Below are 55,738 nucleotides of genomic sequence, written 5' to 3'. Positions count from 1 at the left end.
AATGTGGACGCATCCTCGGCGTCTCGCAGGCCAACTGCTCCTTCCATCTCCGCCAGCTCGCCAAATACGGTTTCGTCGAAGACGCCGGGCCGGGCCGCGACCGGCGCGAGCGGCAGTGGCGGGTGCCCGATCCGCGGCCGACAGTGCGGATCACGGAGGGCAGCGACGCGGTGCTGCGACACCAGCTCGAACGCGTCGTGGTGGAGCGGGAGACGGCTGCCATCCTCGACTATCTGGAACGGAAAGACGACGAGAGCCCGGCGTTGCCCAAGGCGGGCATCATGACCGCGCTCGCCGTCGTGTCCGCCGACGACGTCGCCGAGATCAGGGAGAAGTGGAAAGCGCTTCTCGAGCCTTATCTCGCCCGAACCGAGGCCAGCAGCCACCTTCGACCCGGGCAGCGCCACGTCCGGTATTTCCTGGCGGCCACGCCGCTACCAGACCTCGGCCCGGGAGACGGCGAGAATGAATCCGATAACTGAAGGCTCGCTCGACGTCACGTGGATGCACGGCACGCGCTCGAAACGACACGCCCCCGAGCCGCCGATCCAGGTCCACCGTTACGCCGAGCACACCGTCATCCTGCGGCAGAGCAAGTCCGTCAACTACGAGGCGCCGTTCCTCTACCTGTTGTTCGGCAACGATCGGGCCCTGTTGCTCGACACCGGTGCCACCGCCGAACCCGACCTGTTCCCGTTGCGCGCGACCGTCGACGGGCTGATCGCCGAATGGCTCGACAAGCACCCGCGCGAGGGCTACGAACTGGTTGTCGCACACACCCACGCGCATCACGACCACGTGGCAGCCGACGCCCAGTTCGCCGACCGGCCCGCGACCACCGTCGTGGCGGTCGACGTCGACTCGGTGCGGTCCTTCTTCGGATTCGGCGACGGTTGGCCGGATGAGATCGTCACTTTCGACCTGGGCGGGCGGTTGCTGGAAGTGCTGGGCTCCCCGGGCCACCACCAGGCGGCCATCACGGTCTATGACCCATGGACGGGAATTCTCCTCACCGGCGACACCGTCCTGCCGGGCCGGCTGTTCGTGTTCGACTTCGCCGCATACCTCGCGACGCTCGACCGCCTCGTCTCTTTCGCCGCCACGCGCACGGTGAGCCACGTGCTCGGCTGCCACGTCGAGATGAAGCGCCGCCCGGGCCGCAGCTATCCGCTCGGCGCCACCTATCAGCCGCACGAGCGTGCTCCCCAGTTGACCGCCGGCGACCTGAAGGCGATCCGCGACGCGACCGCGTCCGTGGCGGGCCGGCCGGGCCTGCACCGCTTCGACGACTTCGTCATCGTCAACGAGCCCGGCAAGCGCGACTTGCGCAAGCTGCTCATCCGCGCGAAAGTGCACCGCTTCCTGGCCTCGGCTAGGTTGATTTGATGGAGTACGCCCGGCTCGGCAACACCGGTCTGAAAGTCAGTCGGCTCGCCCTCGGTTGCATGAGCTACGGCGACCCGGCCGCACCCGACGCGCACCCCTGGGCGCTCACCGAAGACCTGGCCCAGCCCTATTTCCGCCAGGCCGTCGAGCTCGGCGTCACCTTCTGGGACACCGCCAACGTCTAGCAGCGGGGCACCTCGGAAGAGATCGTCAGGCGTGCCATCACCCGCTACGCCCGCCGCGAAGACATCGTGCTCGCCACCAAGGTGCGCGGGAAGATGCACGACGGCCCGGGCGGTTCCGGGCTGTCCCGCAAGGCGATCCTGGAGCAGGTCGACGCGTCGTTGAGCCGGCTCGGCACCGACCACATCGACCTCTACCAGATCCACCGCTTCGACGACGAAACCCCGGTCGACGAGACCATGGAAGCGCTGCACGACATCGTCAAGGCGGGCAAGGTCCGTTACCTCGGAGCGTCATCGATGTTCGCGTGGCAGTTCGCGAAGATGCAGCACGCCGCCGACCTCGGTGGCTGGACGCGGTTCGTCTCGATGCAGAACCAATACAACCTGCTGCGCCGGCACGACGAGCGCGAGCTGATGGCCATGTGCGGCGACATGGGCGTCGGGCTGGTTCCCTACTCCCCGAATGGCAAAGGTCGTCTCGCCCGGCCCGCCGGAGAGCAGAGCACCCGCTCCAGCACCGACAAGGTGGTTCAGGCCTTCGACTCTCCCCACGACGAGCCGGTCATCAACGCCGTCCAGCAACTGGCCGAGCGCCGCGGCGTCACGATGGCGCAGATCGCCTTGGCGTGGGTGCTGCGCAACCCGCTGGTCTGCGCACCCATCGTCGGCGCGACCAAGCCGCGCCACCTCACCGAAGCCGTCGCGGCGCTCGACATCATCCTCACCGACGACGAGGCCAAAGCGCTGGAGCAGCCCTATATCGAGCACGGCCCGGCCTGGTATTGATTTCGTCGCTAGGACGGCCTGGTCGACGCGAGGCGGGATCGGGTCCGGGCCGGCGCTGTCGCGGGAAGCGTGGCGATGACGTCGGCGAGCGAAACGCCGGCGAGGCTGCTCCGCCACGCCTCGTGCGCCTCGGCCATCTTCTCGGCGAGCACGCAGATGCTCCGGCACTCCTCGGGCGCGAGCGCTCCCCGGCCCTGTTGACGGATCTCACGGCACTCATAAGGCGCGGAGGTGCCGTCGACCGCCTCCACGATCCGCAGCAGGGTGATCTCCGACGCCGGTCGCGCGAGCCGGAACCCGCCGCGCGGGCCGGTCGTCGCGGTCAGCACGCCGGCCTTGACCAGCTCTTGTAGCTGCTTGGCCAGGTAGGCCGCCGGAACGTCGTAATAGAGCGCGAGCTGCGCCGCCGACGCGCTGGCTCCCGGCTCGAGCTGCGCCAGCGTCGCGGTGCAGTGCAGGAGCCATTCGGTGCTCACGGGCAGCTTCACAGCATCAGTTTATCGCGGATATTGCGGATCTCTTAAGTCCGAGATAGCGTCAGCCCGGTAACGAACGAGAGGAAAGATCATCATGCGGATCGCAGTCGCCGGGGCGACCGGCAACATCGGCGCCCTTACGGTCGCGCGCCTGGAACGGGACGGACATGACGTCGTACGCGTCAGCCGTGCGCAGGGTGTCGACGTGTTCACCGGTGCCGGCCTCGACCAGGCCCTGACCGGCGTCGACGCGGTCGTCGACGTCACCAACGGCCCGGCGACCGATCACGCGGAGACGGTCGCGTGGTTCGGCACGGCCACCCGCAACCTGCTCGCGGCCGAGCACCGCGCCGGCGTCCGGCACCACGTGCTGCTCTCGATCGTCGGGGTCGATCGCGTCGAGGGAAACGCGCACTACGCCGGCAAGCGCGAGCAGGAGCGCCTGGTGGAAGCGGGCCCGGTGCCGTGGACGATCGTCCCGGCCACCCAGTTCCACGACTTCGCCGCGATGGTCGCGAGCTGGACCGAGCGCGACGGCGTCGCGCCGATCGCACCGCTGCTGGTGCAGCCGATCGCGCCCGCGGACGTCGCCGACGTGCTCGCCGAGATCGCGGTGGGCGAGCCGCAGGGCCGCTACACGGATGTCGCCGGCCCGGAGCCGCAGGACCTCGTCGACATGGCCCGCCGCACCAACGAGGCGCGCGGCCACCAGGTCAAGCTCGTGCCGACCTGGTCGGCCATCTTCGACCCGGCCATGGCCGGCCCGGTGCTGTTGCCCAGCGAGGGCGCCCGCATCGCACCGACCACTTTCGACGAGTGGCTCGAGGGACAGCGCCCAACCAGCGGCGCGTAGCCTCGGAGCCGGTGAAGAACCGATACCGCAACCTGGAGCGGGTCCGCTCACTCGATCCGCGGCGCGACCACGTCGAGATCTATCGGGCGATGCTGCGGTTCGAGTTCCCGTGGGACCTGAAGCTGGCCCTCAACCTGGCCTTCAACCGCACGTTCTCCACGCCGACGGTCGCGGCCATCCTGGCCGGCACGGGTGAGCTGACGGAGCGCACCCAGCGCCGGGTCGACGACACGGGCCTGCTGATGTTCGAGATCGTGCTGCACGGCTTCGACCATCCCCGCGGTCGCGCGGCCGTCCGCCGGATGAACCAGCTGCACCGGCCGTTCCGGAACGTCGCCTCCGACGAGTTCGTCTACGTGCTGGCGTGCCTGACCGTCGTGCCGTTGCGCTGGCTCGACCGCTACGGGTGGCGACGGCCGTGCTGCCACGAGCGGGCCGCGACCTACGAGTTCTATCGCGAGCTCGGCGACCGGATGAACGTGGCCGGCATTCCCGGTTCACTGTCCGAGATGGAGCGCTGGTTCGACGCCTACGACCGGGCGCGGTTGCTTCCCAACGAGAACGCGGCGGCCATCGAGCGGGCCACCCGCATGCTGCTGCTGGCTCGGCTGCCGGGCGCGCTCGCCCCGCTCGGCGACGCGTTGGTCAGCGCCCTCTACGACGAACGGCTGCGCGCGGCAACCGGCGTCCCGACGCCCGCCTGGCCGGTGCGCGCGGGCCTGCACGCCGGCCTGCGTGCTCGCGCATTGATCCTCCGTCATCTCGCCCGCCCTCGCCCGGTGGGCATGTTCGAGGACGGCATTGCCACCGCTTCATACCCCAACGGTTACCAGATCAGCGAGCTTGGACCGCCACCACGCTGACGGCCGCATCGGCAGGGTGCCCGGTGCGGCCGCCTTCAGCGGGTCAGTGGTGGTGCTTCGAAACGTCCAGCGGGAAGGTCGGGGCGCCGATTTCGTCGAGCGTCACGGTGTTCGCCGCTATATAGCGGTCCAGGTAAGGCGATCGGTCACCCTGGGTGGGGGAGTCGAACCGCGGATCCTGCACTTCCATGCCGAGCCGGGCGTCGGTGACGGTGATCGTCTGACCCGAGGGAACCGGGCGCCAGCCTCGCGAGGTGATGGTTCCGATCTGGACACCCAGCCGGTGTCCCGGCTCGAAGGTCCAATCCGTCGCCTTCAGGTCGAACGAGGTCGACTTGTCGTTCAGCGCCGCGACCATCTCGTTGAACATCGTCGACCTGCCGTCCGGAGCGACGTCCCACAGCCGTACCCAGACATTGCCCTGTCCCTTGGTCTTCAGCGCGAGCTCCGGCGAGCCGGTGAGCCGCACCTGCTTCGACGCTGGCGTCGAGAAGGTCCAGTAGCTGTTGCCCGGCGCGTCCGCGAGCAGTGCGGCCATTGGCGCGGCCGCCTGCGGCGCGTACTCGATGTCCCAGCCTGTCGTCGGCTCGGCAGCGCGCTGCGCCTGGGCCTGACCGCCGTCGTCGACATATTGACCGGGCGACAGCCGCGCCGTGTAGGAGTCGTTGGTCATCGGCCAGGTCGGCTGGGCGCGCCAGTTGCCGAGGCTGTCCTCGACCGAGAACGCTGGGTCCTGCACCGACGGCTTGCTGCCACGCAGGTGCTGGTCGAAGAAGCGCATCACTTCGTCGAACCAGCCGGCCCGTCCCATCTTGAGCTGACCGTTGTCGTCGGTCTCGTTGCCGCGGACGTGCTCCCACTGGCCGAGCCAGCCGCGCTCCGGGCCGTGGTGATTGGCCAGGTATTTCTGCATGTCCTCGGGCTTGGTGTTGTCCTCGATGAAGCCCGACGTGACGAACAAGGGGGTACGCGTGCCGACCGCGCGCGAGGCGAAGTCACGGGCGCGCCAGAACGCCGACTTCGGGTCGGGGTCCTGGGTGTTGGTGGCATTGTCGGTCTGGCACTCGGGGTGGCTCTTCTCGTAGTCCGCGTTCGCCTTGTAGCGGTCGCTGTCATCGACCAGCTGTGGCATCGTCGCGATCGAGTAGTAGCTTCGCGGACTGCTGGTCGCGTTGGACCGCGGCACTCCGTTGCTGAACAGGTAGTTGTATCTGTTCCAGGTCGGTTCCTGGGCGACGATCGCTTTCAAGGGCTTGAGTTTGAGTACGTTGGCCGCCAGCCCGGTGTTGGCGTCGTAGGACTTGCCGTACATGCCGACCTTGCCGGTCGACCACGGCTGGCGAGCGGTCCACTCGACGGCCGCCTTGATGTCGGCCTGCTCGCCCGGGCCGAGGAAGTCCAGGCATCCCGTGCTGCCGCCGAAGCCACGCAGGTCGACCATCACGAAGGTGTAGCCACGCTCCATGAGCTGCGCGCCGTCGATCAGGTCCTGGAACCGCGGCGACGGCCCGACCTGGTCAAACCCGCCAGGGGAGGTCTCGCCGGCGTGCGAGAAGTAGGGCCCCACCGACAGGATCACCGGCGTCTTCGCGTGCGCCGGCAGGTGAGCGGGGCGCAGCACGTCGGCGTGCAGCTCGACCCCGCTGCGGTCCGAGGACGGGAAGTATGCCTCCGTCCACGCCGCCCCTTCGGGAACCCGCGGGTTTTCCTCGTGGGTGATCGGGGCGCCAGCCGCGGCAGACGCCGGGGCGGCCTGTGCCACCGAGGGTAGGCCCGCGGTGAGGCTCGTGATGATGGCCAGTGCACCCGCCGCCGCGACGGGCAAGGCCATCCTCCTCCGAACGGTCATGCAACCTCCACCTAACTCCAGACGCGACCGCCTGGTTGGCCATTGATGCTAATGATCATTGGCGGTTATGTATCCCAGAGTTATCTCGCCGTGACCTTCCGCTCATGGCCCGTATGTTCGCGGTGCGAGGTTGCGGATCTGTCGAGTGCGGCGTCGGCGCAGGCCGCGCGGCGTAATCCTGTTTCTTGATGCCTCGATGGCTGCCGCGTGTTTCCGTTGCTGAGCCGAGGATCCGATGACCAAGTTCACCACCGCCGACGTCCCAGACCTTTCCGGCCGCACAGCGATCGTGACCGGCGCCAACGGGGGCCTCGGTCTGGAGACCGCCCGTGCGTTGGCCGGGGCCGGGGCACGGGTCGTCTTCGCGGTCCGCAACGCGGAGAAGGGCCGCGCCGCGGCCGACTCGATCCCCGGCGAGACGGAGGTGCGGACGATCGACCTCGCGTCGCTCGATTCCGTGCGGGCGTTCGCCGCCGGCTGGCAGGGCCCGATCGACCTGCTGATCAACAACGCCGCCGTAGCGGTGCCGGAGTTACGCCGCACCGCCGACGGTTTCGAGCTCCAGTTCGGCACCAACCATCTTGGACCGTTCGCGCTCACCAACCTGTTGCTGTGCAACGTCACTGACCGGGTGGTGACCGTCGCCTCGCAAGCCGAGCGGCTGGGCCGGATCGACTTCGACGACCCGAACGACGAACGGCATCCCTACGAGCGGTCGACCGCCTACAACCGTTCCAAGCTCGCCAACCTGCTGTTCACCGCGGAGCTCCAGCGCCGCCTCGCCGCCGCCGGGTCGACCGTGCTGGCCGAGGCGGCGCATCCGGGCTTCCTGGCGACCGGGATCTACAGCGACAGCGGCCGCAGGACCCAGATCCTGGTGCGCCTGCTGGCGCAGAAACCCGACGCCGGCGCGCTACCGGTCCTTTACGCGGCTGTCGCCGACCTACCGGGCAACAGCTTCGCGGGACCCAGCCATCTCGGGCATATGCGCGGAGCGCCCGAACTCATCGGCCGCTCCACCGCTGCCCAGGACCCGCAACTCGCCGCGCGGCTGTGGTCGCTTTCCGAGCAGCTCACGGGCACGACGTTTCCCCTATAAGGCGCTCAAGAACTAGACCCTGATGGCCCGGTAGACGGTCGTCAGGTAGGGCAGGTCGAAGGTGTCCCGGCCGGCGAGTTGCGGGTGGGTGGCACAGAGTTCGGCGATCTGGCCAAGGATCAGGCGCTGCTTGGCCGGCGTCGCGGTCAGGTAGTTGGACCGGGAGGCGACCAGGTCGGCGATTCCCTGTGGGCTTTGCCGCACGGCGTGCGGGAACTGTTGTCTGGTCAGGTCGTCGAAGAGCGGTCCGAAGCTGCGCGACTCGTCGAGCTCGGCGCGTCGGCCGGACACGCGCTGGTGGGTCGCGATGAGCCGGGACAGCTCCGCGACCCACGCCGTCGTCTTGTCGCGATCGTTCCAGATCGCGGCCAGCACGCCGCCCGGCCGCAGGACCCTGGCCATTTCCGGGTGCGCCAACTCCGGATCGAACCAGTGGTAGGCCGTTCCGGCGAGCACCGCATCCACGCTGGCATCGGGCACCGGGATGGCTTCGGCCGACCCGGCGAGCGCGCGGACGCCCGGCGTGGCGGCGTCGAGCTGCGCCCGCATGCCCGGGTCGGGCTCGACCGGAACCACCTCATGCCCCGCGGCGGCGATTACCCGGCTCAGCAGCCCGGTGCCCGCGCCCAGGTCCACGACCCGCAGCCGCCCGGCCCCCAGCGGGGCGAGCGTCCAGGTCAGCGCCGCCGCCGGGTAGGTCGGCCGGGCGCGGTCGTATTCCGCGGCGGCGGCGCCGAACGACAGGCGACGGGCGTCGATGGTCACGGCCAACACCCTAGGAGATGAAGCCCGCGCCGTCAGCCGGTGATCACCGGCCAGGCGTATGCAAGCAGCGCGAGGGCCGCGCCCAGCAAAGCCGGCGAGAATCCGCGCGGGCGCAAGGGCAGGGCGGCTATCGCGATCAGGATGACGGCGAGAACGTAAAGGACTGCCTGAACCGACGACATGGCGCTCTCCCTTGTGGGTGGACCGAGTGGCCGCCCCTTGTACCCCCGGTGGCGAGGCGCCGAAACTCGCACCGACCCGACCGTTGCTCACAGCGGGCCGAGGACCTCCTCCGGTGACGCATCGAGCGAGAGCGTTTCGAGCACCGTCAGCAACTGGCGCTCCTCGTAGCGGAAATGGCTTTCCATAATGGCTGCGACGCCCTCGAGGTGACGGTGCAACTCTGCGGCCGGTGCGGCGCGATCGAGCGCGGCCTGCAAGCCGGCGAGCAGGTGCGCGATCATCGAGTGGTCCTGGGTGAGCCGGCGGAGCACGGGCGCGAGCTCCGGGTGGGCCGCTTCGATCGCGGGGAAGAGCGTGTGTTCCTCGCCGCGATGGTGCCCGTCCAGGGCAGCGCAGAACCCGTGGCAATAGAGCAGCAGGTCACCGGTGGCTGCCGCGCCTGCTTGGCCTTCGGCAACCGCGATGCGGGTGTGGTCGAGTGCCTCTCGCAGGCGGGCGTGCATCTGGCGAAGCTCTTGGCTCCAGGCGACGAGCCTGGTCGTCTCGCGCTCAGTCACGCGAGGACGCTACCCGAAGCCACTGACAACACGAGCTACAGCAGATGGGGTACGAGCGCCCGCCGGTCGGCCGGGTAGTCGGGGAAGCGGTCGCGGTACCAGGCGTGGTGGTCGATCGCCCTCGGGGCCAGGTTGGCCGTGGTGTAGACGGCGAACGCCAGCCCCGCCGGAGACCAGGTCGCCAACGCCCACCCGAACCACTGCACGATCTCGCCGGTGTAGTTGGGGCTGCTGACCCAGCGGAAGCCGCCCCCGTAGGGAATGCGGTAGCCGGTCTCGCCGGGCGAGCGCAGCCGGCGCAAGGTGTGGTCCGAGCGCACGTGCACGACCAGCCCGGCGAAGAAGAGCACCGCACCGGCGAGGAAACGCGGGTCGGTGAGCCAACTGTCGGCGTAGCCGCCGAGGTCGGCCACCCACCAGGCGTTGATGGTCGCGTTGAGCACGTTGAATGCCAGCGCGAGTGCCACGATCAGCAGCGGCATCCGGCTGCCCGGCCGCATCAACGCCGGGTAGACGAAGGCCCGGTAGACGTAGTGGCACAGCCACATGGCCAGCAGCACCAGCGCGACCAGGTCATCGCGGTGCGCGCCGGAGACGAACACGGCGCTGAAGACCACGACCGAGGGCGACTCCATCACGATCCACCCGATCCGGCCGGGGATCGTCGGCCCCCAGCCGCCGCGCTGATATCGGCCGTAGGGCGCCTTTATCCACAACAGGGCAACGGCGGTCACGGCGGCGAGGACGAACTCCAGCGCGACCAACGCGCCGTACCATCCGATGCTGTTCATGACATCGAAGTTTACGAACAGAACGGCCCGGATCGCCGGTCAGGTGACGGTCGTGAGGTGGACAGCGGCCACCGTCACCAGGCCGGCGCCGAAGAGGGTGACCGCGCTGGCGGCCAGGATCGGGGTTACCCGGCTGGCGAGCTTGAGAGCTTTGAGGGAACGCGCGCTGCGGCTGATCACGGTGCTGCCGGCGACGGCCAGGACGCCGACTCCGAACAGCACGACCGCCATGCCGAGGCCGAAGACGATGACCAGCAGCAGGGCGAACGCGCCCCGGCCGAGGAACAGGCCGGTGGCCAGGACCAGGAACGCGGCTGGTGACGGCGTCAGGCCACCCGAGACGCCGAGCAGCAACAGGCCTGGCCGCTTGGACGGCTCGTGCTGATGGTCGTGGTCGTGGTCGTGGTCATGATCGTGTGAGTGGCTGTGGCCGCGCAGGTGTCGGCGCAGCATCCAGATGCCGGTGCAGACCACGAGCACCCCAGCCGCGACCTGGAGCCAGGTGGTGAGCTGTTCCATCCGGACGATGGTCGACAGCGACAGGAACGTCCAGGCGACGCCGATGACCAGCACGGAGATGGTGTGCATGACCGCGACCGAGCCGCCGAGCCAGGCGGCGTCGACGATGCGTCCCCTGGAACCGGCGAGGTAGGCGGCCGCCAGGGTCTTGCCATGGCCAGGGGTGACGGCGTGCCAGGCCCCCGCGAGGAAGGCGACCACGAACGCCACCGCCGGCACGCCGGGGGTCTGGATCAGGTCCTGTAGCCGGTCCGAGACGGAGGTGGCCGACAATGCGAGCGGGGTCATGCGGTCACTTTCTGGCGGGGGTGCGGCGCGGCCGGCGCACCGCGAACAAGCCGCCGGCGGCGATGAACAGGATCAGTCCGAGCACGCTCCAACAGGTAGCGGCGGCACGTGTCGGACTTCCCGAGGACGGCGGCGTCGGTGTATCGGTAGTCCACCGTGCCGTCGGGCCCGACCCGGGTACGGCGGGAAGTCACGGAAACACATTCCGGGGCGTCCCCGACTCCGAGGTGATCTTCGAGCGTCGGCCGGGTGAACTCTGCGGCGGGGTTTCAGTCGGGCACGGAAGCGACGTTCTTCGACCAGCGGTCTTCGATGCGCCCGAACCGCCAGATCGCGATCGCGGCGAGCCAGGACACGACGAACAGGCCGACGATGCCGTAGCCGGCGTAGTCGAGGGGGATCGAGGCGATCGCGGCGATCGGGCCGTGGGTGATGTGTGCCTGGTCGGCGAGCACGCCGACGAGTTCGATCGTGCCGATGATCAGGGCTACGGCGACCGAGATCGAGGTGATGGTGATGTTGTAGAAGACCTTGCGGACGGGCTTGGCGAAGGCCCATCCGTACGCGGCGTTCATGAAGACGCCGTCGGCGGCGTCCATCAGGCACATGCCGGCCGCGAACAGGATCGGCAGCACGAGAATGGCGTAGAACGGCAGGTTGAACGCGGCGGCGCCGCCGGCCAGCACGAGCAGGCCGACCTCGGTGGCGGTGTCGAAGCCGAGGCCGAAGAGCACGCCGATCGGGTAGATGTGCCACGGCTTGCGCACCGACTTGGTCAGGCCGCCGAGGAAGCGGTTCATGAAGCCGCGCTTGTTGAGCTGGTCTTCGAGTTCCTGCTCGTTGTAGGTGCCGCGGCGCATCTCGCGGAACACCTTCACGATGGCGAGCAGCACGACGAGGTTGAGGATGCCGAGGATCCACAGGAACGCGCCGGAGACCGACGCGCCGATCACGCCGGTGACGGAGTGCAGGCTCGAGCCGTCGTCTTCGACCTGCCCGGCGAGGGCCCGCACGCCGAGCGACAGCAGCAGCGCCAGCGAGAAGACGATCGTCGAGTGGCCGAGCCCGAACCAGAAGCCGACCGACAGCGGCTTGCGGTCATTGCCGGACGCGGCGTTGTCGGCCATCAGCTTGCGGGTGGTGTTGTCGACAGCGGCGATGTGGTCGGCGTCGAACGCGTGCCGCAGGCCGAAGGTGTAGGCGAGCACGCCCACGCCGACGGTGAAGACCGGGTTGTCGCCGCCGAGGTGGAAGTGCTTCGGCGCGACCAAGCCGAGCAGCACACCGAACCCGACGAGGTGCAGCAGCACGATCAGGCCGGCCATCCCGCCCAGCGACCACCAGTCGCGGCGGTTCAGGCTTCGCCGAAAACGGGTGAGCCCGGAAACCTCTTCGCGTGCCATCGCGGACCCTTCTGCGACCTGGACGAACCGGATCGCACGCTACGCCGGGCCGGCCTTATTGCAAAGAGTTGGCAATAACGCACCACCGCCCGTCAACTCAGTCGAGGCCGAGGACGAAGGTGGACAGGGGGATGTGGTTGACAAGAGGGGTCGTCAGCGGTCATCCTGGCCCTTGTCAACTCACGTCCGTGAATGTAACGAGGTCTAATGCGCGTGATTGACGAGCGTGAGCGTTCGGCAACAGGAGGGTAAGTGCGCGCCACGGGGCGGCTCATCAACGATCTGGAAAGAACGCTGCTGCGCCTGCTGCTCGACGGCCACACCGTAGCCACCGCCGCGGCCACAATATTTGTGAGCACGCGGACGGCCGAAGCGATGCTAGCGCGGCTACGCCGGGAAACTGGCGCACCAACTCTCTACGCCCTCGGGGCGATCGCTCAACGTCTGGGATGGCACGATTCCGCGGCTTAGCTCAAATGGTTGTCCAGCACCGCACTGCCGTGCGCCCATCATCGTCATTTGCGGATTACCGCACGGTCCCCGCAGATGCGTTGCCGGACACAGCAGGCCGACCCGATGCTTCTCGTACAACGGGTGTGGGGCCGGCCCAACTTCCGTTCCGTTTCCACTTGAATGATGGGAAAAGGAATGACGATGATGACAAGGCGGCGGCGTTTTCTTGCGTCGGCGCTAGCCGCGACAGCGCTCGTCCTGGCGCCGTCGGCTGTTGCCCAGGCTGCCCCGAAGCCGAAGCCGGCAGTCGTTTACGACTGGGAGAACGCTACGGTTCCGCCCACGAAGGCGCAGCGTCAAGCCGGTATCGACGACGTTTTGAAGCGGATGCCCGGCTCGAAGCAACTCGATGCTTCGACGATTCAGATCGCACCCGGATTGAGGATGAAACTTCCCGCAGCTCAAGGGGAAGTGACAACGCTCGCGGCGGGGTGCAACTTCTTGTATCTGTGTGTTTGGTCGAACCGTCAGTACGGCGGCAACCGCCTCGACTTCTACGACTGCAACAAAGACTGGAAGTTGTATAACGTCGCGTATCCAGGCGGCGGCAACTGGGCCGACAAGATCTCCTCGATCAGCAACGAGCAGACCAGCGGCACATGGTCCTACTTCTACAACTGGAGCGGCACCAAGTGGAACCGCATCATCTCGCTTTCCGCACCGAATGACCTGTCAAATCTCGCGTTGGACCCAGGCCAGGACGGCAGCGCCAACGCGAATGACAAGATCGATGGGGTCCACGTCTGCGGGCCCGCATCGAATCCATGGCTCCCGAACTGGCCGTAGCGCTCCACGCTAGCCGCTGTGGAAGGCCGGGCAGCGCCCGGCCTTCCACCCGGCTGTGTCAGCCAGCCGAATCGGGAACTACGAGCATCCCGACCGACCCGCACGTTTGACTGGCGGTCACGAACGCGCCACCCTCGACAACGTAAACCAATGCCGCGACGCCTGACTGCGGGTCGGCGCTGGCCGTTGTCGGCACTCCCTTGACACAGGCGAAAAGGTGGTCCGGGGCGTCCTCGTCAAAAATCGAGGGCCACATCCGCCGGCACGCGGCCACGTGGCTCTCGCCCTGGCCTCGTGGCACTTCGGCCATATGCTCCAGCCCTGCGGAGGCGCACATGAACGCCTCGGCAGACTTCGGTAGCGTCGACGGTGGAGCGGTTGGCGCCCCGTAGTCGGCTATGGCCACGGCCCCTGCGCCCACTGCCCCGAAGGTTGCCAGGAGTGTCAACCCGACGATCCGCCTCCTGCGCGTCGTTCGACGGCGTTTTGAATGGTCGGGGGCGCTCTCGTCGTTGGCGACAATGCGCTGAAGGATCGTTTCGCCTTGCGGGCTGGCCGCAAAGCGCGTCTCCCTGCTCGGCATTGCCCGTGTGATCATCTCCTTGAGCTCGCGGTCGTTCATTTCGGCTCCTTCAGCAGGTGGGGCATGGCCCGAAGCAAGCGTGGCGCGCGACCTACATCGTGCCGGTCGAGTGCGTCCCTCAACCGCCGTCTGGCGCGATGCAGGCGGACGCCGAAAGCTGTTGTCGAGCACCCAGCTGCCGTAGCCGCTTCAGAAACGCTGAGGTCGAGCCAATAGCGCAGCAGAAGCGCCTCGCGTTCCTTTTCTGACAGTCGTTCCAACGCCGCCATGACACGACGCCGCTCAACGGTCGATTCGCCGTGATCATCAGCGTCGGCAACACCGGCGGCCAGCAGACGTTGTCGGAAGATACCCGCGCCGGCGTTACGGCGACGGCGCGCCAACACCACGCGTCGTGCCACCCCGAACAGCCACGGCCGTTCCTCGCCACGGCGAACCGTCGACAGCTTCTGCCAGGCGACGGTGAAGACCTCGGACACGGCGTCCTCGGCGTCCTCCGTTTCGAGTCGCAAGGCGGCGTACGCGTAGATGTCATCGCCATGCTGACGGAACAGATCAGTTAACCGCTGACGATCAGCGTCAGTTCCTCGATGGTCCGGCACAGGCCCCTCCATAGGATGCTCTGCCGATACTTGTCAGCCAGCCGCACCTTCGTTACATGCACCCGCGTGGTCTCGCCACATCGGCCACATCGGGGGCCCTCCGTGTGGCAGGTAGACCGGTTCCGCGGCGCGGTAGCCGTGCCGCACGTACAGCCGGCTGTTCCGTTCATTGGTTGCCTCGAGAAAGGCCGGCGTCCCGGACGCGTCGAGCACCCGGTGGTAGGCGTCCAGCAGCGCGGTGCCCAACCCGGTTCCTTGGCGGCTCGGTTGGACGCCGAGGAAGGCCAGGTGGTGGTGTGGTTCGGTTGGGTGGCGCTCGGCGGTGACCTTCAGCTTCAGCAGAAACCGATCAAAATAGTCGCCGGCGGCTTCAGCGAGGCGGGCGTCGTGGTCCGGATCGTCGACGGCCGGACCCATCATCGGGTACCACACAGCGACGGCGGCGCGGTCTGCGGTGGTGTGTATGACGCCGTGTCGGAGTGCGTGATCGACGATCGTGGCGAAGCACCGCTCATAGACCGCGCGACGGGCCGCGATATCTGGGATCAACCAGTCCCCGACCGCGCTCACCAGGAACGATTCGACAAGGGTCGCGCTGACCGCTGACGCGTCCGCTCGAGAGGCGAGCCGGATCGCGGCCGAGTCTGTCGCAGCCTCGGACAACGAAGGTCCTTCCTGCTAGATGACAGCGTGGTGACGCGACGGCTCCGGCGGCTTGGGGGAGCCCGGTGGCTCTTCAACGCCAAGCCCTATTCGGGCATAGATGTCTGCATGCCAGCGTCGCACGATGAACGCCCAGACCAGTCCACCGAGCATGGCGATGCCGTACGCGATGGGGAATCCCCACACCCACTGTGAACTCGCCGGCGCTAACAGCGACCCGAAGTGGATGATCGTGTCGATCGTCAGGCCGCCCAGGAAGAGGCTGGCGGCGACGGGTGCGATCAGGCGGTGCCAGATCGACTCGCCGCGCGGGTCGCGGCTGAAGAATCCGATGACGGAAACGGATGTGGCAGCCATCAGGATGAGCACGCCAAGACCGCCCGTCGTCGTGAGGAGCGCGAACATGTTCTCCATCGGGTGCCAGCCGGCCACGGCGTAGGTCCCGATGACGCCGAGAGCCAGGATGCTCTGCGCGAGCGACCCGACTTTCGGCGCGCCCGTGCGTCGGACGACGCGGCCGAACGCCGCAGGCAGCACTCGCTCTCTACCCAACGCGTAGCTGTAGCGGGCCACGGTGTGGTGGAAGACCAGCAAGGCGGCGAAGAGGCTGGTCAGGAACAGGAGTTTGCCGAGGTCGACCAGGGACTGTCCGACGTACGGAAGCACCAGGTTGAACATCAGGTCGGGCCCTTCGCTCTTGGCGCGAGCGACGAGGTGCTCGGGACCGGTGGCCACCGAGAGCGCCCACGCTGAGAGCCCGTAGAGCAGGCCGATGACGGCGATCGCGATGTAGGTCGCCCGCGCGACGGTCCGCCGTGGATCCCGCGCCTCCTCGGAGAAAACGACCGTCGCCTCGAACCCGACGAATCCTGCGACGGAAACGACCATTACGGCGGCGATGTCGGGAGTTAGCAGCTGGTCTGGTTGTAGCGTGTCGAACCGCAACGCTCCGCCGGCCGGATGGGTGATCATGGCCGCGTCGTAGATCAGCACGATAAGCACCTCGGCCGCCAGCATGGTCGCGAGCACCCGGCCGTTGAGGCTGACATCCAGCAGCCCGAGAATCGCGACGATCGCCCAACCCACCAACGCGCAGGGCCACCACGCCACCGTCACCCCGAAGGCGCCGAGCACCAGAGAGCCGACATATCCGAACGCCCCGTACAGGCCCACCTGCATGGCGTTGTACGCGACGAGGGCCACCGCCGCGGCGCTGACCCCGAACGTCCGGCCGAGGCCATGAGAGACGTAGGAGTAGAAGGCACCCGCGTTGACGACGTGCCGGCTCATGGCCACGTAGCCCACGGCGAACACCGCGAGCCCTATCGCCACCACGAGATACCCGACCGGCACAGCCGTGATCTCCGTGACCGCGACCGCGGTGACAGCCGCTCCCGCGATGACCGTCAACGGCGCCGCCGCCGCGACGACGAAAAACACAACCGAGGCGACACCTAGCCGCCGACGTGCCAGACGGTCGGCGACAAAGCTCGACGGGGGGTGCGCAGGCGGCAAGTGTCTCTCCGATGTGTGAGGAGCAGGCCACAACCTACATGCGGCGCCCGCAGACCTCGGCACCGATGAGCGCCCGCGCCGTGCTGTCCGCGCTGTGCTGCCCGCGCTGTGCTGCCCACGTACCCGGGGCGGGGACCCCTCGGGGGGAGAGGGGTCCCCGCTGACCGGGCATGGCGCCCATCAGCGACGTTCGCGGGACGGAGCTGTCAGCTACGTCAGGCCGGACGCCGATGGCATCCATGTCTATGAGTTGACAGCAGGAGCATAGAGTCCCGCGCCCATCGGCTGTCAACTATCAATTCCGCGCTTTCCCGCACGGTGCGGCCGCGACAGCACTGACGGCACTGCAAGGCGTTGTGCGCCCACCAGCCGCCCGTCCCCGTTTGCTGCCGCGCCTGCACCGTGCCACCGACCTGCGGAGACGCTGTCAACTAGGGTGAACCAGTGTGCGTCCACGCCAAGGGTCGGCGCGTTGACACCGCAAGAATACGGTCTGACTCGCCATGGATGTCAACCGGATGTCCCAGGTAGACTGTTCAGGGATCCTGGCGGCGGTTGACAGCTGCCCGAGCCGCTAGATGCGCCGGGCCAAGACGTCGGCGCCGAGAATGGTCTGCGTCTCCGCCAGCAGCAGTTGCAGCGGTGACGCTGTCCGCTGGAGGACACCAGCCAAGTGCTCGCGAACGGGCCGCTCGGCTCCCGCGAGCAGGACGCTGTCAAGCTCAGCAACGTGGATGAGCCCGGCGAGGGCGGCTTCAAGTGGAGCTAATTGGGCCCCTGTTCGCAAAAGCAGCGACAGCCGCCCCCAAGACGACGCGACAATGCCGGGTTCGGTAGGGCGCCAGACGGTCATCGTGCGGAAGACACTGCGGGCGACCATCGGCGCGATGATTCCGTCGCCGTGCAAGCGTTGGATCACGTCTTCCAGCGCCGTCTCGGACAGATACTCGAGCCAGGTGCGCACTGTGTGTGTTTCTTGCGCGATGGCCTGCGCAACCTCCCTGATCAGCGGATCCCGCGGGGCGGGACCATCAGCCGCGATCAGCTCCTTACCCTCGATGCGGGCAAGGTTGAGGAAGAGAACCTCCATCAGGAGTCCTGCCGCCAGCGTCACGGCTGTCGCTCGGGGCCGCAGCCGGGCTCGTCCGGTTTCCGCGTCGTGGGCCAATAGGTAGAAGACTCCCGCGAGAGGGACGTCGTCCATCGGCGCCCTCGACACCTCGCGCCGACGACCTGCGCGGTAGCGGGCAAGTCTTGGCCCGGCCGACATGCCCTCGCCGGCATAGACCCGGGACACCAGGGCAAGCGACTGAGCGCCGGCATCCGAGCCAACCACCAGGACGCCGCCATCGCCGCCGTTTCGGCTCACGATCGTGGACGCGTCAGCGGAGACGGCGGTCATGCGACCGATCGCCGCAGCCAGGCTGGCTGCCTGTCCGATAGCTCGCGCGTGGTCGACCTGGGCCCCGCGGAGCAGCGCCAGCTTTGTCGCTTCCTCGGCGACATCCCGCTCCACGTAGGGGCTGAGCTCGCGCAAGCCGTCGTGGATCTCGATAACCCGCCGGTCGAGCTGCAACCGCATGTCGCCGACGGACGGTCGGCGCCGGGGTGGGCTGAGGACCGCGGACTGACTTACCCGGTATATCGCCTTCCACAATGGCTCGAGATCTCGATACAGGCGGTAGTGGCGGGTCCACCCGATGGCGTCGGCCACGTAGGGCCCGAGAGACGGAGCAGCGAGGCCGGCTGTCGTGACGGCGATGCTGAACAGGGCAAGGGCGCGGGAGGCAGAAGGTTCTGACCAAGGAACGTCGAGGCCGGCGACGCTGACAACCACGACCACGAGCTTGTGGAGGCCGAAGAGAACTCCACCGACGACTCCGACGGCCAACAGCCGGATGCCGAGCCGGAGGTGGCGTGCGGGCACGAGATGCGCGTAGCGCATCGACATCCGCAGCACATCGGCCGTGCCAACGGCGCAGAACGCCAGGAACGCGGCCAGGTAGACCAGGAATTCGGGTCGGTGTGCGTATCGCGCCGTGAACGCTTCGGGATCCTCGATATTGAAATGGCCCCACAGGAACGCGCTGCCCATGATGCCGAGCGTCGCGGCGAGCAGGAACCACCGCCTGCGAGTCCGCGCGGGAGCGGTGGCCGGGTCGGCCAGGAACAGGAACATCGTCTGGATGGCTGCGGCAGCAACGAGGGCGAGGGCATGGGCCAGGTATCGGGTGAGGTTCGGGACCCCTGCGGCCTGATCGATCGCCTGATAGATGGGCCGGAAGCCGATCACGATCGCGGTCATCAGGCAAACAAGCGTGAGACACATGGCCCGTAGTGCGGGGTTTCCGGGGTCGCGGTAGAGGTGGCTGCTCTTGTGTGCCAGAACGACGAAGATGAAGGCGGCGACCAGGAGGCCCTCGATACCGCTCATCGCCTCCATCGCCGATCGCCGGCGAGCGCCGAGCTGAAGCGATCGATCACCGCGGCATGCTCGGCATCCCCGTCGCGCGGCCGGGGCACGGGCGACCACCGCGCCGCGAACGACTTGATGACGCTGGCGAAGCCCTCCGCGTCTCGCTCCTCCTCGGTCAGGTAGCGACTCGTGCGCCCGAGGACGCGCTGGACCATCGTCGGGTCGAGGACCTCGAAGCCGAGAGCCGCGGCGTCCAGCTTGATTTGCCCGGTGTGCCCGAGAAGCATGTGGGCGAGTTCGTGCAGGATGATGTGCCCCGCAAGGACGGCGGGTGCTCCTTCGTCCACGACGACGTAATCGGCCTTCTGGGTCGCCAACCACAAGCCACATGACGCGGCCTCTGTGGTGTCCATGCGCAGGATATGAATGGGTCGAGCCCGACGTTCGGCTACGTGCCGGCAGAACTCCCACGGGTCGAACGGCGTAGGGATGGTGACCTCGAGGTCACGCAGAAGCCGTTCGTGCCGTCGTCTGTGATGACCATCCACCCCAAGACCCACTCTCCCAACCGATCGTCACTATGACGTGACCGGCAGCGAACCGCAAGGTCGTGTGCGTGGCAGCGCGATCACACTGGGAAATCGATCGATCTTAGTGCGGTCGGCCGCGGTCGGTGTCCGTGACCTCGTCGAGTCCCTCGATCCGTCGCACCTCGTCAAGCATGCCCGCCACCAACTGGAGGTATCGCGGAGGCACGCCGCGGGCCTTGAGCACGATGCCTTGGAGGTCGGGGTCGCGCATGGCGTCGTCCATCATCTCGTCGAGACGCTCGCGGACCTCGATGGCTTCGCGAAGCCTGTTCAGCTCGCCGGTGACCTTGTCGGTCTCGCCTCCACCCAGCAGGTATTCAGGCGGGACGCCGAAAAAGCTGGCGAGTGCCCTGACCTGGACGACCCCGGGGTTGCGGCGTTCGCCGCTCTCGATCTGCTGGATGTATTGCCCTGAGATCTCGACGCCGTGCTCGGTCTTGATCGCTTCGGCGACCTGCCTGAACGAGTAGCGGGCCTTGCCCGGCGGGCGCACCGTCTCGAACAGGAACTTGAGTCGCTCCTGCAAGGTGAGCAGGGCGGGAAGCCCCTCCCGGTCAGCCATCGACACCCCTCCAGCTTCCGTCTGTCAACTTTCCTACCCGCTCCCCGAAGAGCCTAGCCCACATCTGGTTGACAGACCTCGGGCGAAGTCCGCATGGCTTGTCCTTCGCGCGCGAGCGACGTCAGCGTTTGAATGAGATGGTGAATGTCGGCCTCGGTGTGCGCCGCTGTGGTCTGAATGCGTATTCCCGACTCGGCGCGTGGCACGAGCGGGTAGGCCGCGACCGTTGCGTAGATGCCTGCGTCCCAGAGCTTTCGCGAGACCGCACCGATCTCTTGGTCGTGACCCAGGGGTATTTCGATGATCGGGGTGCCGCTGCGGTTCGGTGTCGTGACGCCGAGGGATCGCAGGTGGTCCAACACCTTCGCGGTCAGCCGATGAAGGGTGCGGCGGATCTCGTCGCCCCGCCTCTTGTTGAGGTCGAATCCTGCTAGGACGGTCGCAAGCGAGGCCGTTGGCGATGGCCCGGAATAGAGGTAGGGCGCCGCATCGATCTTGAGGCGCTGCTTGAGCTCCGTTGGCAGTGCGATGAACGCCAGCAAGGACGAGTAGGACTTGGAGAAACCTCCGACGAGGATGACGTCGTCGTACGAGATGCCCTGATGAGCCAGGATCGCGTTGCCTCGCTCGCCGTATGGGGAGGTCTCACCCGGCCCGCGTTGACCGATGACACCGAAGCCGTGTGCGTCGTCGACGTAGAGGTTCGCTTCGTGTCGGCGGGCGATCGCGACGTAGGTCGCGAGGTTGGGCAGGTTGCCGGTCATGCTGTTGACGCCGTCGATGCAGATCAGCTTCGGACCGGAACGGGTGTTCGCGGCGAGGTGGTCGGCGAGCGTGTCCAGGTCGTCGTCGCGGAAGCGGACGAGGTCGGCGCCGAGGCCGCGGGCGAAGCGGGCACCATCGTAGATCGTTTTGTGGGCCCGGCCCTCGACGTAGACGGTGCCTTCCTGGACGAGTGCGGGGATCACCGACAGGTGGATGTGGGTGATGGTGGGCAGGACGAGCGTGTCCGGTGCGCCCAGGAGCTCGGTGAGCTGGTCCTCGATGTCGACGTAGAGTCGCGGGCTGCCGAGCAACCGGGACCATCCTGGATGCGTGCCCCACCTGCGCACCTGGTCGTCGATCGCCGCCATGATCTCGGGTTCGAGGTCGAAGCCGAGGTAGTTGCAGGACGCGAAGTCGGTCAACCAGTGATCGCCGATCCTGATCCGTCGGCCGTCGACCTCGTCGATGACGGCGTCGACCATCGGCGAGGTCTCCAGGAGCGTGGCGAGCTGGTTGTCCCTGGTGGGCTCGAGGTTTCTGGTCATGCGGGGATCCAGTCTCGCTGTAGCCAACGTGTGGCGCTGTCGGAGTCAAGGGGAGGGGAGAAGAGGTAGCCCTGGCCGTAGCGGCAACCCACCTTCGCGAGAACGTCGCGCTCCGCGGGTTGTTCGATTCCCTCGGCCACAACGGCCAGGTCCAGGGTGGTGGCCAGCCGGACGATGCCGTCGACGAGAGCGCGTTGCTTGTCACTGTGTGGTGTGTTGCCGATGAACGACCGCTCGATCTTCAGGATGTCGGCGGGCACTTGGCGTAGGTAGCTCAACGAGGAGTAGCCGGTTCCGAAGTCGTCGATGGCAACGCGTACGCCCGCCTCCCGCAATGTTCTGAGGTCGGACCACCCGTTGCCCTGGTCGGTCAGGAGCAGGCTCTCGGTGATCTCGATGACGAGCCGGTCGGGCGCGAGACCGTGCCGGCGCAGCGAGGTCAGCACGGTGTCGACAAATCCTGGTTGGCGGAGCTGGCGGGCGGAGACGTTGACGCCGACGTATGGCGGTGTCGCCGACGCCTTCGCCCAGGAGGCCGCCTCGGCGATGGCACGGTTGAGGATCCACTCGCCGAGCGGCACGATCAGGCCGGATTCCTCGGCGACGTCGATGAATTCGGCCGGCGCGATTGTGCCGCGGCTCGGATGATGCCACCGGACCAGTGCTTCGAACCCTGCGGTGACGCCGGTTTTCAGATCGATGACCGGCTGGTATTCGAGCAGAAAGGCACCGGTTCGCAAGGCCTCGTCCAGGTCGACCCGGATCTGCATACGACGCAGCAGCGCGGCGTGCGTGGCCTCTTCGTACCGTTTCCACTGGTTCTTGCCGTTGGCTTTCGCAAGGTAAAGGGCCATGTCGGACTGCCGCAGAAGGTCGGCGCCGTCAGTGGCGTCGGCGGTCGTGGCGATACCGATGCTGACGTTGCTGTGCACCAGGCCGTGCTCGAGAAGGAACGGTTCGTTCAGCAGCGCGACGATGCGGTCAGCCAGCTCCTCGACAGCGGTGACGGGCGTCGTCTGGACGAGGACGGCGAACTCGTCGCCGCCGAGACGTGCGGGCAGTGCGGCGGTGCCGACCGCCTCGCGGAGGCGTTGGCTGACGGCACGCAACAGCTCGTCGCCCGTGGAGTGGCCCAGAGTGTCGTTGACGACTTTGAAGTCGTCGACGTCGACGAACAGGATTGCCACGACGGCCTCCGCCGTGCGGTCCTGCTGGAGCGCCTCGTCGACGCGGGCCTGGAACAGGACCCGGTTGGCCAGGCCCGTGAGCTCGTCGTGGTAGGCCAGCCGGGTCAGCTCAGCCTGCATGCGCAGATGGCTGGTCACGTCTCGCAACGTGACGACCAGGCCGTCGACCGTCGGCTCGTGGCGCAGATCTCGAACAGAGGCCTCGAGGTGTACGCACTCGCCGTCGGGTCGCTCGACCGTCCACTGCCCAGGAAGAACTCCGACGGAACCCGGCTGGGGGCGCGCGGAGATGAGCTCGTCGAGGTTGCGCCCGCTCAGATCCGCGGGCCCGAACACGGTTGACGCGGATGGACTCGCATAACGGACGTTCAGGTCGACGTCGACAATCAGGATGACGTCTGAAGCGTTCTGCACCAGCGTCCGGAAGTAGGCCTCGGTGCTCTTGCGGTTGACCTCTTCGTTGAGCGTGATGCGGTCGAGCGCTGAGGCCGCGTTGGCCGCGAGGAGTGGCAAGGCGTCGTGGAGTGCGATGAGGTGTTGGCTTTCCGCCGCGACCAGAAGACTCCCGTGATCGCGGGAGCTCGTCGAGCCGGCGACCACCAGCGGGGCACACGCGATCGTGTTGAAGTCGTCGAGCCCGGGAAGGCCGGTCTCGGGTAGGTCGGCCCGAGCGATCAGCCTGACGTCTGAGCCCGCGACGGCCAGGCCGCTGCGAGCCTTCTGGCGGAGGACCACGTGGGCGGTTCCGGGTGGCAGCAACCCGGCGAAGGCGGCGCGCATCGTGGATTCGATGTCCGCGGCGGTGGTCGCGGTGACGAGATCGGTCGCGGCCCGCCGCAGAGTGCGTTCGCGGGTGACTGCGGCTCGGTGCACGTTCATCGCGCCGTAGAGACGGGCGATGACGAGCAGAAACATCGCCGCCGCGACGACGGCCGCGACGATGACATCGTCGGTCGCACCGCGGCGGACCTGCACAACGATCGCCACCGGCGCGATCAACGTCGACAGGCCCAGAACGAGAAGGCGTCCCGGGCGAAGCGCAGCCGGTGGGATCGGCCTGGGCGCGGTCAGCTGCCGCATGGACGGATGCAGCGCCGCCAGAGCCACACACGCGTAGAAGGCCACCCATCCAAGATCGACGGGTCCACCGATCTGCCACGATCCGCGGGTCTGAGCCAGTCCATACAGCACGTCAGCGATGAGGAGACCGAATCCGCCAACCCCGAGTAGCACGACTGCCGGCGACCAGCGGACGGCCGCGACCAACCGGGCCGTCACGGCCAACAGCAGAACGTCACAGATCGGATACGCCGCGGAGATCCCCCGGTCCAGCAGCGGAGCATCAGCGCCCACCTGCGGCTGAATCAACAGAATCCAGAAGAGAAGGCCTGCACTCGCGGTGAAGACCAACGCATCCAGAACGCTGGCGCGGTCACGGCTGGGCGCACCGGTCCGCGTCAACGTCACGAGCGCCGCGATCAACAGCGGAACGAAAACGCCGAGATAGATGGCATCCGCCACCGACGGGAACGGCTCCACGTAGCCAAGGACGCGGGTGAGCACGTTGTAGGCAGTGTCACCGAGCGTGAACGCGACGACAGCGCCGGCCAAGAGCAGCCAGGGCGCTCTGGCGCGTGGCCGGTTGGCAACGACACCAGCGGCGATGCCGGCAGCGCTGGTCAGGCCGATGGCGGCCCAGGTCACGAGATGCGCGTCCGGGAAGCCGTAGAACAACGCCGTGAAGACCGCCATGAGGCAGGCGAGGGCGATTCCTCGTCGTCGCACGCCCACCAGACCTCCTCGCCGGCCTCGCGTTACCGCCAGCGTCCACGGCAGATCAACATCAAGCTTGCACGATGGCTATCCGCCAACCAATCATGATCATGAAAGTTTTTTCAGATTTGCCTGAGGCGCATGAATCGAGGAGGACCCATGAGCCTGGAGATCGTATCGATCGCCGAGCGACCCGACCTAGCCTCCAGCTTGGACAACTTCCCGGACTGCTGGCCGGAATACATGGCCCATCAGCGGCTTTCCCACCTGTTCTACGACCACATAGCTCCGGCCCACCCCGCGTTCTGTCTCGTCGCGGTCGACCAGGCCAACTCGGACAGGCTGCTGGCCAAGGCCTACGCCGTTCCGTTGTCGTGGCCCGCCGGTCCCGATTGGACGCCGCCCGCTGACGGCCACGACGCGGTGATCCTGCAAGCCGCGGCTGACCTTTTCGACCGTCGGCCCGCCACCATCGCGGCCGCGATCGAGATCACCGTTCAGACGCACGCCCGCCGGCGGGGCCTGTCCGCCCTCATGCTCGAAGCGCTACGACAGAGAGTCGCCGCCCGCGGACTGCCTGTGCTGCTCGCCCCGGTCCGCCCGACCGAAGCCAGCTCCCACGGTGACGTCGCGATGAGCGACTACGCGTGGCGTACCCGCGACGACGGCCTGCCGGTCGACCCGTGGTTACGCGTCCACGCCCGAGCGGGCGGCCGCCTCGTCGCCGTGGCGCCTTCGTCTATGACCGTCACTGGCACCATCGCCGAGTGGCGCTCGTGGACTGGCTTGCCGTTCGACCGCCCAGGCCCGGTCGCGGTCCCCGACACGCTCGTCGCGGTCCAGGCTGACCTGACCCACGACAGGGCCGTCTACGTGGAACCCAACATCTGGGTCCGCCACACCCTCGGCCGGAGCTAGCCGGCTCGACGCGCCGAAAGCAACACCATCCCGGTGTAACCCCAGTCCGGCAGACCGGGATCCGCCGGTATCCGCGACACCTCGAGCTCGATGACGTGCGGGCTGAACACGTCGGCCACGGTCGCGGAGTCGACAGGATGTCCGGGCCACTCCTGGCCACCGGCGATCCGGTAGCGGGCCATGTTCTCCATGAACGAGGCCACCAGGACACCGCCGGGCCTGACGGCCGAAATGAACGCCTCGCAGAACTGGCGGAACTCCGCGGCGCTCTCGGTGACACTTTCCGCGACGAAATTCATCGATGCCAACCCGTATTTCCCCGCGCCGACGTCGAGCACGCCACCACGGACCACCCGGATCCGCGCCAGCACCGTCTCCATTGAGGACGGAAGCTGCGGGTTCGCCTCGCGGCAATGCGCGAAGAACTCGGCCCAGTGGGCATCAGGCCCATCCTGGAGCTGACGCCGGAGGTACGCGAGATTCGCGGCGCTCGGCTCGAAGGCGTCCACCGCTCGGCACGCCGCACCGGTCAGCATCAGCGGATACAGGTTGGGGCCGGCACCGATCTCCACGCCACGGTCGATGCTTCCAGGAGCGAGACCTGCCAGAGCCGCGGAGTGATGGGCGATCACCGCGCGGTCGGCCGCATGGAGCTCGGCGTAGTTCTCCTGGAGGTATTCCTCGACCGGCCACGCGTCCCAATCGACGTCCGCGTTCCGCGCCACTCGACTTTGGCCCATCATGCGACGACCGTAGCGGGGGTGGTCGGCCGACACCCACGGGGGAAGACGTCGGTCCGTGTCATACGACGAGTCAGGACGTCGGCTCCTACCAGCGTCTTGCCGGGTGGCCGCACGGTCTCGACAAGGAGCACTCAGTCGCTGCTGCATCGTGAGCGGGGAGGAAACTCGCCGCGATCAGCCATCGAAGGTCATCCCAGCTCATGCTGTCAACTTCTCGACCGGCCACCCACCGCAGAGTTGCCCACCATGTGGTTGACAGGCAGTGGGATCGGGCACCATGCTTCGCCTGTCAACTCATACACGTGGATGGCACCTCGCCATCCGGTGTCATAGCTGACAGCCGCACCGGCGCCGCTTGTGACCTACAAGCATCAGTGGTCAGGACAGAACGGGGGTTCAGTGGGGATCGTTTGCGCCGGGATCGGTAACGACGTGGGATGAGTCGAAAGGCCGTCTGGAAGCAGTAGGCGCGCTCACCCTCATCCTGTGCGCGGGCCCCCGGGTGTCGTAACCACCCGAGGGACCGCCTGGCCCTCAGTCGCTCGTCTCAGGAGGTTCCGTGAAGGCCGTACGCAGAATACCCTGGCTTCGGATGACCGCAGCATTCGTCACGTCCGCTGTTGCTTTGGTGGTCGCTGCCGCGACATCGACGCCAGCCACAGCCGCACCGTCGACGCCAGCCTCGCCCGCCGCGTCAGCTCTGACGCCGGACCAGGTTCGGGCACAGTTGCTAATGCTGACCCAAGCAGGCGCGACCGACGCACAAATCAAGAAGTCGCTAGGCCTGATTCGAGTCCCCGGCGACTCCGCCCCTGATGTCGCACCGCTTTCCTCGAACACGTCGGCTACCGTGGGTACGCCGTCCATCTATTACGAAACCGCTCGCCAACTGCACTACGCCTCGACCAACTTCCGGTGGACAAACCTCTCGACCATGGGAGACGGGGCCTACGGGGGCGGGAACGTCGGAGGGCGAGACGCCTTTGCAATCCGCTTTAGCCAGGACGTTCAGAACCACGGCGTCGCGGCATCGTTCTGCCCGGGCAACTGGACTGGGGCTACCCCATACCCGACCACAAAGCCGGGCTGTATTGTCGTCTCGCCGGAGGACAACAACAGCGACGGCGCGTCGTTCGCATACCAAGACCGGACGCAGGGTGCCCGCTGCTCGGGTACCGACTACCCGAGTTGCGGAATTTACGTGGGCGCACAGGGAACGCTGGTATTTACGTTCAAGAAGACCGGGACCGGGTGTCTGCAGGTGTTCTCCAAATACGGGCACACCTGGAGCAGCACCACCATCAGTGGTGTTTCCCTCTCCAACAGTGGCATCACGATGAACTTCTCCTCCACCAGCAACAAGTGGGAGATCTCCAGCCCGAACTCGGGCAAGCTGGGTTGCTAAACCGGCGCGGTACCGGCCGCTTCCCGCGGCCGGTACCGGCCACCAAATTCGAAGGACGTTGCGATGAAAAGAAGACCGGCGCTGATCACGATTGCCGCTGTCATGCTTGCTGGCGCGCTCGTCATCACCTACTTCGCAACGAGAGCCGCCCGAGCGGACGTCAAAATCGAGGTGAAGGTCGGAATTAACGTATGTCGCGGTTCTGAATGCGCGACTGTTCCGTTGCCCGCTAGTCAAGTCGTCGCCGAATGGGAGGACGGCAACAGACTCTCGGCGAAAACGGGCTCTGATGGGACGGCGACTTTCGCAGTGCGCACGGCCAACCCTGGAACCATAACCGCGACGTCGCCTCTGCTCAGCGGCACACTGACAAGTCCCATCGCGATCTCGCCCGGTGTCCGCCTGGTGACGATCGAGCTAGTCGACCCACAGAGCGTTCGCCTAGTTCCCCAATAGCGACAGCACCTCGATCGTCGAACTCCGGGGTCGCCGTTCACTGCGCCATCTCGTCGGGGCCTGAACATTGGGGATCAGAAATGGGTCAGGGACGTCCCATGTGGGCCGTCCCTGAAAGTTATTGCTGGTGCGCCGCCAGGGACTCGAACCCCGAACCCGCGGATTAAGAGTCCGCTGCTCTGCCAGTTGAGCTAGCGGCGCTCGATCGGCAACGACACGTACGTTAGCACGCTCCTGGAGGCATCTTCCAACTGGTGGCGAACGACCAGCCGAATGCCTCAAACACTCTCATATACCCCCACGTAGTGGAGGTAGTTGTTGGCCACCTCGGCCACCACCTCCTGCTCGCCGATCTCCTGCGCCAGGTAGGCCTGGAGCGGCTCCTGCCAGATGCTCCGGCCGATCGCGAAACCCAGGAAACCGGCCGGCGCCGCGGCCCGCAGCCAGTGGTCCAGGTCCTCCGGCGGTGCGTCGCGTCCCAGCACCACGCACTGCACGTTGTTGCGGCCGCCCTGGCGGGCCGTCGCCTGCACGCGCTCGGCGTCCGCTGTCGTGTTCATTCCCTCGATCTTCCAGATGGCCGGCTCGACGCCGGCGGCCTGCATCTCGCCGATCACTCGTACCGTCAGCTCGGGTCTTAGGTCGTCGTCATAAGTGGCCGACTCCTGCGCGGGCGTCGCCGGCACGAGCAACTCCAGGAGCAGGTCGCGGCCGGCGTCGGTGAGCACCTGGGAGACCGTGGCCAGGTCGTCCATCTGCCGCCGGCGGTCGCGTACGTCGAACGTCGGGTTGTCGCGCACCAGGATCTTGACGTAGCGGGGATCGAACGCCTCGACGTGTTCCATCCAGATGCCTTCGCCCAGGGTGCCGTACTCCAGGGTGAACCATTCCTGTCCTGATTTTTCGATCGGCATCGCCAGCGTGACGCCCGCGGCCTTGGCCTGGCGGGCGACGTGCTCGCCATACCGCTCGTCGACCAGAACGGCGGCACTCGAACGCGCGGCACCACCATCCGACAGAGCGAACAGCAAGCCCTGATAGATCAGTTCCTTGCCGGCGGCGATCTGCTTGTCCTCCGCGGGGTTCGGATCGCCTTTGATCTTGTAGACGGTGGCGGCCAGAGACGCACGGTGGTCCATCGCGAGCAGATAGAGCGGCATGATTCCCCCGGAAATCGGTCAAACTAACCTTCAGCATGCCCAAATAGCCGTTGACCAGGCGTTACTTCGGGGAAATCGTCGCTCGTGCGAGGTTCCGACCGGTTCGCCCCTCAGGGTTGACCATGTGGCGGAGGCGCGGAATGGACAGCATCTGGCACCCTGCCGGATCGAGGTACACAGCGGGTGTGGCTGGGGCACGATGACCCCAAGGTTGCGGAGAAACGGGGACGCTCATGGGCCGATTCGTGACACGTCAAGCAGCCACCCGAAGGATCCTGGCCGCCGTGGCGGCCGGCACTCTCGGGCTCAGCCTCGCCGCGTGCGGTGGCGACGGGAAGGCCGACGCGCCGACCTTCGTCAACGGCAACCAGCAGGCGGCGGCGCCCGGCGCGACACCGAGCCCGACCGCCCCGCCGGTGCCGTTCGAGTTCGCCGTCACGCCCGCTGACAAGAAGAAGGACCTGCCGGTCAGCACCGAGATCGGCACCAGCGTCAAGGGCGGCGACATCACCAGCGTCACGCTGACCGACAAGGCCGGCAAGGCGGTCAAGGGCACGCTGCGCGACGACAAGTCATCCTGGGTGCCGAGCGCGCCGCTGAAATACGACACCAGCTACACCGCGACCGTGGTCGCCACCAGCGCGGCCGGCCAGGTGGAGACGAAGAAGGTGTCGTTCTCCACGCGGGGCAAATCGGGCAACGACATCGGTTCGGGGCTCTACCTGTTCAACGGCAAGACCTACGGCGTCGCCATGCCCGTCGTTCTCGAGTTCAACCCGGGCATCCCGAAGAAGGACCGCGCGGCGGTCCAGCGCCGGCTCTTCGTCACGACCGACCCGCCGCAGCCCGGCGTCTGGTCCTGGGTCGACAGCGGCACGCAGGCCTACTACCGCGCGGCCGACTACTGGCAGGCCGGCACGAAGATCAGCGTCCGGGCGGCGCTGGAGGGCATCCCGCTGTCCAACGGCCGGGTCGGCGACGAAGACCGGAAGGCGAGCGCCAAGATCGGCGACAAGTTCGTCATGAAGGTCGACAACAAGACCAAGAAGATGCTGGTCTACAAGAGCGACAAGCTGATCAAGACCTTCCCGGTCAGCCTCGGCAAGCCGAGCACGCCCTCGTCGAGCGGCACGCTGATCGTGATGGACAAGCAGGAGCACACGGTCTTCGACACGTTCGCCGAGCTCGGCCCGGAAGAGGGCTACCGCACCGACATCGACTTCGCGCAGCGCTTGACCTGGGGCGGCGAATACATCCACTCCGCACCGTGGTCGGTTGGTGACCAAGGGGTGCGCAACGTCTCGCACGGCTGCGTCAACCTCGCGCCGCAGAACGCGAGCTGGCTGTTCGCCCAGACCAAGGTGGGTGACCCGATCACCATCAAGGGAACCGAGCGCAAGCTCGAACCGGGCAACGGGTGGACCGCGTGGAACCAGACGTGGGCCGAATTCATCAAGGGCAGCGCACTGCCGGTCCCGGCGAGTCTCAAGGGCACGCCGGCCGCGAGCGCCACGCCGACACCGACCACCACCGATTAAAGACACCTTCGGGTACGGTTGCTCAGCTCGATCGTTCGTACACTCGTCTGGCGTGTTTCCGCACACGGCACGAAACCGTGACGTGTCCCCAAGCGTCTTTGGGGCACCATAGCTGCGAACCACGGACTTGTGAGGGGATCTCATGCTGAGCAGCCCAGGGCACCGTTCCACCCGCCGGCGTGGCGTTGTGCTGGCGGCTGCCGTAATGGCGGGGTTGCTGTCGGTGACGGCCGCGTGCTCCAAGGGCGGCGGCCCCGCGTGGCAAGACGGCGCGCAGCCCGGCAGCTCCCAGTCGGCGCAGCCCGACACCAAGGCCAAGGCCACGATCACCGGCCCCGCGGCCGACGCGAAAGACGTGCCGGCCTCGGCCTCGATCACGTTCGAGACCACCGACGCCGTCGAGACCGCGGTCGAGCTGAAGTCGTCGGCCGGCGACACCGTCGAGGGCACGCTGGCCGCCGACAAGAAGAGCTGGCTGCCGACCGGTGCCCTCAAGTGGGCCTCGACCTACACGGCGACGGTGAGCGCGACCGGCGACGACGGCAAGACCGCGACCGCCGAGAGCACCTTCACCACGATGGCCAAGCCGGCCAACACGGTCGCGGTGAGCAGCTTCCTGGGCGACAACGCGGTGGTCGGCGTCGGCATGCCGATGATCGTCAAGTTCGGCCGGGCGATCCCCGAGGACTACCGCGACGACGTGCAGAAGCGGATGAAGGTCACCACCGAGCCGGCGCAGGAAGGCACCTGGGCATGGATCAGCCCCACTGAGATCCACTTCCGCCCGAAGGTGTTCTGGCAGGCCAACACCAAGGTCCACTACAAGCTGCAGACCGGCGGCCTCCCGATGGGCAACGGCTGGTTCGGCCGCAACGACCTGACGGTCGACCTGAAGATCGGCCCGTCGCTGGTGATGACTGTCGACAACAAGACCAAGCGGATGACGGTCACCAAAGACGGCAAGGTCATCAAGACCATCAAGGTCAGCCTCGGCAAGAAGACCACCCCGTCGTCCAGCGGCACGATGATCGTGATCGAGAAGAAGCGCAAGACCGTCTTCGACACGTTCGAGGAACTCGGCCCGGAAGACGGCTACCGCACCGACATCGACTTCGCGCAGCGCCTGACCTGGGGCGGCGAGTTCATCCACGCCGCGCCGTGGTCCGAGGGCCAGCAGGGCTCGGTCAACGTCTCACACGGCTGCGTCAACGTCTCGATGAAAGACGGCGAGTGGCTCTTCGGCCAGACCCGCATCGGCGACCCGATCACGGTCAAGGGCACGGAGCGCAAGCTCGAAAACGGCAACGGCTGGACCGACTGGAACATGAGCTTCGCCGACTACGCCAAGATGAGCGCGGTCCCGCTCGCGGATCAATAGCGGTCCCGGGTCCGCGGTGGTGCGGACCGTCGCTCCCGCCGGAGACCGGGTCGGGCCCTAGGGGGCCCGACCCTGCCACGTCCGCGCCTGGTCGCGGTCAAGCCCAGGCCAACACGCTGATGCGCGCAAAGCGCGTAAAACTAAAGCGGCGATGCTACCTTGCTGTTTCGAGATAAAGATCCGGTTGCGTGTGCGGAGGGTCGGATGGCATCGGTTGCTGATCCTTGGATCACCGAGCGGTTCGGGCAGCACGCCGACACCGTGGCGCGGGTCGTCCCGCAGGCGATCGCCGTAGCCGTGGCTCGGCAGATCGAGGCGCACCGGGCGTCGGGTCTGCGCACCCGACACGCCTACGGCGGAGCGTGGCCGGCGCAATACGAGGAACTCGTGAGCGCGTTGGCGCAGCACCCCGGCGTCGAGATTGTCCGACCGCGCGGCTGGGCGGTGCATCTCGTGTTGCTCAACGGCTGCCTGCTCGTGCCCTTCAGGTTCGCCGAGCAGCTCACCACCGGCCTCACCGACCCGCAGGTCACCCGCAAGCTCAACAAGAGTTGCCGGCAGCTGTTGGGCGAGTTCGGCCCTGAAGCCACGATCGAGCAACCGTCGCTGTTCGAAGGACTGTTCCCGCCCTCGACCGAACCCGAAACCGAAGCGGCGCCCAGGCTGCTCGGCGAGTCGGAGCCGGACGCGATCGTGCTCGTCGTGTTCGCGGCCAACGAAGACGCCGGCCTGCTCCGCGTCGGGTTCGCCGAGGCGGCGCTGCCCGACAACGGCGACCTGCAATGGCGACACATCGAGTGGCTGCCCTTGCCGACGGTGCCGGGCACGGTCGGCGTCGGGCGACCGGTCGGCGTCCCCGACCCGCGGCGCTCACCCGGCACCGGCGCGGCCCGATTCGACGACGCGCCGCTGCCCGAGCCGACGCTCGACCCGCGTCCGGCGGGCGACCAACCGGCGCGACGCGTCAACGATGGCCGAGGCTGAGCGACCGCGACTCGCCGTCGTCACCGACGATCGCGGGTCGTGGACGGCGGCGACCGTCGCGCAGCTCTTCGACCCGGCCCGGCTCACCCAGGCCCGGCACCTGGCGGGCAGGACCAAACGCGAGGTCGCCGCGGCCATCGGGGTCACACCGGCTGCCGTCGGGCAATACGAGACCGGCACCAGACCGCGCGCCGAGCTGATCCCACCGCTCGCCGCCTTCCTGGGCGTGCCGATCCAGTTCCTCACCGCCGGCCGGCCGCACGCCAAGCTCGACGCTTCGGCCGCACACTTCCGGCACCTCCGGTCGACCCGGGCCTACCAGCGCGCCAAGGCGGTCTCGCTGGTCGAGCAGCTCTGGGAGCTGACCCACGCGCTCGAGCAACGCGTACGCCTGCCGCAGGTCGACGTTCCCGGCTTCGCCGGCGGCGAGGTCGAACCGGGCGTGGAGCTGCCGGCCTCGCCGGCCGACGCGGCCCGGGCCCTCCGCGAGCACTGGGAGCTCGGCACCGGCCCGATCCCGCACCTCGTCCGCACGCTGGAGCTGCGCGGGATCATCATCGCGCTGGCGCCGCTGGCCGACGGGGATGTCGCGACGGTCGACGCGTTCTCGACGTCGCGGCTGCCGCGGCCGACGATGGTGGTCACCCGCGACCGGGCCGACGACGTCTACTGGCACCGGTTCACCGTCGCCCACGAGCTCGGTCACGTGGTGCTGCACGGTGACACCATCCCCGGCGACACGGCGCAGGAACGCGAGGCCGACGCTTTCGCCGCGGAGTTCCTCACGCCGCGGCTGAGCATCCTGCCGGATCTGCCCGGCCGGTTGAACTTCTCCGTGTTGGCGGAGCTCCAGCACCGGTGGGGTGTGTCGATCAACAGCCTGCTCTACCGCTGCCGGGAGACCGGGCTCTTCTCCGATTCCACCGCCGCCCGCGCCTACCAGCGGTTGCAGCAGCTACGCCAGGAAGGCGCGTTTCCGGCGCAGTCGATTTCCGGGTTCCCGGGCGAGCAACCCGCGTTGCTGGCGCAGGCGTTCGAGGTGGCGGCCCAACACGGTCTGACCTTGCCCGCGCTGGCCGACCAGCTCGCGTGGACCCTGCCCCGGCTGCGCGAGCTGCTGGGCATGTCCGACGACCGCCCCGCGCTCCGGTTGGTCTAGGGCCTGTCGACCAGGGCTCCGCGGACGGAGGGCCAGGAGCGGAGCACGTCAGCCACGTCGTGATCGGCCTCGTCGACGGCCGTCGCGTGGGCCGCCGCCAGGGTGTCGTCGATGACCACCGGCGCGCCGGCGTCGGCCGACTCGACCGCGGCCAGAACCATGGCCAGGCTCAACACATTCCGGTGTACGTCGGTCGCCGGCCGGACGCCGGTGCGCAACGCGTCGACGAAGACGGCCAGGGAGGCGCTGATGCTTTCCGAGAACAGGCTGGCCGGCCCGGGCGGACCGGTGACGACCTCGCCGCCGGAGTCGCACGATGGCGCGTGGTCGCCGTCCCACAGCGCGGTGCCGTTGGCCGCGGTCGCCCGCCACGTGGCGTTCCACGACGTGTCGAAGCCGGTGCCGACCCAGGAAGCCGAATACTGGTAGCGCGGCCCGCCCGCGAACCGGAACGTCGCGTTCGCCGCCGCCGCGCCGTCGAACCAGCTCCACGGCGGGTTGTAGGCGTCGCAGTAGACCTGGACCGGCTCGTCGGCCAGCAGGTAGCGCGCGGTGTCGAAGGCGTGGATCGCCATGTCGAGCAGCAGCGGGTGTGGCATCTTCTCGCGGAAGCCGCCGAACCGCGAGCCGCGATAGAACTCGGTCGACAACGACCCGACCGGGCCCAGCTCCGCGATCTGCGCCCGGAATGCGGACAGGTGCGGGTCGAAGCGGCGCGACTGGCTCACCACGAAGAGGGTGCCGGTCAGCTCCGCCAGCGCGGCCAGGGTCAGCGCTTGCGGCAGCGTCTCGGTCAGCGGCTTCTCGCCGAGCACCGGCAGGCCCAGCCGCAGGGCCGCCGTCGTGACCGCGAAATGCGCGGCTGGCACGGTCGCGTCGATGACGAAGTCGGCGCCGGGCAGCTCCGCCAACGTGCGCGCGGCCGGCGCACCCGCGGCCGCCCGGGTCGCCGCGGCCAGGTCGAGGTCGACCACGCCGGCCAGCGTGACGTCGGGGTGCGCGGCGACGGCCCGCAACCATTCGGTGCCCATCGCGCCGGCGCCGACCACGACGGCTCTCATTCGAACCAACCCGTCGGCGCGTAGGCGATCGGCGTCACCTCGCGCGCCGGCCCCGCCACCCAGACCGCCGCGTTGGCGATCACCCGCCGCACGTCGGGGTGGTGGTAAACCGGATAGTCCTGGTCGCCGGGGCTGAAGTAGAAGATCCGGCCGCGGCCCCGGCGGAACGCGCAGCCGCTGCGGAACACCTCGCCGCCGGTGAAGGAGCTGACGAAGACCAGCTCGTCGGGCGCCGGGATGTCGAAGAACTCGCCATACATCTCCTGCGCCGGGATGACGATCGGGCTCGGCACGCCGGCCGCGACCGGGTGCGTCGGGTCGACGGTCCAGACCAGCTCGCGGTCGTCGCCGTTGCGCCAGCGGAGCGCGCAGCTCGTACCCATGAGGCGTTTGAAGATTTTCGACCAGTGCCCCGAGTGCAACACGACCAGGCCCATGCCCGCGAGCACGCGTTGCTGCACCCGGTCGACCAGCTCGTCGGCGACCTCGTCGTGCGCGATGTGACCCCACCAGGTCAACACGTCGGTCTCGGCGAGCACGGCATCCGGCAGGCCCTGTTCGGGATCGTCCAATGTGGTGCATCGCACGGTGACGGCCGCGCCGGCGTGCTCCCGGATGCCGGCGGCGATGGTGGCGTGCATCCCGTCGGGATAGTGCGCGGCCACGGTGGCGTCGCGTTTCTCGTGCCGGCCCTCGCCCCACACCGTCACGCGGATCGGGCTCGCCACGTCAGCCATCGGCGCTCGCTTCGTCGTCGGGTAGCGGTCACCTGGCATTCTCGGCGGTCCGCGCCGGTGCCGCCACTGGTCTGCGCGCCGACGTGGCCTAACGCGCGGTCGCGGTCGACAACGCCGAGGTGTCGAGGAGTTGCGACAGCGGCGCCAGGGCGGTCGGGATGATCCAGTAGTAGACCCAGGTGCCGCGGCGCTCGCAGTCGATGAGGCCGGCATCGCGGAGCACCTTGAGGTGGTGGGAGATCGTCGGGCCCTTGACGTCGAAGGCGTCGGTGAGGTCGCAGACGCACACCTCGTCGCCGGCCCGGGCGGCGATGAGGGAGAGCAGGCGGAGCCGGACCGGGTCGCCGAGCGCCTTGAAGCCGCGCGCGAGGTCGGCGGCGGCGGCAGCGGTCAGTGCCTCGTCGACCATCGGAGTGCAGCACGCGGCAGTGCTGACGTCGGTGATCCTCAGTTGCGTTCCCACGACACTATCTTGACAACTATCGAATCAGCGTGCAACCGTCTGTCTTGATGGTTATCGAAACAGGCGGAGGTGTGTGTGATGACAACGCGTGATCAGGTGCGGGAGCGCTACGCGGCGGCCGCGGTCCGGGTGCTCGGCAACGCCGGCACGGCGCCGGGCTGCGGCTGTGGCCCGTCAGCCGAGGTCGGCGGCGGGTCGGCGGCCGAGGGCGGGTCGGCGGCCGAAGGCGGGTCGGCGGCCGAGGGTGGCTGCTGCGGGCCGTCGGTCGAGGCCGGCGGGTCGGCGGCCGGGGGCGGGTCGGCGGCCGGGGGCGGGTCGGCGGCCGAGGGCGGTTGCTGCGGGCCGTCGGTCGAGGCCGGCGGGTCGGCGGCCGGGGGCGGGTCGGCGGCCGAGGGCGGTTGCTGCGGGCTTTCAGCACAGGGCGGCGGGTCGGCAGCGGCGGCCGAGGGCGGCTGCTGCGGGCAGTCTGTGGAGGCGCAGTCAGACGGGTTCGGCGCCCGGCTCTACTCGGCGGCCGAGCGGTCGGAACTGCCCGGGGCGGCGTTGGAGGCCAGCCTCGGCTGCGGCAACCCGCTGATGGTCGCCGAGCTCAACGCGGGCGAGACGGTGCTCGACCTGGGATCGGGCGGCGGCATCGACGTCCTGCTGTCGGCTCGGCGGGTCGGTGCTGCCGGCAAGGCCTACGGGCTCGACATGACGGACGAGATGTTGGATCTGGCCCGCCGCAACGCCGCCGAGGCGGGAGCGACGAACGTCGAGTTCCTGCGCGGCCACATCGAGGACATCCCGCTGCCGGCGGACAGTGTCGATGTGGTGATCTCGAACTGTGTGATCAACCTGTCGACGGACAAGCCCGCGGTGTTCGCCTCGACCCACCGGGTCCTGAAGCCCGGCGGCCGGATCGGCGTCTCCGACATCGTGGCCGAGAACCACCTGAGCGCGGCCGAGCGGGCCGAGCGCGGCGAGTGGGTCGGCTGCATCGCGGGCGCACTCTCGATCGTCGAATACGAGCGGGGTCTTGTCGCGGCCGGTTTTGTCGACGTCGAGATCACGCCGACGCACGAAGTCGCCGCCGGCATGCACTCCGCGATCATCCGGGCGCGTAAGCCCGGCGCCTAGCCGGCGCCCGCGACTATTCGGCGGAGGCGGCGGCGGAAGCAGCGGCGGCCGCGCGGGTGCGGATTTCCTCCACCACCGATGGGTCGGCCAGCGTCGTGGTGTCGCCGAGGGTGCCCTCCTCGGCGATGTCGCGGAGCAGGCGACGCATGATCTTGCCGCTCCGGGTCTTCGGTAGCTCGGGTGTGAAGACGATGTTGGCCGGCATGGCCAGCCTGCCGATCTTCTCCGCCACATGCTGCCGCAGCGTCGCCACCGCCTGGCGGGAGCCGTCGCGACCGCCCTTGAGCGTCACATACGCCACGATCGCCTGGCCGGTCAGCTCATCCGGCCGGGCGCACACGGCGGCCTCGGCCACGGTCGGGTCGTCGACCAATGCGCTCTCGACCTCGACCGTCGAGATGCGGTGGCCGGACACGTTCATCACGTCGTCGATCCGGCCGAGCAGCCAGTAGTCGCCGTCGTCGTCGACGCGCGCCCCGTCGCCGACCAGGTAGTCGCCCGGGAAGCGCGACCAGTAGGTGGCGAGGTAGCGCGACGGGTCGCCGTGGATGCCGCGCAGCATCGCCGGCCACGGCTCGCGCAGCACGAGGAAGCCGCCCTCACCGGGCGTGACCGGATAGCCGTGGTCGTCGACGACCGAGGGCGTGACGCCGATGAACGGCCGGCCGGCCGAGCCGGGCTTGAGCGTGCTCACGCCGGGCAGCGGGCTGATCAGGATCATGCCGGTCTCGGTCTGCCACCACGTGTCGACGACCGGTGCGCGGCCGCCGCCGATGTGGGTGCGGTACCAGACCCAGGCCTCCGGGTTGATCGGTTCGCCGACGCTGCCGAGCAGCCGGATCGACGACAGGTCGTGCCGGCGGGCGAATTCCGGACCCCACTTCATGTGGGTGCGGATCGCGGTGGGCGCCGTGTAGAGCACCGTGACGCCGTAGCGCTCGACGATGTCCCACCACCGGTCCTTGTCCGGGAAGTCCGGCGTGCCCTCGTAGAGGACGCTCGTCACGCCATTACACAGTGGACCGTAGACGATGTAGCTGTGGCCGGTGATCCAGCCGATGTCGGCCGCGCACCAATAAACTGTTGATTGTTTGATGTCGAATACATAGTGGTGCGTGGTCGCGACGCCGACCAGATAGCCGCCGGTGGTGTGCACGATGCCTTTCGGCTTGGCGGTGGTGCCGCTCGTATACATGAGGAACAGCGGGTCCTCGGCGTCCATCGGCTCGCACGGGCAGTTGGCCGCGTCGTCGTCGACGTGGGCGCTGGCCTCGTGATACCAGAGGTCGCGGCCGGCGGTCATCGGTGTGTCGACCTCGGTGCGGCGCACGACCAGGCAACGGCGTACCCCCGGCGCGTTGGTCATCGCTTCGTCGGCGACCGGCTTGAGCGGCAGCGGCCGCCCGCGCCGCCACGACGCGTCCTGGGTGATCAGCACCTGGCAGCCCATGTCGTTGATCCGGCTGGCCAGCGAGTCGGCGGAGAAGCCGCCGAACACCACGGTGTGCGGTGCGCCGAGCCGGGCGCAGGCCAGCATCGCGACCGGCAGGTCGGGCACCATGCCCAGGTAGATGGCGACGTTGGTGCCGCGGCCCACACCGATCTTCTTCAGCGTGTTGGCGAAGCGCACCACCCGGCGCTGTAGGTCGGCGTAGGTGACGGCCAACCGGTCACCGACCGGCTCGCCCTCCCAGTGGAACGCGACCTTGTCGCCGGCGCCGGCCTCGACGTGCCGGTCGACGCAGTTGTAGCAGGCGTTGAGCTTTCCGCCGAGATACCACTTGGCGTAGGGCGGGGTCCACTCGCGCAGTGTCGAGAATGGAGTGAACCAGTCGACCCGCTCGCGGCCCTCCCGCTCCCAGAACGCGTCCGGGTCCTGTTCGTAGAAGCCGGGCCCGGCGTTGGCGTCGGCGAACTCGGGTGGCGGCGGGTAGCGCCGCTGCTCGGACAGCAGTGCGTCGATGTTGCGGTCGCCCATGACCCGGCAATTACCCGCTATTTCGCGGGATTCCCCGGCCGGACCCCGTTACGGGGCGGGATGGGCTGATGTGACGCCAGCGCGCTGGTCGATCAGGACGGCGACGCCGTCGAGGATGCGGGCGAGGCCGAAGTCGAGCGCCTGGTCCTGCTTGCCGCTGGTGCGCGCGTCGTCGATCGCCGCCGCCAACGCGGGGAAGCGGTCTTCGCGGCCGTGCACCAGGCCGGCGATCGCGTCGTCGAGAGCGGCCTCGGTGCCCGGCGGCGACCCGGCCGTCTGCTGCGCCAGGCTGCGGACGTGGCCGACCAGCGTCACCGCCACGTCGAGCATCTCGCTGCCGTCGAGCCCAGTGCCGGTCAGCGCGGCCACCGCCTCCTCGAGCCAACCGAGCTCGTTGGGGCCCATCACCCGGGCGCCGACCGAGGCCTCCAACGACCACGGATGGGCGGCGAACTCGACGAACAGCGCCCGGGACCACGCATCGAGCGCTGCCCGCCAGCCGAGGTCGCCACGCGGCGGCGGTCCGCCGAGGCCGATGTCGAGCATCAGCGCGACCAGTTCGGCCTTGCCCGGCACATACCGGTAGAGCGCCATCTTGGTCACCCCGAGCTGGTCGGCGACCCGCTGCATGGTGACGGCGGCCAGCCCGTCGGCGTCGGCGATGGCGATCCCGGCGCGCGCGATGTCGTCGACCGTGAACGCCGGCCGCGGCCCGCGCCGAGGCCCAGGGGAGGGCTCCCACAACAGCTTGTCCATCGTCGCCACCTTAGGGGTTGCAGCCGCGAGGAAACTGTGTCTATCGTAAACTGCATCCAACAGACACAGTTAATGGGGGTACGAGAGATGTCCAGCGCGCTCAGTGGGTTCCGGGTGCTGATCTCCGGGGCGGGGATCGCCGGGCCGGCGCTTGCCTGCTTCCTCAATGACGCCGGTGCCGAGACGACCGTGGTGGAGATCGCGCCGGGGTTGCGCAACAGCGGGTTCGCCGTCGACTTCCGCGGGCCCACGCATATGCGGGTGCTGGAGCGGCTCGGCGTGCTCGACGAGCTCAAGGCCGTCCAGACGCACGCCGGCGCGATGCGCACCGTCGACGCGGCCGGGCGGACGATCTTCGAACTGCCGGCCGAGTTCGCCGGTGGCGACGTCGAGGTGCGCCGGCGCGACCTGACCGCCGTGCTGCACCGGCGCAGTGCCGACCGCACCAGCTACGTGTTCGGCGACTCGATCGCCACCCTGCGCGACGGGCCCGACGGCGTCGAGGTCGAGTTCCGCAGCGGTCGGCAGGTGACCTACGACGCGGTGATCGGTGCCGACGGGATCCACTCGACGGTCCGGCGGCTGGCCATCGGGCCGGAGGACACGTTCGTCAAGCACCTCGGCTACCACATCGCCGGTTGGGACGTGCCCAACGACGTGGGCGCGCTGCTCGCGGTGTCGCAGGCCTACAACGTGCCGGGCCGGATGGCGAGCGTCGCCGCCGACGACCGGGACCCGGACCGCGCCGGTGCGATGGTCGTCTGGTCGTCGGGGGCGCTCGGCGTCGGGTGGCTCGACGTGCCGGCCCAGAAGCGCGCCATCCACACGGCCTTCGCCGGCCTTGGGTGGCACGTGCCAAAACTGCTGGCCGGCCTGACCGAGGTGCCCGACCTCTACTTCGACTCGATCAGCCGGGTGTCGGTGCCGCGCTGGCACGCCGGCCGGGTGGCGCTGCTGGGCGACGCCGCGTGGGGCGTCACGCTCGGCGGCATGGGTGTCGGCACCGGCGTGGTCGGTGCCTACGTGCTGGCCGGCGAGTTGGCCCGGACCAATGGCGACCCGGGGACCGCTTTCCCGGCGTACGAGAAATGGATGCGCTCTTTCGCCGGTCGTTGGCAGAAAGGCGCGAGCCCGGGGCACTTCCTGGCCCCGTCGAGCCGGCCCGGCCTGTGGCTGCGCAACACGATGTTCCGCCGGGCCGCGGTCCGCCGGCTGCTGGTGAGCAGCTCGACGTCGCTGGCCAGCTCGGCCGATCTGCCGGACTATTCCTGACCGGCTTCACCCGATCGGGGCACGTCTGCCGGCCGGTCCGGGTCGTTAGGCCCAAGGCTGGTTGGCAGACGACCCCCGGGGGCACGTTTTGACGTCCGTAGTTCCAAAGCCGATCGTGACGCGTCCGTGGCCGGTGCGGGAGCAGGTGCGTGGTTCCGCGCTCGGCCGCCTGATCCGGACCACCGACGCCAAGCAGATCGGCATCCTCTACCTGACCACGGCGTTCGGCTTCTTCGTGGCCGGCGGCATCATGGCGCTGCTGATGCGCGCCGAACTCGCCCGGCCGGGACTCCAGTTCCTGTCGACCGAGCAATACAACCAGCTCTTCACGATGCACGGCACGATCATGCTGTTGCTGTTCGCGACGCCGATCCTGTTCGCGTTCGCCAACTTCATCGTGCCGCTCCAGATCGGTGCGCCGGACGTCGCGTTCCCGCGGCTCAACGCGTTCGCGTACTGGCTGTATCTGTTCGGTGGTTCGCTGGTCCTGCTCGGGTTCCTGACACCCAGCGGTGCCGCCGACTTCGGCTGGTTCGCCTACACGCCGCTGAGCGATGTGGAGAACTCGCCGGGCATCGGCCCCAACATGTGGGTGTTCGGCCTGGTGATCTCCGGTCTGGGCACGATCCTCGGCGGCGTCAACATGATCACCACGATCATCACGCTGCGGGCGCCCGGCATGACCATGTTCCGGATGCCGATCTTCACCTGGAACATCCTGGTCACCAGCCTGCTCGTCATCCTGGTGTTCCCGCTGCTCGCGGCCACCCTGCTGGCGCTGGGCGCCGACCGAATACTCGATGCCAAGGTCTATGAACCGTCAGCCGGCGGTCCACTGCTCTGGCAACACCTCTTCTGGTTCTTCGGCCATCCCGAGGTCTATATCGTCGCGTTGCCGTTCTTCGGCATCGTCACCGAGGTCATCCCGGTCTTCTCGCGCAAGCCGCTGTTCGGCTACAAGGGACTGGTCGGCGCCACCATCGCGATCGCCGCGCTGTCGATGACCGTGTGGGCGCACCACATGTTCGCCACCGGCCAGGTGCTGCTGCCGTTCTTCAGCTTCCTCAGCTATCTGATCGCGGTGCCCACCGGAGTGAAGTTCTTCAACTGGATCGGCTCGATGTGGCGCGGCCAGATCACGTTCGAGACGCCGATGCTGTTCTCCATCGGCTTCCTGGTCACCTTCCTGCTCGGCGGCCTCACCGGCGTGTTGCTGGCCAGCCCGCCGGTCGACTGGCACGTCTCGGACTCCTACTTCGTGGTGGCGCACTTCCACTACGTACTCTTCGGCACGATCGTGTTCGCGGTCTATTCCGGCGTCTATTTCTGGTTCCCGAAGATGTTCGGCCGGATGCTCGACGACCGGCTCGGCAAGGTGCACTTCTGGCTGACCTTCATCGGCTTCCATACAACGTTCCTGGTGCAGCACTGGCTGGGCAACGAGGGGATGCCGCGGCGCTACGCCGACTATCGGCCGACCGACGGCTTCACGACGCTCAACGAGATCTCGACGATCGGCGCGTTCATCCTCGGTGCGTCGACGATCCCGTTCATCTACAACTGCTGGAAGGCCTACAAGGCCGGTCCGGTGGTGCTGGCCGACGACCCGTGGGGACACGGCAACTCGCTGGAGTGGGCGACCTCCTCGCCGCCGCCGCTGCGCAACTTCGACCGGATGCCGCGGATCCGCTCCGAGCGGCCGGCGTTCGACCTGAAGTTCCCGGAACTCGCGGCCGGCTCCCAGTCGATCGCCGGCCCGCCGGAGGGTGGGGCCAAGCCGTTCAGCCGGGAGTCCGATGGCGGAGCCTCGTACCCGGAGGACACGTCCCGGCGCTGACGCGGCGCTCGCGAGACATCGAGAAATTTCGTTAGGTCTATTTACTGTTAGGTTTGTTTACCTTATCTTGGGCGCTAGAAGGGATCGGTATCGCTCTATGAAGTGAGGAGGACTTCATGCGTAGACGCATCATGCTTCCGGTGCTGACCGTCGCCGCCCTGCTGGTCTCGATGTTCGTGGCCGCGCCGGCTCAGGCGCACGGTTACATCTCCTCACCACCCAGCCGACAGGCGCTGTGCGCGCAGGGTGTGGTGCCAAACTGCGGTGACATCGTGTACGAGCCGCAGAGTGTCGAAGCGCCCAAGGGCTCGATGCAGTGCAACGGCGGCGGCAGCCGGTTCAGCGTGCTCAACGACAACAGCCGCAACTGGCCGGCAACCTCGGTCGGGCAGAGCGTGACGTTCAACTGGGTGCTCACCGCCCGGCACTCGACCAGCACGTGGGAATACTTCGTCGGCGGCAGCCGGATCGCGGTCTTCGACGACCACGGCGCGCAGCCCGGCGCCACCAAGTCGCACAACGTCAGCCTCGGCGGCCGCACCGGCCGGATCACCGTGCTGGCCCGGTGGAATATCGCCGACACTGTGAACGCCTTCTACGCCTGTGTCGACCTCCAGGTCGGCAGTGGCGGTGGCGGCGGCACCAACCCGCCACCGCCGCCTCCGCCGACGAGTTGCGGTACGGCGTGGAGCGCGAGCGCGGTCTACAACGGCGGCGCGATCGTCTCCTACAACGGCCGGCGCTGGCAGGCCCAGTGGTGGACGCAGGGCGAGACGCCCGGCACCACCGGCGAGTGGGGCGTCTGGCGCGACCAGGGCGCCTGTTCCTGAACCGATTGGGGTGCCTGCCGTCGGGTGGGCACCCCTGTCCTTGCTCTGCACCCCTGTGGGCAGCACCTCTAACGGTTAGCTGTTGCCTGTGGGGGTGCAGAGCAAAGCGTCCTCGCTTTGTTCTGCTGCCAGATAGGCAGCACCGCTAATGGTTGGGTGCGGCGTACATGGCAGCAGAGCAAGGCCTCCTTGCTCTGCTGCCACATGGGCAGCACCGCTAACGGTTAGCTGCGGCGTATCTGGCAGCAGAGCAAAGCCTGAGAACGAGCGCGGGAGGCCTGGTGACCAGACGGCGATGGGCAGTGCTGGCGGCGCTGGCGGCGGTGCTGCTCGCCGGGTGCGGCAAAGCGGACCAGGCGGCCGCGCCCGCACCGTCCTACAACGACACCGACGTGATGTTCCTCCAGATGATGCTCGCCCACCACGAGCCCGAGGCGAAGCTGCTCGAGCTGGGCAAGAAGCAGTCGCGCGACCCAGCGGTGCGGCAGGTCGCGGTCGAGCTCGACATCGAGCAGGCGGCCGACACGCGCACGATCCGAGACCGCCTCACGGGCTGGGGTCAGCCGCTCGTCTCGACCGCGAACCACAGCGCGCACGAGGCGCACGGTGGGCTGCCGCTGCTCGACGACGCCGAGTTGCTCCGGCTCGCCAGCCTGACCGGCGACGAGTTCGACAGCACGTTTCTCACCATGCTGATCGGCCACCAGCACGGCGCCGTGGAGTTGGCCCACATGGAGACCGCCACCGGCGTTGACCCGGCGACCCGGGAACTGGCCGCGCGCACCGACGAGACCGTCCGCGCCCAGCTCCAACAACTCCTGAAGATGGTCGCCTAGAAGACCACCCGGGCCGCCTCCAGTGGGCTGTCGGGAGGCAGGTCGACGCCGTCGCGGCCCGAGAGGTGCAGCATCATCGCCAGCGTGTCGGCGGTGACCGACTCGACCGGCGCGCTGCCGCCGATCTGCCAGGTGCTGCCGGCCGGGCCGGTCAGTTCCAGCCGCAGCGGCGGCCGGCGCCAGGCCTTGTCGAGGTCGCGGACGACCTGGCCGACGATCTCGTGGTCGTGGTCGTCGACCTCGAACGGACGTCCGGTGGCTCGGGACAGCTCGATCCGGTGCATCCAGGTGTCGCGCGCGACGATCACGTCGACGAAGTAGCCGAGGTTGGGCTCGGCCAGCGGCGGCTCGGGGTAGAAGCGCTCGGTCGAGATCTTCCGCAGCACGCCGGGCATCAGCCGGATCCTTCTGATCGCGACCGGCCCGTAGCGGGCCAGGTGAGCGACCAGCGCGGCGGGCGGTAGCCGCCCGAGGTCGTCGATCTGCACCTGGTTGTGCGCGTCGAGCGCGATCCGGTCCGGGTAGCGCCGGCGGCCCGTGCGCAGCCGGCGCAGCAGCGTCGTCGGCCGGGCGAGCTCCTCGTATTGGCCGCAGACGTGTGCGGCCACGTCTCGTACGGTCCACTCGTCGCAGTCGGTGGCCAGCGCCCAGTCGGTGTCGCCAAGGGACGCCAGCAGGTCGCTGAACGCGCGCAGCTCCGCCGCGGCGACGTCGGCCGCGCGGCGCCGGCTCAGCGCGTACGGGCGGATGTCCTTGGCCATCGAGATCACTCCTTCCTTAGAAAGCTAAGCGCGACGCGCCGATCAAGGTGCCCAAATTCGCCTAGGTTCCGTTATTCACCTTTTATGCGAAGTTTCTCTGCATATAGTCGCCGAAGGGAGAGTTGTGAAGGGAGAAACTCATGGGGAAACTGCGCACGAGGGTGGGCTTGGGCGCGGCGGTGATCGGGCTCGGTCTGGCGCTTGGAGCGCCGGCCTTCGCGGACGGCGGCAGCTTCAGGATCAACAGTCCGCAGAGCGGCTCGACCATCTCAAGCACTCCGACCATCCAGGGTATGGGCCGGCCAGGTGCCCGGGTCGCGGTCGAGGCGATCAACCAAAACCAGCAGCACCGCGACAGCTACGGCCCGCAGGGGAACGGTCCCCAGGGCAACGGCCCGCAGGGCAACGCTCCGCAGGGGAATGGTCCGCAGGGCAACTACCCGCAGGGCAACAACCAGGGCAACGAGGCGGCCGGCACCTGCAACACGACCGTCGCGCAGAACGGCTTCTGGTCCTGCACGATCTCGCCGGCCCTGCGCTCCGGGCGCTACCGGGTGATCGCGCGACAGAGCCTGCCGGGCGCTGACAACGAGGTGGCGTCCGTCGACAACCTGCTGGTGCCCGGTGGCAACCTGCCGGTCACCCCGGGCCCCGACCCGGTTCCGGTCGTCGCGGGCGGCCTGGTGCTGCTCGCCGGCGGTGCGGTCGTCGTCGCGATGACCCGCGCACGCCGGCGCGCTCGGCACGCGGCCTGACAAGCACAATCCTGAGGCGGAGCCGCTCGGCTCCGCCTCAGGCGTTTCCGGCGCCAGGATCCACGGGTAGAGGTGACCCCATGAACGACGAGCACCGCCGGCCGCCGGGACTCGACGACGTCACCGTCGCCGCGCTCGGCAAGCTCAGCGAGGCGCTGGAGACGGTGGAGCGGGTCCGGGGCCACTTGTATTCCGTACACCAGCTCACCGGGCATGCCGACCTGATGCTCGATGAAGCGGTCGACCTGCTCCGGCAGGCGGGCCAGGTCGAGTTGGCCGACGCGGTGCGCGACGAGTTGATCGGCCGCAACGTCATCGAGGGCCGGTGGACCTACCAGATCGTCGAAGACTATGACGAGGGCTATTACGCGGCCTTCCGCGACCTCGAGGCCCGGGCCCGCGGCCAACTCGCCGGCGGGCGCCGGCACATCTTCGAGGCCGAGATGAAGGACCGCCGGCGCACCAAGGGCCGCCGCGGCCACGAAGCCGGCCCTCAGTAACCGCTGCCGCTCAGCACGGCCGACGGCCGCAGGATCGAGTCGAGCCAGCCCAACGCCCGCGCGTGGAACAGCGTGCGGGCGCCGGCCTCGCAGTGGTCGCCGGCACCCTCGGCGATGCTGAAGGTGATCAGCTCCTTGCGGGTGGTCAGCGCGTCGTAGAGCTGCGGTGACTGGGCGCCGAGCGGGTCGCCCTCGGCGTGGCAGATCAGCATCGGGCAGGTGATCCGCTGGGCCCGGCCCTTCATCGTGTAGTCGCGCAGCATGTCGATGTAGGTCACCGAGTCGGCCGCGCCGTGCACGAGTTGGCCGCGGCGCAGCGACCAGCCCACCGTCGGCCGCTTCTCCAGCCGGCCGAGCGTCGCGCGCACGATCGCCGTCGACGACGAGCGGCCTTCGGCGAAGCCGCGCGCCACCGGGGCCGGCATCCGTTGCAGCACCGCGTCGAACAGGTCGTACTCGCCGCCGTCGGCGATGCAGGCGGCCAACCGGTGCTCGGCGCTGGCCGCCCGCGGCGCCAGGTAGCCGCCCAGGCTCAGGCCGATCAGCGCGATCCGGCTCGGGTCGACGCCCGGCTGCTCCAGCACGAAGTCGACCACCGGGGTGACCACGGCCTCCCAGTCCGGCCGCATCACCATGCCGCGCTGGAGCAGCGCGGAGCCCTGGCCGGGACCGTCGAACATCAGCACGTCGTAGCCGCGGGCCAGCGCCGCGGCGCCGTTCTGGAAGTAGAGCTCCTCGGCGGTGCTGTCGTAGCCGCCGCAGAGGATCACCATCGGCCGGTCGCGCAGGTCACCCTCGGCGCGGAGGAGATAGCCGGGCAGCGTGGTGTCGCTGTAGGGGATCTCCACCTGCCGGGGCGGGAACGGCATCAGCGCGGCGCCGCGCCGGAACGCGTCGGTCTGCCGCAGGTTGGCCTCCACGGCGCGCCGGTCCAACGGCGCGCCGAGCAGCATCGTGCCCGCGTTGCGGAAATAGCTCGACGCCCGCCAGTAGGCCAGGCGGGCGCTCTCGACGTGCCCGGCCGCCTCTTCCGCCTCGGCCAGCCCCTGCACCCGGGTCGCCGTCAGCGTCCACTCGCGGTACCAGCTCTCGAGGTCGGTGCCCTGCACCCGGGCCAGCGTCGCCAGGCATTCACCGATGTCCGCGCCGCCGTAAGGGGCGGCGCCCATGGTCCGGAGCGTCTGAGCACCGAACAGCTCGTCCTTGGCGCCGATCCTGGTCATCGCGACCTCCACCTGGGCTCGCCTCTGGCCAGCGTCGCACGGCCCCGACCTGGCAGGCTGGGGAAAGCCGAAAAGCAGAGGAGAATTCGATCATGACCAGTCGGGGGTACGAGGACTCGGCGCTGCCGCCGATCGTCCGGGAACTGGTGGTGCCGATCGGCCCGACCGAAGCCTTCGACCTCTTCACCGCGAAGATCGCCGACTGGTGGCCGCGCGGGTTCACCGCCGGCGGTGACGATCTTGTCGCCGTGGTGCTGGAGCCCCGGGTGGGCGGCCGGCTCTACGAGCGCGAGCGCGACGGCAGCGAGCACGGCTGGGGCGAGGTGGGCATCTGGGAATTCGCCGAGCGGGTGGCGCTGAGCTGGACGCACGCGCTGCGTACCCCTGGTGCCACGCTCGTCGATGTGAGCTTCGGCCCCGACGGCTCGGCCACCGACGTGCGCCTCGAACACAGCGGCTGGCACGCCGACCAGACCGCCGACCACGCCCGCTTCGCTGACGACGGCGGCTGGACGGCGGTCCTCGAGGCCTACCGGGCAAAGGCCGCCGGCTAGATCCGCCGCGCCACTCCCACGGCGGCGACGGCCAGCAGGGTCGACAGGGTCAGCGAGCCGGCGAACGACCACCATGCGCCGAGGCCGGCCAGCGACTGGAAGAGCAGCCCGGAGAAGGCCAGCGCGAGGCTGCCGCCGACCACGTCGCCGATGTTCTTGGCGGCGGTGTTGAAGCCCTGGGTGCCCGGTGCCGACGCGGCCAGCACCAGCGTGCTGACCCGCGGGTAGATCAGGCCCATCCCGCCGCCGGCCAGCAGCCAGCCCGCCCCGACGAACACCCAGTGCGCGCCGGTCAGCGTGGTCGCCAGTTCGGCGGCGGCGCCGGCGACGAGCAGCAGCGTGCCCAGCCGGATCACCCGCGCGTCGGTCCACCGGGTGCCGAGTCGGCCCTGCACGTGTGACGCGAGCGCCCAGGAGATCGAGCCGACCGTCAGCGTGAAGCCGGACAGCCAACTCGGCAGGCCGTAGCGGTCGTGCAGCAGCAGCGGCAGGTAGACCTCGGTGCCGAAGAACGTGCCGCCGGCGGCGGCGCTGAGCAGCACGGCGCCGGGCAGGCCGGGGCGGGCGCGCAGGGTGCCGGGTGGCAGCAGCGTGCGGACGGTCGCGACCACGGCCCCGGCGGCGAGCGCCGCCAGCAGCCAGCCGCGCGCGTCGGGCAGTTCGGGTGCGAGCCCGGCGGCGATCGCGGCCCCGGCGACGACGGCGGCCGTGGCGATCCGCCGCCCGCTGCGGCCGGTGCCCGCCTCGCCCGGCGGTAGCGGGCGGCGCAGCACCGGCACGATCACCAGCGTGGCCGCGACGACCAGGACCAGCACGCCGAGGAAGACCCAGTGCCAGCTCCAGGCGTCGGCGACCAGGCCCGCGACGAACGGGCCGACCATCCCCGGCACCACCCACGCGGCGGCGAACAGCCCGAAGATCCGCGGGTGCAGCGCGGCCGGGTAGACGCCGGCGATCAGCACGTAGAGCGCGACGGTGATGCCGCCGGCGCCCAGCCCCTGCAAGGCCCGGCCGGCGACGAACACCGCCATCGTCGGCGCCGTGCCGGCCACCGCCAGGCCGAGCGCGAAGACCGCGATGGCGGTCAGCAGCGCCCGCCGCGGGCCCCGCCGGTCGGCCCACGCGCCGGATGCCACCATGCCGACCACGCTGGTCGCGGTGGTGGCCACGAACGCCAGCGAGTAGAGCGCCCGCCCGTCGAGGTCGGCGGTGATGGTGGGCATCACGGTCGTGACGGCGAGTGCCTCGAAAGCGGCCAGGAACACCAGGCTGGTCGAGCCGGCGGTGGCCAGCGCGTAGCGGGCGGTGAAGAGGCGTGGTCGCGTTTCGACGGCGGTGATTGTCACCGCACGACTATGTGACTTGAAGCGGGCTTGAGGTCAACCGGTTATCGCGGCTGGGGTGTGTGCTCCGGCGGCACGACCTCGCCGGCGTGGACGGGGCCGGGCGGGGTGCCGTCGCCGAACGGGCGCCCGCCGAGCGCCTCCCGGCCGTGCGGGGTGAGCCAGCCCGACAGGTCGGGGCCCAGCGGCACGATCCCGGTCGGGTTGATGTCGCGGTGCACCTCGTAGTAGTGGCGCTTGATGTGGTCGAAGTCGACCGTGTCGCCGAAGCCGGGGGTGGCGAACAGGTCCCGCGCGTACGCCCAGAGCACTGGCATCTCGGTCAGCTTCTGCCGGTTGCACTTGAAGTGCCCGTGGTAGACGGCGTCGAAGCGGACCAGCGTGGTGAACAGCCGCACGTCGGCCTCGGTGATCGTGTCGCCGACCAGGTAGCGCTGCCCGGCCAGCCGCTCGGAGAGCAGGTCGAGACGATCGAAGAGCCGGTTGTAGGCCTTCTCGTAGGCCTCCTGCGTCCCCGCGAAGCCGGCCCGGTAGACGCCGTTGTTGACGTCGCGGAACACGCCGTCGTTGACCTCGTCGATCTCCGCGCGGAGCGCCTCCGGGTAGAGCTGCGGCGCGCCGGGGCGCTGGTAGTCGGTCCACTCGAGCGACATGTCGATGGTGATCTGCGGGTAGTCGTTGGTGACCACCTCGCCGGTCGTCACGTCGACGATGGCCGGCACGGTGATGCCGCGCTCGTACCCCGGAAAACGCTTGAAGAACGCCTCCTGGAGCCGCTCCATGCCGAGCACCGGGTCACGCCCGCCCGGAGCGAGGTCGAAGGTCCAGCTCCGCTTGTCGTGGGTCGGTCCGGCGATCGCCATCGAGATGGCGTCTTCCAGGCCGAGCAGCCGGCGGACGATGACCGCCCGGCTGGCCCACGGGCAGGCCCGGCTGACGACGAGGCGGTAACGGCCGGGCTCGACGGGGTAGCCGTCGCGCCCGTCCCGGGTGATCCGGGTGGCGATGTAGCGCTGGTCACGGGTGAACTCACCGGTGGGGTTGACGTAAACGCCCTGCCCGGTCGCGGTTTCCGACATGCGTCCCATACTGCCTCGCGATCGTCCGAGCCGCTTCCCCCCAAGTTGCGCTCCGGGGTAGCTTGACCAAGCATCGATGCTGGTCGAGTTTCCCGTCCCGAACGCCAGGAGGCAGTCATCCATGTGCGTCAACGACCAACAGGCAATCCAGAACGCCCAGCCGCTGGGTGAGGAGCAGCTGCGCACGCTGACCAGGCGCGGCGCACTGCGGGCCGCGGGTGTCGCGGCAGCGGCCGGCGCCGTCGGAGCGGTGGGCCTGTCGGCCGCGCCGGCGAGTGCGGCCAGCCGCGGCGGCGGTCACGGCCGGGTTCCCCGTGACCACATCAGCGTCCAGCTCTACACGTTGCGCGACCAGCTCAACGCCGATCTGGAGGGCACGCTGGCCGCGCTCGCCGACATCGGCTACACCCGGGTCGAGCACGCCGGTTTCGTCGGGCGGACCGCCGCCCAGTTCAAGGCCGCGCTCGACGCCGTCGGGCTGCGCTCGACGTCGGGCCACGTCGCGATACCCCAGCCGTTCGACGCGGCGGCCTGGCAAAAGTCACTCGCCGACTCCCGGCTGCTCGGCTCGCGCTACATCGTCCACCCGTTCTTCGGGGTCGGCGCCAACGGCATCATCCGCGACTCGGCGACCTGGCGGGCGTTCGCCCGCGACCTCAACAAGGCCGGTGCATTGGCCCGCAAGGCCGGGCTCGACTTCGGCTACCACAACCACCACTTCGAGTTCTTCCGCCTCGACGGTGGCACCCGCACCGCTTACGACATCATCACCGAGGAGACCGACCCCGACCTGGTGCACCTCGAGATGGACCTGTTCTGGGTCACCCGCGGCGCCAACGACCCGGTCGACCTCATCCGCGCCAACCGCGGCCGGATCCGGCAGTTCCACGTGAAGGACATGAACGACGCGGGTTCGTTCGAAGACGCCGGCCAGGGCGTCATCAACTTCGCCCGGATCTTCGAGCACGGCCGCGAGGCGGGCATCGACGAGTTCATCATCGAGCGCGACGACGCCGGCACCGCACCTCGGCAGCCCGCCGACGCGATCAGCACCGCGCGGGTCGGCTTCAACTACCTGGCAAACCTCAGGTTCTAGGTTTCGTACGGAGGGGCCGCGGCCGCACCGACCGGTGTGCCGCGGCCGAACTCCTCGCGCAGCGTGCGCATGGCGAGTTCGACGACGTCGATCAGCGTCTCCTTGACCGCCTCGCGGCGGCGGGCGTCGGTCATCACCAGCGGCACCTTGGGCGGGATGGCCAGCGCCTCGCGCACCTCGTCGGCCTCGTAGGTCGGCGCGCCCTCGAAGCAGTTGAGGGCGACCAGGTAGGGCACGTCGTGGTTCTCGAAATAGTCGAGCGGCGCGAACGCGTCGGTGATCCGCCGGGTGTCGACCAGCACCACCGCGCCGACCGCGCCGCGCATCAGCTCGTCCCACATGAACCAGAACCGCGTCTGCCCGGGCGTGCCGAACAGGTAGAGGATGAGGTCGTCGGCCATGGTGATGCGGCCGAAGTCCATCGCCACCGTGGTGGTCTCCTTGCCCGGCACCTTCGAGGCGTCGTCGATCCCCGCGCCGGCCTGGGTCAGCAACGCCTCGGTGGTCAGCGGGGTGATCTCGGAGACCGCGCCCACCATCGTCGTCTTGCCCACGCCGAACCCGCCGGCGATGACGATTTTCGCGGAGATGATGCCCCGGGCCCGCTCAGAGCCTGCGTAGTCCACTTAGCACCCTTTCCAAGACGTGCATCCGTTCCTCGTACCTCTCCGCTGGTGCCGCGCTGTGCAGTGCCAGCAGGCCCTCGGCGACCATGTCGGCCACGATCACCCGGGCGACGCCGAGCGGGAGCCGGGTGTAGGCGGCGATCTCCGCCAGCGACTGCGGGGTGGACTGGCAGATCTGCGCGATCCGGTATTTGTCGTGCCCGGCGAAGCGCGCCTCGGAGACGGCCCGCTCGCTCGCCGACAGCACCGCCTCCAGCGCGATGTGTTGCAGTGGCTCGGTCCGGCCACGGGTAACCGCGTATGGGCGCACCAGTGCGCCCCGGGGATCGCCGGACGGCGGTTCCATGCGCGGTTACCTCCTCACGGTCGTGCGCGGGCGGCTCCACTGTGCTCAGTTGCTCGTCAGGACCGGCGGCCGATGACGGCTTCGCGGCGGTCCGGCGACAATGCCTTGCCGACGCGTTCGACCAGCAGCGCCATCTCGTAGCCGACCTGGCCGACATCGCTGTTGCGGGCGGCCAGCACGGCCATCGACGAGCCGTCGCTGATGGCCATCAGGAACAGATAGCCGCTGTGCATCTCGATCACCGTCTGGAGCACGTTGCCGCCGTCGAACATCCGCGCCGCGCCGGTGGTCAGGCTCACCACGCCGGCGGTGATCGCGGCGAGCTGGTCGGCCCGGTCGGCCGGCAGGTCCCGTGACGAGGCGAGCAGGAGGCCGTCGGCCGACACCGCGACGACGTGGGCGATGCCCGCCACGCTGTCGGCGAAGTTGCTCAGCAGCCAGGCCATGTCCTGCATGGTCGGTGCCCGGTTCATCGGTTCTCCTTGCTGGGCGGTGGGTTGTCGAGCTCGGCACTGGCCGTGCGGCCGCGCTGGACGCCGCGGTGATAGGCCGACAGCAGGCCGCGGACCTCGTCCGGCGCGCGCTTGAGGTCTTCCCGCGGGCGGGTCTCCACGCCGCCGGGCACCAGTTGCGCCTGTGGCACCCGCTTCGGCAGGCCGGATCGGGTGGTGCCGTCGGTGGTCGGCGTCGCGGCCCGGCCAGCCCTGGCCCAGCCTTCGTCGGCCGCGGTCCGCCAGAGTTCCTCGTCGGCGGGGTTGCGCTGGTCGGCCGGTGGCCGGCCGCCGCCGGTCGGCGCGGTTTGCGGCGGGATCACGTGCCGCACGGCCGGGGCCGGCGGGACCTCGGCGGGCGGGGCTGCCGGGGGTGGGGCTGCCGGGGGTGGGGCGGCTGGGGGTGGGGCGGCCGGGGATGGCGGTTGGGCGGGCGGTTTCGCGGTCGGGAGGTAGTTGTCGCTGGGCAGGTGCAGAATCTGCGTCGAGGTGTGGCCGTGCGACTGGAACCAGACGGCTTCCATCTCCCGGAAGATTGGCATTTCGGTGGTCGCCTCCCGGCTGGGCTCGGCGAGCAGCGCGGGGTCCGCGCTCGGGACAGGTGAAACAGGCGGTGGCACTTCCCACTGGGGCGGCGCGGTCAGCGTCGCCGCCGAGCCGCGGGTGGCCCACGCGCTCGCGCCGGGCGCGTGCCCGTTGCTCGCGGCCTCGGCCGCTGCCGGCACCCGCTTGCGCGGCAGCAGGGTGGCCGGGCGGCCCGGGCTCTGCGGCACCACCACGATTTCGGCCGGCAGCGTGACCAGTGCGACCGTGCCCTGGTCGATGGTTCGCCGCAACTCGACCTGGATCCGGTAGCGGGACGCCAGCCGGGCCACGACCGCGAGGCCCATCAGCCGGAACGCCGAGACGTCGACCGGCGACGGAGCCTGCAACCGCTGGTTGAGCTCTTCGAGCTGGTCGTCGGCCAGGCCCAGGCCGCGGTCTTCGACCTGCACCACGACGTAGTCGCGGATCCGTCGCGCGTCGGCGACCACCACCGTGTTGGGCGGTGAGAACCGGGTGGCGTTGTCGAGCAGTTCCGAGAGGATCCGCACGACGTCGTTGACGGCCTTGGCCGACACCGAGATGTCGGGATCGACGGTGCCGAACTCGATCCGGTTGTAGAACTCCACTTCGGACTGTGCGGCCCGCAGAGCGTCGATCAGCAGCGCGTCTTCGCGCCGCGGTGGTGCCGTGTCGGCGCCGGCCAGGACCAGCAGGTTCTCGTCGTTGCGCCGCATCCGGGTGGCCAGGTGGTCGAGCACGAACAGCTTGGCCAGCCGCTTCGGGTCTTCCTCGCCGCGCTCGATCGCGTCGAGCTCGCCGATGATCCGGTCGACCAGCGTCTGGCTGCGCCGGGCCAGGGTGAGGAACATCGCGGAGACGCTGGTGCGCAGGGCGGCCTGCTCGGCCGCGATCCGCACGGCCTCCCGGTGCACCACGTTGAACGCCGCGGCCACCTCGCCGACCTCGTCGCGATTCGTGAGCCGGATCGGGTCGCGTACCTCGTTGACGATCTCTTCAACGCCCCCCTCGCCGAGCTTCTCCAGCTCGCGCAGCCGGCCGACCGCCTCGGGCAGCCCGTGGTTGGCCACCGAGAGCGCGCCGTCGCGCAGCCGGAACAGCGAACTGTTGAGCGACCGGGCGATGGCGATCGCCAGCAGCAGCGCGGCCAGCAGCACGACCAGCACCAGCGAGCCTTCGATGGTGGCCTGCTGGACCGCGTCACCGCGGGCGGTTTCGGCCTGGCCGAGCAGGTCGCGCTCCAGCTTGGTCTCGGTGTAACGCATCA

53 protein-coding genes, 1 tRNA gene and 1 pseudogene (2 of these 55 only partly in view) are annotated in these 55,738 nt (G+C 68.7%); 22 read left to right on the top strand and 33 right to left on the bottom strand.

Going from position 1 to position 55,738, the window contains the following annotated elements:
* The 3 genes and pseudogenes from DFJ67_RS02740 to DFJ67_RS02730 form a co-directional block, all read left to right on the top strand.
* A protein-coding gene (locus tag DFJ67_RS02740; RefSeq protein ID WP_116066405.1) for a winged helix-turn-helix domain-containing protein crosses the window boundary here: on the top strand, nucleotides 1-482 show its 3' portion. The gene continues 100 nt to the left of window position 1, outside the view; only the last 482 of its 582 coding nucleotides appear in the window; its start codon lies beyond the left edge, outside the window; it ends in the stop codon at nucleotides 480-482.
* The gene (locus tag DFJ67_RS02735) at nucleotides 466-1,386 is read left to right on the top strand and encodes an MBL fold metallo-hydrolase (protein ID WP_116066404.1); all 921 of its coding nucleotides are present in this window, start codon (nucleotides 466-468) and stop codon (nucleotides 1,384-1,386) included. Before DFJ67_RS02740 ends, DFJ67_RS02735 begins: the two co-directional genes overlap by 17 nt.
* A pseudogene (locus DFJ67_RS02730) lies at nucleotides 1,386-2,357 on the top strand (aldo/keto reductase). The gene DFJ67_RS02735 and the pseudogene DFJ67_RS02730 overlap by 1 nt, the downstream one beginning before the upstream one ends.
* Before the next feature lie 8 nt (nucleotides 2,358-2,365).
* Here the strand turns inward: DFJ67_RS02730 and DFJ67_RS02725 are convergent.
* Entirely contained in the window at nucleotides 2,366-2,845 is a 480-nt protein-coding gene (locus DFJ67_RS02725; protein ID WP_116066403.1) for an RrF2 family transcriptional regulator, read from the bottom strand.
* A gap of 82 nt (nucleotides 2,846-2,927) precedes the next feature.
* Between DFJ67_RS02725 and DFJ67_RS02720 the strand changes: the two genes are divergently transcribed.
* Nucleotides 2,928-3,686, top strand: coding sequence for an SDR family oxidoreductase (locus DFJ67_RS02720; RefSeq protein WP_116066402.1), 759 nt, complete (start codon nucleotides 2,928-2,930; stop codon nucleotides 3,684-3,686).
* Between the two features lie 11 nt (nucleotides 3,687-3,697).
* Nucleotides 3,698-4,549 (top strand): oxygenase MpaB family protein, encoded by an 852-nt coding sequence (locus DFJ67_RS02715; RefSeq protein ID WP_116066401.1) that lies wholly within the window; start codon nucleotides 3,698-3,700, stop codon nucleotides 4,547-4,549.
* Nucleotides 4,550-4,592: 43 nt separating this feature from the next.
* Here the strand turns inward: DFJ67_RS02715 and DFJ67_RS02710 are convergent, their stop codons facing one another.
* Complete coding sequence (locus DFJ67_RS02710; RefSeq protein ID WP_116066400.1) at nucleotides 4,593-6,398, bottom strand: CocE/NonD family hydrolase; 1,806 nt, start codon at nucleotides 6,396-6,398, stop codon at nucleotides 4,593-4,595.
* A 235-nt stretch (nucleotides 6,399-6,633) separates the two neighbouring features.
* Between DFJ67_RS02710 and DFJ67_RS02705 the strand changes: the two genes are divergently transcribed.
* Nucleotides 6,634-7,497 (top strand): oxidoreductase, encoded by an 864-nt coding sequence (locus DFJ67_RS02705; RefSeq protein ID WP_116066399.1) that lies wholly within the window; start codon nucleotides 6,634-6,636, stop codon nucleotides 7,495-7,497.
* 12 nt (nucleotides 7,498-7,509) lie between these two features.
* Here the strand turns inward: DFJ67_RS02705 and DFJ67_RS02700 are convergent, their stop codons facing one another.
* From DFJ67_RS02700 to nicT, 6 genes are all read right to left on the bottom strand, one after another.
* Complete coding sequence (locus tag DFJ67_RS02700) at nucleotides 7,510-8,262, bottom strand: class I SAM-dependent methyltransferase (protein ID WP_116075544.1); 753 nt, start codon at nucleotides 8,260-8,262, stop codon at nucleotides 7,510-7,512.
* 32 nt (nucleotides 8,263-8,294) lie between these two features.
* Nucleotides 8,295-8,444, bottom strand: coding sequence for a hypothetical protein (locus DFJ67_RS42515; RefSeq protein ID WP_170215726.1), 150 nt, complete (start codon nucleotides 8,442-8,444; stop codon nucleotides 8,295-8,297).
* An 87-nt stretch (nucleotides 8,445-8,531) separates the two neighbouring features.
* A complete protein-coding gene (locus tag DFJ67_RS02695) occupies nucleotides 8,532-9,002 on the bottom strand; it encodes a hemerythrin domain-containing protein (protein WP_116066398.1) in 471 nt (156 codons plus the stop codon).
* Nucleotides 9,003-9,037: 35 nt separating this feature from the next.
* Nucleotides 9,038-9,793, bottom strand: coding sequence for a methyltransferase (locus tag DFJ67_RS02690; RefSeq protein WP_116066397.1), 756 nt, complete (start codon nucleotides 9,791-9,793; stop codon nucleotides 9,038-9,040).
* A gap of 39 nt (nucleotides 9,794-9,832) precedes the next feature.
* A complete protein-coding gene (locus tag DFJ67_RS02685; protein WP_116066396.1) occupies nucleotides 9,833-10,600 on the bottom strand; it encodes a HoxN/HupN/NixA family nickel/cobalt transporter in 768 nt (255 codons plus the stop codon).
* A gap of 269 nt (nucleotides 10,601-10,869) precedes the next feature.
* Entirely contained in the window at nucleotides 10,870-12,003 is a 1,134-nt protein-coding gene (gene nicT, locus DFJ67_RS02680) for a Nickel transporter NicT (protein ID WP_116066395.1), read from the bottom strand.
* Between the two features lie 648 nt (nucleotides 12,004-12,651).
* Between nicT and DFJ67_RS02675 the strand changes: the two genes are divergently transcribed.
* Nucleotides 12,652-13,302: a peptidase inhibitor family I36 protein gene (locus tag DFJ67_RS02675; RefSeq protein WP_170215725.1), complete on the top strand. Its 651-nt coding sequence runs from the start codon at nucleotides 12,652-12,654 to the stop codon at nucleotides 13,300-13,302.
* A 58-nt stretch (nucleotides 13,303-13,360) separates the two neighbouring features.
* Here the strand turns inward: DFJ67_RS02675 and DFJ67_RS02670 are convergent, their stop codons facing one another.
* The 9 genes from DFJ67_RS02670 to DFJ67_RS02635 all read right to left on the bottom strand — a co-directional run bounded on the left by DFJ67_RS02670 (nucleotide 13,361) and on the right by DFJ67_RS02635 (nucleotide 24,515).
* Nucleotides 13,361-13,924, bottom strand: a complete 564-nt coding sequence (locus DFJ67_RS02670; RefSeq protein ID WP_116066393.1) for a hypothetical protein — start codon at nucleotides 13,922-13,924, stop codon at nucleotides 13,361-13,363.
* On the bottom strand, nucleotides 13,921-14,487 hold the full coding sequence (locus DFJ67_RS02665; RefSeq protein ID WP_170215724.1) for an RNA polymerase sigma factor: 567 nt from the start codon (nucleotides 14,485-14,487) through the stop codon (nucleotides 13,921-13,923). Before DFJ67_RS02665 ends, DFJ67_RS02670 begins: the two co-directional genes overlap by 4 nt.
* 33 nt (nucleotides 14,488-14,520) lie before the next feature.
* Nucleotides 14,521-14,904, bottom strand: coding sequence for a GNAT family N-acetyltransferase (locus DFJ67_RS43630; RefSeq protein WP_244940457.1), 384 nt, complete (start codon nucleotides 14,902-14,904; stop codon nucleotides 14,521-14,523).
* A gap of 261 nt (nucleotides 14,905-15,165) precedes the next feature.
* A complete protein-coding gene (locus tag DFJ67_RS02655; protein WP_239097390.1) occupies nucleotides 15,166-16,728 on the bottom strand; it encodes an APC family permease in 1,563 nt (520 codons plus the stop codon).
* A gap of 511 nt (nucleotides 16,729-17,239) precedes the next feature.
* A complete protein-coding gene (locus DFJ67_RS02650; protein WP_170215723.1) occupies nucleotides 17,240-19,099 on the bottom strand; it encodes a GOLPH3/VPS74 family protein in 1,860 nt (619 codons plus the stop codon).
* Nucleotides 19,096-19,494, bottom strand: a complete 399-nt coding sequence (locus tag DFJ67_RS42510; RefSeq protein ID WP_170215722.1) for a hypothetical protein — start codon at nucleotides 19,492-19,494, stop codon at nucleotides 19,096-19,098. Before DFJ67_RS42510 ends, DFJ67_RS02650 begins: the two co-directional genes overlap by 4 nt.
* 238 nt (nucleotides 19,495-19,732) lie before the next feature.
* Nucleotides 19,733-20,233, bottom strand: coding sequence for a helix-turn-helix domain-containing protein (locus tag DFJ67_RS02645; protein ID WP_147315402.1), 501 nt, complete (start codon nucleotides 20,231-20,233; stop codon nucleotides 19,733-19,735).
* Between the two features lie 53 nt (nucleotides 20,234-20,286).
* Nucleotides 20,287-21,543: an aminotransferase class I/II-fold pyridoxal phosphate-dependent enzyme gene (locus DFJ67_RS02640; protein ID WP_203783954.1), complete on the bottom strand. Its 1,257-nt coding sequence runs from the start codon at nucleotides 21,541-21,543 to the stop codon at nucleotides 20,287-20,289.
* Nucleotides 21,540-24,515, bottom strand: coding sequence for a putative bifunctional diguanylate cyclase/phosphodiesterase (locus tag DFJ67_RS02635; RefSeq protein ID WP_147315401.1), 2,976 nt, complete (start codon nucleotides 24,513-24,515; stop codon nucleotides 21,540-21,542). The genes DFJ67_RS02640 and DFJ67_RS02635 overlap by 4 nt, the downstream gene beginning before the upstream one ends.
* Before the next feature lie 147 nt (nucleotides 24,516-24,662).
* Between DFJ67_RS02635 and DFJ67_RS02630 the strand changes: the two genes are divergently transcribed.
* Nucleotides 24,663-25,421 carry an N-acetyltransferase gene (locus DFJ67_RS02630; protein ID WP_116066387.1) on the top strand — a complete coding sequence of 253 codons (759 nt, stop codon included), beginning with the start codon at nucleotides 24,663-24,665 and terminating at the stop codon, nucleotides 25,419-25,421.
* Here the strand turns inward: DFJ67_RS02630 and DFJ67_RS02625 are convergent.
* Nucleotides 25,418-26,197: a class I SAM-dependent methyltransferase gene (locus DFJ67_RS02625; protein ID WP_203783953.1), complete on the bottom strand. Its 780-nt coding sequence runs from the start codon at nucleotides 26,195-26,197 to the stop codon at nucleotides 25,418-25,420. The two genes, DFJ67_RS02630 and DFJ67_RS02625, sit on opposite strands and share 4 nt — an antisense overlap.
* A 559-nt stretch (nucleotides 26,198-26,756) precedes the next feature.
* On the opposite strand from DFJ67_RS02625, the gene DFJ67_RS42195 reads away from it, so the two are divergent.
* Entirely contained in the window at nucleotides 26,757-27,569 is an 813-nt protein-coding gene (locus tag DFJ67_RS42195; protein WP_147315400.1) for a hypothetical protein, read from the top strand.
* A 581-nt stretch (nucleotides 27,570-28,150) separates the two neighbouring features.
* On the opposite strand, the gene DFJ67_RS02615 is transcribed toward DFJ67_RS42195, so the two are convergent.
* Both DFJ67_RS02615 and DFJ67_RS02610 read right to left on the bottom strand, forming a co-directional pair.
* A tRNA-Lys gene (locus DFJ67_RS02615) sits at nucleotides 28,151-28,226 on the bottom strand.
* Nucleotides 28,227-28,303: 77 nt separating this feature from the next.
* Nucleotides 28,304-29,185, bottom strand: coding sequence for a 2-deoxy-5-keto-D-gluconate 6-phosphate aldolase domain-containing protein (locus tag DFJ67_RS02610; protein ID WP_116066385.1), 882 nt, complete (start codon nucleotides 29,183-29,185; stop codon nucleotides 28,304-28,306).
* 233 nt (nucleotides 29,186-29,418) lie between these two features.
* Between DFJ67_RS02610 and DFJ67_RS02605 the strand changes: the two genes are divergently transcribed.
* The 4 genes from DFJ67_RS02605 (at nucleotide 29,419) to DFJ67_RS02590 (ending at nucleotide 34,244) form a co-directional block, all read left to right on the top strand.
* Nucleotides 29,419-30,723, top strand: a complete 1,305-nt coding sequence (locus DFJ67_RS02605) for a L,D-transpeptidase (RefSeq protein WP_116066384.1) — start codon at nucleotides 29,419-29,421, stop codon at nucleotides 30,721-30,723.
* 142 nt (nucleotides 30,724-30,865) lie between these two features.
* A complete protein-coding gene (locus DFJ67_RS02600; RefSeq protein ID WP_116066383.1) occupies nucleotides 30,866-32,101 on the top strand; it encodes a L,D-transpeptidase in 1,236 nt (411 codons plus the stop codon).
* Between the two features lie 204 nt (nucleotides 32,102-32,305).
* Nucleotides 32,306-33,085: a hypothetical protein gene (locus DFJ67_RS02595; RefSeq protein ID WP_116066382.1), complete on the top strand. Its 780-nt coding sequence runs from the start codon at nucleotides 32,306-32,308 to the stop codon at nucleotides 33,083-33,085.
* Complete coding sequence (locus tag DFJ67_RS02590; RefSeq protein WP_116066381.1) at nucleotides 33,072-34,244, top strand: helix-turn-helix domain-containing protein; 1,173 nt, start codon at nucleotides 33,072-33,074, stop codon at nucleotides 34,242-34,244. Before DFJ67_RS02595 ends, DFJ67_RS02590 begins: the two co-directional genes overlap by 14 nt.
* On the opposite strand, the gene DFJ67_RS02585 is transcribed toward DFJ67_RS02590, so the two are convergent.
* The 3 genes from DFJ67_RS02585 to DFJ67_RS02575 form a co-directional block, all read right to left on the bottom strand.
* Nucleotides 34,241-35,305, bottom strand: a complete 1,065-nt coding sequence (locus DFJ67_RS02585; protein WP_116066380.1) for a Gfo/Idh/MocA family protein — start codon at nucleotides 35,303-35,305, stop codon at nucleotides 34,241-34,243. The genes DFJ67_RS02590 and DFJ67_RS02585 overlap by 4 nt on opposite strands.
* Entirely contained in the window at nucleotides 35,302-36,042 is a 741-nt protein-coding gene (locus tag DFJ67_RS02580) for a ThuA domain-containing protein (protein ID WP_116066379.1), read from the bottom strand. Before DFJ67_RS02580 ends, DFJ67_RS02585 begins: the two co-directional genes overlap by 4 nt.
* Nucleotides 36,043-36,130: 88 nt before the next feature.
* A complete protein-coding gene (locus tag DFJ67_RS02575) occupies nucleotides 36,131-36,505 on the bottom strand; it encodes an ArsR/SmtB family transcription factor (protein ID WP_409362956.1) in 375 nt (124 codons plus the stop codon).
* A 78-nt stretch (nucleotides 36,506-36,583) separates the two neighbouring features.
* Between DFJ67_RS02575 and arsM the strand changes: the two genes are divergently transcribed.
* Nucleotides 36,584-37,624, top strand: a complete 1,041-nt coding sequence (gene arsM, locus DFJ67_RS02570) for an arsenite methyltransferase (RefSeq protein ID WP_116066377.1) — start codon at nucleotides 36,584-36,586, stop codon at nucleotides 37,622-37,624.
* A 13-nt stretch (nucleotides 37,625-37,637) separates the two neighbouring features.
* On the opposite strand, the gene acs is transcribed toward arsM, so the two are convergent.
* A complete protein-coding gene (gene acs / locus DFJ67_RS02565; RefSeq protein ID WP_116066376.1) occupies nucleotides 37,638-39,602 on the bottom strand; it encodes an acetate--CoA ligase in 1,965 nt (654 codons plus the stop codon).
* 48 nt (nucleotides 39,603-39,650) lie between these two features.
* Nucleotides 39,651-40,358 carry a TetR/AcrR family transcriptional regulator gene (locus DFJ67_RS02560; protein WP_116066375.1) on the bottom strand — a complete coding sequence of 236 codons (708 nt, stop codon included), beginning with the start codon at nucleotides 40,356-40,358 and terminating at the stop codon, nucleotides 39,651-39,653.
* Nucleotides 40,359-40,445: 87 nt separating this feature from the next.
* On the opposite strand from DFJ67_RS02560, the gene DFJ67_RS02555 reads away from it, so the two are divergent.
* The 4 genes from DFJ67_RS02555 to DFJ67_RS02540 all read left to right on the top strand — a co-directional run bounded on the left by DFJ67_RS02555 (nucleotide 40,446) and on the right by DFJ67_RS02540 (nucleotide 45,133).
* Nucleotides 40,446-41,630, top strand: a complete 1,185-nt coding sequence (locus DFJ67_RS02555; protein WP_116066374.1) for an FAD-dependent monooxygenase — start codon at nucleotides 40,446-40,448, stop codon at nucleotides 41,628-41,630.
* Between the two features lie 88 nt (nucleotides 41,631-41,718).
* Nucleotides 41,719-43,467 carry an aa3-type cytochrome oxidase subunit I gene (gene ctaD / locus DFJ67_RS02550; protein WP_116066373.1) on the top strand — a complete coding sequence of 583 codons (1,749 nt, stop codon included), beginning with the start codon at nucleotides 41,719-41,721 and terminating at the stop codon, nucleotides 43,465-43,467.
* Between the two features lie 116 nt (nucleotides 43,468-43,583).
* A complete protein-coding gene (locus tag DFJ67_RS02545; protein ID WP_116066372.1) occupies nucleotides 43,584-44,297 on the top strand; it encodes a lytic polysaccharide monooxygenase in 714 nt (237 codons plus the stop codon).
* Between the two features lie 281 nt (nucleotides 44,298-44,578).
* On the top strand, nucleotides 44,579-45,133 hold the full coding sequence (locus tag DFJ67_RS02540; protein WP_147315399.1) for a DUF305 domain-containing protein: 555 nt from the start codon (nucleotides 44,579-44,581) through the stop codon (nucleotides 45,131-45,133).
* Here the strand turns inward: DFJ67_RS02540 and DFJ67_RS02535 are convergent.
* Nucleotides 45,130-45,894, bottom strand: a complete 765-nt coding sequence (locus tag DFJ67_RS02535; protein ID WP_147315398.1) for a maleylpyruvate isomerase family mycothiol-dependent enzyme — start codon at nucleotides 45,892-45,894, stop codon at nucleotides 45,130-45,132. The two genes, DFJ67_RS02540 and DFJ67_RS02535, sit on opposite strands and share 4 nt — an antisense overlap.
* A gap of 293 nt (nucleotides 45,895-46,187) precedes the next feature.
* Between DFJ67_RS02535 and DFJ67_RS02530 the strand changes: the two genes are divergently transcribed.
* Nucleotides 46,188-46,649 carry a hypothetical protein gene (locus DFJ67_RS02530; protein ID WP_147315397.1) on the top strand — a complete coding sequence of 154 codons (462 nt, stop codon included), beginning with the start codon at nucleotides 46,188-46,190 and terminating at the stop codon, nucleotides 46,647-46,649.
* 80 nt (nucleotides 46,650-46,729) lie between these two features.
* Complete coding sequence (locus tag DFJ67_RS02525; protein WP_116066368.1) at nucleotides 46,730-47,149, top strand: hypothetical protein; 420 nt, start codon at nucleotides 46,730-46,732, stop codon at nucleotides 47,147-47,149.
* Here DFJ67_RS02525 and DFJ67_RS02520 read toward each other — a convergent pair.
* Nucleotides 47,143-48,372 (bottom strand): alpha/beta hydrolase family protein, encoded by a 1,230-nt coding sequence (locus DFJ67_RS02520; protein ID WP_147315396.1) that lies wholly within the window; start codon nucleotides 48,370-48,372, stop codon nucleotides 47,143-47,145. The two genes, DFJ67_RS02525 and DFJ67_RS02520, sit on opposite strands and share 7 nt — an antisense overlap.
* A 92-nt stretch (nucleotides 48,373-48,464) precedes the next feature.
* Here DFJ67_RS02520 and DFJ67_RS02515 point away from each other — a divergent pair, with 92 nt between their 5' ends.
* A complete protein-coding gene (locus DFJ67_RS02515; RefSeq protein WP_116066366.1) occupies nucleotides 48,465-48,926 on the top strand; it encodes an SRPBCC domain-containing protein in 462 nt (153 codons plus the stop codon).
* Here the strand turns inward: DFJ67_RS02515 and DFJ67_RS02510 are convergent.
* Together DFJ67_RS02510 and DFJ67_RS02505 are read right to left on the bottom strand one after the other, a co-directional pair.
* Entirely contained in the window at nucleotides 48,923-50,272 is a 1,350-nt protein-coding gene (locus DFJ67_RS02510; protein WP_203783952.1) for an MFS transporter, read from the bottom strand. The genes DFJ67_RS02515 and DFJ67_RS02510 overlap by 4 nt on opposite strands.
* A gap of 41 nt (nucleotides 50,273-50,313) precedes the next feature.
* Nucleotides 50,314-51,357 (bottom strand): glutathione S-transferase family protein, encoded by a 1,044-nt coding sequence (locus DFJ67_RS02505; protein WP_116066365.1) that lies wholly within the window; start codon nucleotides 51,355-51,357, stop codon nucleotides 50,314-50,316.
* Between the two features lie 112 nt (nucleotides 51,358-51,469).
* On the opposite strand from DFJ67_RS02505, the gene DFJ67_RS02500 reads away from it, so the two are divergent.
* Entirely contained in the window at nucleotides 51,470-52,444 is a 975-nt protein-coding gene (locus DFJ67_RS02500) for a sugar phosphate isomerase/epimerase family protein (RefSeq protein ID WP_116066364.1), read from the top strand.
* On the opposite strand, the gene DFJ67_RS02495 is transcribed toward DFJ67_RS02500, so the two are convergent.
* The 4 genes in view from DFJ67_RS02495 to DFJ67_RS02480 are tightly spaced (at most 56 nt apart) and all read right to left on the bottom strand, a layout consistent with a single transcriptional unit that may run on beyond the window.
* Complete coding sequence (locus DFJ67_RS02495; RefSeq protein ID WP_116066363.1) at nucleotides 52,441-53,070, bottom strand: GTP-binding protein; 630 nt, start codon at nucleotides 53,068-53,070, stop codon at nucleotides 52,441-52,443. The two genes, DFJ67_RS02500 and DFJ67_RS02495, sit on opposite strands and share 4 nt — an antisense overlap.
* Complete coding sequence (locus DFJ67_RS02490) at nucleotides 53,051-53,416, bottom strand: DUF742 domain-containing protein (RefSeq protein ID WP_116066362.1); 366 nt, start codon at nucleotides 53,414-53,416, stop codon at nucleotides 53,051-53,053. Before DFJ67_RS02490 ends, DFJ67_RS02495 begins: the two co-directional genes overlap by 20 nt.
* Before the next feature lie 56 nt (nucleotides 53,417-53,472).
* Nucleotides 53,473-53,889 (bottom strand): roadblock/LC7 domain-containing protein, encoded by a 417-nt coding sequence (locus DFJ67_RS02485; protein ID WP_116066361.1) that lies wholly within the window; start codon nucleotides 53,887-53,889, stop codon nucleotides 53,473-53,475.
* Nucleotides 53,886-55,738 carry the 3' portion of a sensor histidine kinase gene (locus DFJ67_RS02480; RefSeq protein ID WP_116066360.1) on the bottom strand. Its footprint extends 892 nt past the window's final position, so 1,853 of the gene's 2,745 nt are visible here — the last part of the coding sequence; its start codon lies off the right edge, out of view; it ends in the stop codon at nucleotides 53,886-53,888. Before DFJ67_RS02480 ends, DFJ67_RS02485 begins: the two co-directional genes overlap by 4 nt.

The sequence above is a fragment of the Asanoa ferruginea genome, from assembly GCF_003387075.1.
Classification (GTDB): domain Bacteria; phylum Actinomycetota; class Actinomycetes; order Mycobacteriales; family Micromonosporaceae; genus Asanoa; species Asanoa ferruginea.
The sequence above is the reverse complement of the archived record's forward strand: the minus strand, read 5'-3'. Positions and strand labels throughout refer to the sequence as shown.

Bases quoted from the DNA above. Each gene is read 5' to 3' on its own strand.
- DFJ67_RS02735 (WP_116066404.1), top strand. From the start codon at position 466: ATGAATCCGATAACTGAAGGCTCGCTCGACGTCACGTGGATGCACGGC.
- DFJ67_RS02720 (WP_116066402.1), top strand. From the start codon at position 2,928: ATGCGGATCGCAGTCGCCGGGGCGACCGGCAACATCGGCGCCCTTACG.
- DFJ67_RS02710 (WP_116066400.1), bottom strand. From the start codon at position 6,398: ATGACCGTTCGGAGGAGGATGGCCTTGCCCGTCGCGGCGGCGGGTGCA.
- DFJ67_RS02705 (WP_116066399.1), top strand. From the start codon at position 6,634: ATGACCAAGTTCACCACCGCCGACGTCCCAGACCTTTCCGGCCGCACA.
- DFJ67_RS42515 (WP_170215726.1), bottom strand. From the start codon at position 8,444: ATGTCGTCGGTTCAGGCAGTCCTTTACGTTCTCGCCGTCATCCTGATC.
- DFJ67_RS02690 (WP_116066397.1), bottom strand. From the start codon at position 9,793: ATGAACAGCATCGGATGGTACGGCGCGTTGGTCGCGCTGGAGTTCGTC.
- DFJ67_RS02685 (WP_116066396.1), bottom strand. From the start codon at position 10,600: ATGACCCCGCTCGCATTGTCGGCCACCTCCGTCTCGGACCGGCTACAG.
- nicT (WP_116066395.1), bottom strand. From the start codon at position 12,003: ATGGCACGCGAAGAGGTTTCCGGGCTCACCCGTTTTCGGCGAAGCCTG.
- DFJ67_RS02675 (WP_170215725.1), top strand. From the start codon at position 12,652: ATGACGATGATGACAAGGCGGCGGCGTTTTCTTGCGTCGGCGCTAGCC.
- DFJ67_RS02670 (WP_116066393.1), bottom strand. From the start codon at position 13,924: ATGAACGACCGCGAGCTCAAGGAGATGATCACACGGGCAATGCCGAGC.
- DFJ67_RS43630 (WP_244940457.1), bottom strand. From the start codon at position 14,904: ATGGGTCCGGCCGTCGACGATCCGGACCACGACGCCCGCCTCGCTGAA.
- DFJ67_RS02650 (WP_170215723.1), bottom strand. From the start codon at position 19,099: ATGAGCGGTATCGAGGGCCTCCTGGTCGCCGCCTTCATCTTCGTCGTT.
- DFJ67_RS42510 (WP_170215722.1), bottom strand. From the start codon at position 19,494: ATGGACACCACAGAGGCCGCGTCATGTGGCTTGTGGTTGGCGACCCAG.
- DFJ67_RS02645 (WP_147315402.1), bottom strand. From the start codon at position 20,233: ATGGCTGACCGGGAGGGGCTTCCCGCCCTGCTCACCTTGCAGGAGCGA.
- DFJ67_RS02640 (WP_203783954.1), bottom strand. From the start codon at position 21,543: ATGACCAGAAACCTCGAGCCCACCAGGGACAACCAGCTCGCCACGCTC.
- DFJ67_RS02630 (WP_116066387.1), top strand. From the start codon at position 24,663: ATGAGCCTGGAGATCGTATCGATCGCCGAGCGACCCGACCTAGCCTCC.
- DFJ67_RS42195 (WP_147315400.1), top strand. From the start codon at position 26,757: ATGACCGCAGCATTCGTCACGTCCGCTGTTGCTTTGGTGGTCGCTGCC.
- DFJ67_RS02610 (WP_116066385.1), bottom strand. From the start codon at position 29,185: ATGCCGCTCTATCTGCTCGCGATGGACCACCGTGCGTCTCTGGCCGCC.
- DFJ67_RS02605 (WP_116066384.1), top strand. From the start codon at position 29,419: ATGGGCCGATTCGTGACACGTCAAGCAGCCACCCGAAGGATCCTGGCC.
- DFJ67_RS02600 (WP_116066383.1), top strand. From the start codon at position 30,866: ATGCTGAGCAGCCCAGGGCACCGTTCCACCCGCCGGCGTGGCGTTGTG.
- DFJ67_RS02595 (WP_116066382.1), top strand. From the start codon at position 32,306: ATGGCATCGGTTGCTGATCCTTGGATCACCGAGCGGTTCGGGCAGCAC.
- DFJ67_RS02590 (WP_116066381.1), top strand. From the start codon at position 33,072: ATGGCCGAGGCTGAGCGACCGCGACTCGCCGTCGTCACCGACGATCGC.
- DFJ67_RS02585 (WP_116066380.1), bottom strand. From the start codon at position 35,305: ATGAGAGCCGTCGTGGTCGGCGCCGGCGCGATGGGCACCGAATGGTTG.
- DFJ67_RS02580 (WP_116066379.1), bottom strand. From the start codon at position 36,042: ATGGCTGACGTGGCGAGCCCGATCCGCGTGACGGTGTGGGGCGAGGGC.
- arsM (WP_116066377.1), top strand. From the start codon at position 36,584: ATGACAACGCGTGATCAGGTGCGGGAGCGCTACGCGGCGGCCGCGGTC.
- acs (WP_116066376.1), bottom strand. From the start codon at position 39,602: ATGGGCGACCGCAACATCGACGCACTGCTGTCCGAGCAGCGGCGCTAC.
- DFJ67_RS02560 (WP_116066375.1), bottom strand. From the start codon at position 40,358: ATGGACAAGCTGTTGTGGGAGCCCTCCCCTGGGCCTCGGCGCGGGCCG.
- DFJ67_RS02555 (WP_116066374.1), top strand. From the start codon at position 40,446: ATGTCCAGCGCGCTCAGTGGGTTCCGGGTGCTGATCTCCGGGGCGGGG.
- DFJ67_RS02545 (WP_116066372.1), top strand. From the start codon at position 43,584: ATGCGTAGACGCATCATGCTTCCGGTGCTGACCGTCGCCGCCCTGCTG.
- DFJ67_RS02535 (WP_147315398.1), bottom strand. From the start codon at position 45,894: ATGGCCAAGGACATCCGCCCGTACGCGCTGAGCCGGCGCCGCGCGGCC.
- DFJ67_RS02530 (WP_147315397.1), top strand. From the start codon at position 46,188: ATGGGCCGGCCAGGTGCCCGGGTCGCGGTCGAGGCGATCAACCAAAAC.
- DFJ67_RS02525 (WP_116066368.1), top strand. From the start codon at position 46,730: ATGAACGACGAGCACCGCCGGCCGCCGGGACTCGACGACGTCACCGTC.
- DFJ67_RS02520 (WP_147315396.1), bottom strand. From the start codon at position 48,372: ATGACCAGGATCGGCGCCAAGGACGAGCTGTTCGGTGCTCAGACGCTC.
- DFJ67_RS02515 (WP_116066366.1), top strand. From the start codon at position 48,465: ATGACCAGTCGGGGGTACGAGGACTCGGCGCTGCCGCCGATCGTCCGG.
- DFJ67_RS02505 (WP_116066365.1), bottom strand. From the start codon at position 51,357: ATGGGACGCATGTCGGAAACCGCGACCGGGCAGGGCGTTTACGTCAAC.
- DFJ67_RS02500 (WP_116066364.1), top strand. From the start codon at position 51,470: ATGTGCGTCAACGACCAACAGGCAATCCAGAACGCCCAGCCGCTGGGT.
- DFJ67_RS02490 (WP_116066362.1), bottom strand. From the start codon at position 53,416: ATGGAACCGCCGTCCGGCGATCCCCGGGGCGCACTGGTGCGCCCATAC.
- DFJ67_RS02485 (WP_116066361.1), bottom strand. From the start codon at position 53,889: ATGAACCGGGCACCGACCATGCAGGACATGGCCTGGCTGCTGAGCAAC.